The organism is uncultured Eubacterium sp. (genome assembly GCF_934295145.1).
Classification (GTDB): Bacteria; Bacillota; Clostridia; order Lachnospirales; family Lachnospiraceae; genus Eubacterium_I.
On the sequence record NZ_CAKRAS010000021.1, the window covers coordinates 1 to 46,934 of the forward strand.

At 43.5% G+C, this 46,934-nt stretch carries 38 protein-coding genes; 29 read left to right on the forward strand and 9 right to left on the reverse strand.

Annotated elements, in window-relative coordinates:
• Positions 1 to 74 precede the first annotated feature (74 nt).
• The 4 genes from Q0I54_RS05770 to Q0I54_RS05785 form a co-directional block, all read right to left on the reverse strand.
• Entirely contained in the window at positions 75 to 422 is a 348-nt protein-coding gene (locus Q0I54_RS05770) for a hypothetical protein (RefSeq protein ID WP_296117202.1), read from the reverse strand.
• Between the two features lie 203 nt (positions 423 to 625).
• Entirely contained in the window at positions 626 to 2,020 is a 1,395-nt protein-coding gene (locus Q0I54_RS05775; RefSeq protein WP_296117203.1) for a GntP family permease, read from the reverse strand.
• Positions 2,021 to 2,306: 286 nt separating this feature from the next.
• Positions 2,307 to 4,436: an LTA synthase family protein gene (locus Q0I54_RS05780; RefSeq protein ID WP_296117204.1), complete on the reverse strand. Its 2,130-nt coding sequence runs from the start codon at positions 4,434 to 4,436 to the stop codon at positions 2,307 to 2,309.
• Between the two features lie 334 nt (positions 4,437 to 4,770).
• Complete coding sequence (locus Q0I54_RS05785) at positions 4,771 to 5,061, reverse strand: hypothetical protein (protein WP_294784461.1); 291 nt, start codon at positions 5,059 to 5,061, stop codon at positions 4,771 to 4,773.
• Positions 5,062 to 5,173: 112 nt separating this feature from the next.
• On the opposite strand from Q0I54_RS05785, the gene Q0I54_RS05790 reads away from it, so the two are divergent.
• The 12 genes from Q0I54_RS05790 (at position 5,174) to Q0I54_RS05845 (ending at position 16,121) form a co-directional block, all read left to right on the forward strand.
• Positions 5,174 to 5,890 (forward strand): NAD-dependent protein deacylase, encoded by a 717-nt coding sequence (locus Q0I54_RS05790; protein ID WP_296117206.1) that lies wholly within the window; start codon positions 5,174 to 5,176, stop codon positions 5,888 to 5,890.
• Between the two features lie 79 nt (positions 5,891 to 5,969).
• Complete coding sequence (locus tag Q0I54_RS05795; RefSeq protein WP_294784463.1) at positions 5,970 to 6,164, forward strand: DUF951 domain-containing protein; 195 nt, start codon at positions 5,970 to 5,972, stop codon at positions 6,162 to 6,164.
• A gap of 94 nt (positions 6,165 to 6,258) precedes the next feature.
• Positions 6,259 to 6,549 (forward strand): 30S ribosomal protein S6, encoded by a 291-nt coding sequence (gene rpsF, locus Q0I54_RS05800; RefSeq protein WP_021738499.1) that lies wholly within the window; start codon positions 6,259 to 6,261, stop codon positions 6,547 to 6,549.
• A 27-nt stretch (positions 6,550 to 6,576) separates the two neighbouring features.
• Positions 6,577 to 7,020 (forward strand): single-stranded DNA-binding protein, encoded by a 444-nt coding sequence (locus Q0I54_RS05805; protein ID WP_021738500.1) that lies wholly within the window; start codon positions 6,577 to 6,579, stop codon positions 7,018 to 7,020.
• Positions 7,021 to 7,037: 17 nt separating this feature from the next.
• Positions 7,038 to 7,298, forward strand: a complete 261-nt coding sequence (gene rpsR / locus Q0I54_RS05810) for a 30S ribosomal protein S18 (protein ID WP_021738501.1) — start codon at positions 7,038 to 7,040, stop codon at positions 7,296 to 7,298.
• A 204-nt stretch (positions 7,299 to 7,502) separates the two neighbouring features.
• Positions 7,503 to 9,365: a glycerophosphodiester phosphodiesterase gene (locus Q0I54_RS05815; protein WP_296117208.1), complete on the forward strand. Its 1,863-nt coding sequence runs from the start codon at positions 7,503 to 7,505 to the stop codon at positions 9,363 to 9,365.
• Positions 9,366 to 9,640: 275 nt separating this feature from the next.
• The gene (locus Q0I54_RS05820) at positions 9,641 to 11,686 is read left to right on the forward strand and encodes a DHH family phosphoesterase (protein ID WP_296117209.1); all 2,046 of its coding nucleotides are present in this window, start codon (positions 9,641 to 9,643) and stop codon (positions 11,684 to 11,686) included.
• Entirely contained in the window at positions 11,686 to 12,132 is a 447-nt protein-coding gene (gene rplI / locus Q0I54_RS05825) for a 50S ribosomal protein L9 (RefSeq protein WP_296117211.1), read from the forward strand. The genes Q0I54_RS05820 and rplI overlap by 1 nt, the downstream gene beginning before the upstream one ends.
• A 104-nt stretch (positions 12,133 to 12,236) precedes the next feature.
• Entirely contained in the window at positions 12,237 to 13,565 is a 1,329-nt protein-coding gene (gene dnaB / locus Q0I54_RS05830; protein ID WP_294784505.1) for a replicative DNA helicase, read from the forward strand.
• 24 nt (positions 13,566 to 13,589) lie between these two features.
• The gene (locus Q0I54_RS05835) at positions 13,590 to 13,967 is read left to right on the forward strand and encodes a metal-dependent transcriptional regulator (RefSeq protein ID WP_296117214.1); all 378 of its coding nucleotides are present in this window, start codon (positions 13,590 to 13,592) and stop codon (positions 13,965 to 13,967) included.
• 329 nt (positions 13,968 to 14,296) lie between these two features.
• Positions 14,297 to 15,631, forward strand: coding sequence for an NADP-specific glutamate dehydrogenase (gdhA, locus tag Q0I54_RS05840; protein ID WP_296117216.1), 1,335 nt, complete (start codon positions 14,297 to 14,299; stop codon positions 15,629 to 15,631).
• Positions 15,632 to 15,866: 235 nt separating this feature from the next.
• A complete protein-coding gene (locus Q0I54_RS05845) occupies positions 15,867 to 16,121 on the forward strand; it encodes an HPr family phosphocarrier protein (protein ID WP_296117219.1) in 255 nt (84 codons plus the stop codon).
• Positions 16,122 to 16,245: 124 nt separating this feature from the next.
• On the opposite strand, the gene Q0I54_RS05850 is transcribed toward Q0I54_RS05845, so the two are convergent.
• From Q0I54_RS05850 to murC, 4 genes are all read right to left on the reverse strand, one after another.
• Complete coding sequence (locus tag Q0I54_RS05850; protein ID WP_296117220.1) at positions 16,246 to 17,436, reverse strand: ribose-phosphate pyrophosphokinase; 1,191 nt, start codon at positions 17,434 to 17,436, stop codon at positions 16,246 to 16,248.
• A gap of 129 nt (positions 17,437 to 17,565) precedes the next feature.
• Positions 17,566 to 18,552, reverse strand: coding sequence for an ATP-binding protein (locus Q0I54_RS05855; protein WP_296117222.1), 987 nt, complete (start codon positions 18,550 to 18,552; stop codon positions 17,566 to 17,568).
• A gap of 13 nt (positions 18,553 to 18,565) precedes the next feature.
• Positions 18,566 to 19,759 carry a DnaD domain protein gene (locus Q0I54_RS05860; RefSeq protein WP_296117224.1) on the reverse strand — a complete coding sequence of 398 codons (1,194 nt, stop codon included), beginning with the start codon at positions 19,757 to 19,759 and terminating at the stop codon, positions 18,566 to 18,568.
• Positions 19,760 to 19,956: 197 nt separating this feature from the next.
• Positions 19,957 to 21,339 carry a UDP-N-acetylmuramate--L-alanine ligase gene (murC, locus tag Q0I54_RS05865; protein ID WP_296117226.1) on the reverse strand — a complete coding sequence of 461 codons (1,383 nt, stop codon included), beginning with the start codon at positions 21,337 to 21,339 and terminating at the stop codon, positions 19,957 to 19,959.
• 352 nt (positions 21,340 to 21,691) lie between these two features.
• On the opposite strand from murC, the gene Q0I54_RS05870 reads away from it, so the two are divergent.
• The 9 genes from Q0I54_RS05870 to metK all read left to right on the forward strand — a co-directional run bounded on the left by Q0I54_RS05870 (position 21,692) and on the right by metK (position 33,701).
• On the forward strand, positions 21,692 to 22,963 hold the full coding sequence (locus Q0I54_RS05870) for a glucose-1-phosphate adenylyltransferase (protein ID WP_296117228.1): 1,272 nt from the start codon (positions 21,692 to 21,694) through the stop codon (positions 22,961 to 22,963).
• Positions 22,963 to 24,081, forward strand: a complete 1,119-nt coding sequence (gene glgD / locus Q0I54_RS05875; RefSeq protein WP_296117229.1) for a glucose-1-phosphate adenylyltransferase subunit GlgD — start codon at positions 22,963 to 22,965, stop codon at positions 24,079 to 24,081. The genes Q0I54_RS05870 and glgD overlap by 1 nt, the downstream gene beginning before the upstream one ends.
• A gap of 103 nt (positions 24,082 to 24,184) precedes the next feature.
• Positions 24,185 to 24,448 (forward strand): septation regulator SpoVG, encoded by a 264-nt coding sequence (gene spoVG / locus Q0I54_RS05880; protein WP_294784492.1) that lies wholly within the window; start codon positions 24,185 to 24,187, stop codon positions 24,446 to 24,448.
• 126 nt (positions 24,449 to 24,574) lie between these two features.
• Entirely contained in the window at positions 24,575 to 25,147 is a 573-nt protein-coding gene (gene pth, locus Q0I54_RS05885; protein ID WP_296117233.1) for an aminoacyl-tRNA hydrolase, read from the forward strand.
• Between the two features lie 4 nt (positions 25,148 to 25,151).
• Positions 25,152 to 28,688 carry a transcription-repair coupling factor gene (gene mfd, locus Q0I54_RS05890; protein WP_296117235.1) on the forward strand — a complete coding sequence of 1,179 codons (3,537 nt, stop codon included), beginning with the start codon at positions 25,152 to 25,154 and terminating at the stop codon, positions 28,686 to 28,688.
• Positions 28,689 to 28,872: 184 nt separating this feature from the next.
• Positions 28,873 to 29,943, forward strand: a complete 1,071-nt coding sequence (locus Q0I54_RS05895; RefSeq protein WP_296117236.1) for a peptidyl-prolyl cis-trans isomerase — start codon at positions 28,873 to 28,875, stop codon at positions 29,941 to 29,943.
• A gap of 120 nt (positions 29,944 to 30,063) precedes the next feature.
• Complete coding sequence (locus Q0I54_RS05900) at positions 30,064 to 30,597, forward strand: shikimate kinase (RefSeq protein ID WP_296117238.1); 534 nt, start codon at positions 30,064 to 30,066, stop codon at positions 30,595 to 30,597.
• Positions 30,598 to 30,909: 312 nt separating this feature from the next.
• The gene (locus Q0I54_RS05905) at positions 30,910 to 32,199 is read left to right on the forward strand and encodes a UDP-N-acetylglucosamine 1-carboxyvinyltransferase (RefSeq protein ID WP_296117240.1); all 1,290 of its coding nucleotides are present in this window, start codon (positions 30,910 to 30,912) and stop codon (positions 32,197 to 32,199) included.
• 320 nt (positions 32,200 to 32,519) lie between these two features.
• Positions 32,520 to 33,701 carry a methionine adenosyltransferase gene (metK, locus tag Q0I54_RS05910; RefSeq protein WP_022036716.1) on the forward strand — a complete coding sequence of 394 codons (1,182 nt, stop codon included), beginning with the start codon at positions 32,520 to 32,522 and terminating at the stop codon, positions 33,699 to 33,701.
• A 67-nt stretch (positions 33,702 to 33,768) separates the two neighbouring features.
• On the opposite strand, the gene Q0I54_RS05915 is transcribed toward metK, so the two are convergent.
• Positions 33,769 to 34,635, reverse strand: coding sequence for an AraC family transcriptional regulator (locus Q0I54_RS05915; protein WP_296117242.1), 867 nt, complete (start codon positions 34,633 to 34,635; stop codon positions 33,769 to 33,771).
• A gap of 194 nt (positions 34,636 to 34,829) precedes the next feature.
• Here Q0I54_RS05915 and Q0I54_RS05920 point away from each other — a divergent pair, with 194 nt between their 5' ends.
• The 8 genes from Q0I54_RS05920 to malQ all read left to right on the forward strand — a co-directional run bounded on the left by Q0I54_RS05920 (position 34,830) and on the right by malQ (position 46,795).
• Positions 34,830 to 37,088: a glycogen/starch/alpha-glucan phosphorylase gene (locus Q0I54_RS05920; protein WP_296117244.1), complete on the forward strand. Its 2,259-nt coding sequence runs from the start codon at positions 34,830 to 34,832 to the stop codon at positions 37,086 to 37,088.
• A 3-nt stretch (positions 37,089 to 37,091) separates the two neighbouring features.
• Entirely contained in the window at positions 37,092 to 38,624 is a 1,533-nt protein-coding gene (locus tag Q0I54_RS05925; protein WP_296117246.1) for a response regulator, read from the forward strand.
• Positions 38,596 to 40,290 carry a sensor histidine kinase gene (locus Q0I54_RS05930; RefSeq protein WP_296117247.1) on the forward strand — a complete coding sequence of 565 codons (1,695 nt, stop codon included), beginning with the start codon at positions 38,596 to 38,598 and terminating at the stop codon, positions 40,288 to 40,290. The genes Q0I54_RS05925 and Q0I54_RS05930 overlap by 29 nt, the downstream gene beginning before the upstream one ends.
• A complete protein-coding gene (locus tag Q0I54_RS05935) occupies positions 40,280 to 41,923 on the forward strand; it encodes a sugar ABC transporter substrate-binding protein (RefSeq protein ID WP_296117249.1) in 1,644 nt (547 codons plus the stop codon). The genes Q0I54_RS05930 and Q0I54_RS05935 overlap by 11 nt, the downstream gene beginning before the upstream one ends.
• Before the next feature lie 83 nt (positions 41,924 to 42,006).
• Positions 42,007 to 43,374, forward strand: a complete 1,368-nt coding sequence (locus Q0I54_RS05940) for an ABC transporter substrate-binding protein (RefSeq protein WP_296117250.1) — start codon at positions 42,007 to 42,009, stop codon at positions 43,372 to 43,374.
• Between the two features lie 98 nt (positions 43,375 to 43,472).
• The gene (locus Q0I54_RS05945) at positions 43,473 to 44,315 is read left to right on the forward strand and encodes a carbohydrate ABC transporter permease (RefSeq protein WP_109215100.1); all 843 of its coding nucleotides are present in this window, start codon (positions 43,473 to 43,475) and stop codon (positions 44,313 to 44,315) included.
• Positions 44,316 to 44,401: 86 nt separating this feature from the next.
• On the forward strand, positions 44,402 to 45,193 hold the full coding sequence (locus Q0I54_RS05950) for a carbohydrate ABC transporter permease (RefSeq protein ID WP_353963210.1): 792 nt from the start codon (positions 44,402 to 44,404) through the stop codon (positions 45,191 to 45,193).
• Between the two features lie 123 nt (positions 45,194 to 45,316).
• Positions 45,317 to 46,795: a 4-alpha-glucanotransferase gene (malQ, locus tag Q0I54_RS05955; RefSeq protein WP_296117253.1), complete on the forward strand. Its 1,479-nt coding sequence runs from the start codon at positions 45,317 to 45,319 to the stop codon at positions 46,793 to 46,795.
• The last annotated feature ends 139 nt before the right edge of the window (positions 46,796 to 46,934 follow it).

The window sequence follows — 46,934 nt, forward strand, 5'->3', positions numbered from 1 at the left end:
AGTGGTCACAGAAAATTTTTCAGGTTCTTGTTGGAGTTCGTTTCTGCTTGTTCCAAATTACCCTAAACAAGAATTTATTTTCGGCGCCGCAAAAACATCCAAATCGCAATAACAACCACAATAATGATCAGGAAAATATCCCAGAACTTCTGTGTCAGATTCAGGTGAAGTGCCTCAATCATACCGATAAAGATAACGAAAGCACCAAGAATCAGCTGCAACATGGAACGCTGTACCAGACCGACTTCGTTGGAACTGCGGGATTGCAGTAATCCAAAGATACCGTATACGAGGCAGATAGCACCCAGAACCGGCAGTACATACATGGTGTCAATGGAATCGGTAAAAATAATGGCAAGGATAATCACCACTCCGATCAGTGTGACATAAGTGCTCCAGTTAAATGGTTTCTTTTTTTTCATAAGTATAAACCTTTCTATTACTAAAATTACAAAGTGAACAGATAACATAATAGCATATTTTATCTGGATAGTGTAGCAGATTGCAAATATCTGCCCAGTACAAAAATGCTGGAATGAAAAACGCTGCTCCGATGTGAAGCAGCGTTTTTTGTATGGCTTAACTTTTTTCGATACTAAGATAATTGTCGAAAATAATTTTTTACTTATGCAAGTCCCGGTGCAACAGTAAGGATGATTGCACAGAGAATTGTTCCAACTAATGTCATGATAACTGTCTGTAAGAACATCGGTAAGTAAGCATCTTTGATCTTAACCTGAGCAAGTCCGGTTGTGATCAGGATCAGTCCGTTAACCGGCAGTGTCTCGAATGTGGAAACTGCGATAGCTGCACAACGAGCAAGTGCGTTCGGGTTCAGAACCGGGTTAGCTGTCCAGATATAAGCGGCAGCAACCATTGGAAGTGCGATACTTAAAGCTGCTGGCGGTGAAGATGTAAATGCTACTACGATGATAGCAAGTACAATACCGATTACTAACGGAGAAGCTTTCATGCCAAAGAGGATTCCAACGAAACCGTTGAAAGCTTGTGTGTGCTGTACAACGGCTGCGAAACCAGCTGCAGCTGTCAGAGTCATGATTGCGCTTGCACCATTTGCGGCACCAATGTTTAAGGAATTGAGAACGTTGCCTGCCCATGCCGGGAAGCCTTTTTTCTCATTGTCTTTGAAGTGCGGAGCCATCAGGATGATTACTGCTGCGATACCGGATACCAGAGCTAAGGAAGCAATCTGTACGATAGCGAAAAGCAGGAATACAACTACTAACGGAATCATAGCGAGTGCGAAATGCGGAAGTTTTTTTGCATTGTCATCCGGAATCGGCTCACAGTTACCATAATCAAATGTCTCGCCTTTTCTCATCTCTTTGACGATGAAGGTAGAGCAGATGAAGTATACACCAACTTCGATTACGATGAAGGAAATAAATCCAGGGATTGGAGCAGCACCCGCGCTTGTCTTCAGGATGCTCATACAAATGATGTTATTGATACTTAATACGAATGGGGCAGAGTTAGCACCACAGCTTAAAGCCAGCATTGCCGGAACCATACGTCTCGGAATACCGATACGGCTTGCCATGTACATACAGATTGGGAATGTAGCGAAGATAGCTACGAAACCGTCTACACCACCATATGTAAGGATACACTCGATAAGTAACATAATTAAAACGGCACGTTTTGCCTGTTTTTCTTTATTGTTTACCGGCATAACGAATTTATTTACTAATGTGGAAGCGATAGACTGAGCAGCACCGCTGTCAGCTAATACTTTACCAAATAAACCGCCTAAGAATACAGTCGGGAAAATTGCTGTGATCATTCCGCAGACACCGCCGATTTCCCATACGCCGGTTGCTGCATTTTCTTCAACGGCACCTACATACAGAGAAGTAAATGCATCGTTTGCGTTCAATCCGTTTGTTACTGCTACGATAACGCCGCAGAGCGGAGCCAGGTAGAGTACGGATACGTTCTTGTAGGCGCCATACAGGAAAATAGCAAGAGCGACTACAATACCAATAATACCTAAAGCCATAAATCAAACCCTCCTAAATTTTAAAAAAGTTAAGCAAGTGTGAAATTTATAAACAAAATATAAACTTCATGAGCTTATTATAACCATATGGTAAGACCATGTCAATAAAAAATACGCAAAATGCACAATAAAAAACGAGAAAAATGTAATGAATTAGACAAAATGCTTCTAAATGTTGCAAAAGTCCTGAATATACATGGTGACTTTTTGGGACAGAAAAAAAGAAATGCAACGAAAACAGATGAAGTGTTGCATTTCTTTAAATATTACATGTGTCTAATAATACTTACCGATTCATAAAAAATACAGAGGAATCCCGGTTGTTCCGATCGATCAGTGAATTGTATACAAGGCAGTGATACTGATAAAGCAGATCATCGTACTTGCTGCTGTCGTTATGTGAATAATAATTATTGTCAGAATCCACATATCCGACAGTATTGATGATCGGAAGTTTCTGATACAGTGCAGCCAGATATTTGTTGTACTGTGTCATCGGCAGGCCGGCGGTCTGCAGCACCAGTGTGGACAGATAGTTTGCACTGATGTGGTTTAAGGTCGCTTCCGGAATGTCATAATTTGCCCAGATGACAAACGGTGTTGTGTAGCGGAGCTGCTGCTGTTCCGTGGAGAGATTATCCAAGCTTGTACCGAACAGTTCCTCATAAAATTCATCTTCGATGGATGGCAGATGATCACCAAACATACAGATAATGGTCGGTTCTGATACGTTGCTGAAGTAGTTTACCAGTTCCTGGAATGCTTCATCAGAGCGTTTTACCAGAGACAGATAACGGTTTGCCTTTGGATAAATGCCGTTCATGTTTGTGACGTACACTTCCTGTGCAAAGTTTGTATAGGACATTGCGTATCCGCCGTGGTTCTGCATGGTGACGTTAAAGAGGAAAAATGGTTTGGAAGTATCCCGGTTTTCGTACATGTTTTCCACCATGGAGTAATCGTAGCTGTCGCTGACGAAACGACGCAGTAGCATGTGACGGTCAGGATAACGCTGGTTTAACAGAGACTCATACTCAGTGACATCGTTATTCTGTTTGTAAGTGTCGAGAATGTCCTGATCCACAAAATCTTCAATGCTGATGTAGTTTTCAAATCCAAGCAACGGATATACGTTACGACGGTTCCAGCCTTCTCCGTAATACGGATGAAAAGCAGTTTCGGAGTAACCGAGAGAACCTAACGTTGACACCAGGGATGGAACGGTATCCTTCACGTAGGACTGATATACGTTGCAGCCTGTCGGTAAAAAGGAGATAGAATCTCCGGATAAAAATTCAAATTCACTGTTACTTGTTCCTGCACCGAATACCGGCATGGACAAATAACCTTTGATCGTATTTTCTGTCAGGCTGTGGATAAACGGCATGTAATCCTCGTTTGTCTCCAGATTGCCAAGGGCACCCAGGTCAGCCAGGGATTCATTCATAATACAGATGATATTTGGTTTCGTGCCATCTGCGTTGGCTATGTAATCATTTTTACCGGTCAAAAGGTTCGTGCTTGTATCGCTGTCCGGGTCAACATCGGCATCTTTTAATGTCTTGGCCACATAATCACTGACATTATTCGGATCATAGTCAGAAGGTTTCCGGATAATGAGATATTTTGTGTTGAGGCAGAAGTTAAAGAAAGAACCGGTGCGGTGATAACCTCTGGCCTGATCCCAGAAATCCGGTTTGTAACCAAGGTTTGCTGCGTGATCAGTGAAAAATAAGGAAATCACAACGACTGCGATATAAGCTGCCGGGGCAAGTTTTGCAAAAAGTTTGAATTTCAATTTTTTCGGCTTGATGTTGACACTTTTTTTGTTTACCAGGTAGATTAGGAAAAACATAATGGAGCCAAGGATCAGCTTCCAACTGAGCTCATAGGTGTAACCGTCGGAAACACTTAAGCCTGTTTTAAAAGTGAGAATATCCAGCGGAACAAAAGGAGAACCGCGGAACAGCTCGATAAAGTAGTTCAGCAGGGACCATACATATAAGGATATGTTTACAATCAGTCCCACCATATGATAACGTCCGGTGATCAGGTAGAAAAACAGATAGAACACCAGATAGATCATATAGTTGGCAAGGAACGTTGGCACGGAAAACCACCATATATAGTTTTCGTTAAATACTTCTACCATCTGAATGGTAAGGATTGGCATAATAAAAAAAAGTGCCGTGTTTGCAAATGCCTTGTATTTCTCATCGACGGATGGCTTAGCGACGATCAGAAATCCCGCTACGGGTCCGGCGATGAGAGACAACACAAAAAGAACGGTGCCGTATGTCAGATTCAGGTCCGGATCCAGATAAAGCCGCCAGTTGGCGGACACAAATAGAATCATAAAAATACAGACCGCCAGTCCAAGCAGGCGGATCTTTTTTTCTGCGAATGAAATATGCATGTTTTTATCTTCCCGTTTCTATATAATAATGTATCTGTTTAAAAATAAGTATGATATATCTGCTTATTTTAAACTGTTATTTATGGAATCATTCAGAGTGCTTCCCACTGAGAATCATTACATAAAACCTGTTAATGGTCACTAAGATATATTAAATATCACGGAAGAAAATATGTCAACTAGTAAAACTGTGAAGAAAGAGTGAAGATATTTTTAAAACTATTTTTTTAGAGAGTGTATATGAAAAGGCATTTTTAGAAAAACCCCCGATAAGCACCGGGGGAAATGTATCTTATTTTGATTTAGATGCCGGTTGTCTGATACAAATGTCAGATTATGACGGAAACTCGATCTCAAGTTCATCAATGGCTACGCGGATCTCATCATCATTTAATTCCTGCATGTCCGGAATATGGATGGTGCCGCCGATATTTGCTGTTTCCAGAATTTTATCATATAATTTTAAGGACAGTTCGTGCGGAAGCTGTATGCCGACATTTACATGCTCGCCATTTGCGGTAACGATGACAACCTGATCCATTTTTTTCGGAAGCAGGATGCATCCGGTGCAGTTTGCGTAGAACTGAATTGGTTTGTTACAGTCTCTGAGTGAAAATGTTTTCATGAAATCAATACCTCCCTGATCATGTAAAATAGAGTTGCTATTTTCTGTCTATCAGTATAGTATAAAAACATGAATTTGCATAGTGTTTCATCAGAAAAAAGGAGCGAAACAGATGAAAAAAGCAGAAATTTTAAAAGAATGGATCGATGGGTCAGATAATATTGTGTTTTTTGGCGGAGCCGGCGTCTCTACAGAGAGCGGCATCCCGGATTTCCGAAGTGTGGACGGACTGTATCATCAGAAATATGAATATCCGCCGGAGACAATTTTAAGTCATACGTTTTATATGGAAAAGACAGAGGAATTTTACCGGTTTTACCGTGACAAAATGCTGGCACTGGATGCAAAACCGAATGCCGCACACTTGAAACTGGCAGAACTGGAAGAAAAGGGCAAACTGAAGGCGGTTGTCACGCAGAATATTGACGGGCTGCATCAGGCGGCCGGCAGTAAAAATGTATTGGAACTTCACGGAAGCGTACACCGCAATTATTGCAGAAAATGCGGAAAGCTATATGATGCGCAGTATATTAAGAACTCAACGGGAGTTCCGAAGTGTGACTGTGGCGGACAGATTAAGCCGGATGTTGTATTATATGAGGAAGGTCTGGATTCTGCTACCATGCAGGCGGCCATTCGTTTTATCAGTCAGGCTGAGGTGCTGATCATCGGTGGAACAAGCCTTGCTGTGTATCCGGCAGCCGGACTGATCGATTATTATCGGGGAAATAAACTTGTGCTGATCAACAAATCTGCAACACCGCTGGATAATCGTGCGGATCTGGTGATCCAGGCACCGATTGGAGAAGTATTTCAGCAGGTTTGCTAAAAAATTCTAAAAAGTGGTTCAGGATGATTGCATAAGCATGTAAAAATAGAAGTGGAAAATGAATGATTGAGGTGAATGAATGGCATATCGATATGAAGTGGGAGATATCGTAAAGTTAAAAAAGAAACATCCCTGTGGTAGTTTTGAGTGGGAAATCCTCCGCGTGGGAGCAGATTTTCGGTTAAAATGCCAGGGCTGCGGGCATCAGATCATGGTTGCACGAAAGATTGTGGAAAAAAACACAAAAGATTTAAAAAAACACTTGCCTGATTGATGAAAATATGGTAACATAGGCAATCGTGATATACAATATCCTTGCTCTCTACGGATGAGCAGAGGGCCAAAAGACCACAAGGAGGTAAGAAAGCATGAACAAGTATGAATTAGCATTAATTGTTAGTGCCAAGATCGAAGATGACGCCAGAGCAGCAGTTGTTGAGAAAGCAAAAGAGTACATTACTCGTTTTGGCGGTACAGTAACAGAAGTTGAGGATTGGGGTAAGAAAAAATTAGCTTACGATATCCAGAAAATGAGCGAAGGCTTCTATTACTTCATTCAGTTCGACGCTGCAGCAGAAGTACCTGCTGAGTTAGAGCAGAGTGTTCGTATCATGGACAACGTGCTGAGATTTTTATGCGTTAGAAAAGACGAGGCATAATTTCACAGTAGAGAAGGAGTTATCCTTATGAATAAAGTAATTTTAATGGGACGTTTGACCCGTGATCCTGAGGTTCGTTATTCTCAGGGTGAACAGGCAACCGCAATCGCAAGATATACAGTTGCAGTAGATCGTAGATTCCGTCGTGACGGCGACAGCCAGACAGCAGATTTCATCGGCTGTGTGGCATTCGGACGTCAGGCAGAGTTCGCAGAGAAATATCTGCGCAAAGGAACAAAAATTGCTCTTACAGGCCGTATCCAGACCGGAAGTTATACAAACCGCGACGGACAGAAGGTTTACACAACAGATGTTGTGGTAGAGGAGCAGGAGTTTGCGGAGAGCAAAGCAGCAAGCGCTGAGCATGCAGCAAATTTTGCACCGGCAGACAGACCATCACCGAGCAATGCAGTGAGCGATGGTTTTATGAATATTCCGGACGGAATTGATGAAGAATTACCATTTAACTAAACAGGAGGTAAACTATCATGGCTTATAATAAAGATGGAAAAAGCGATTCTCCGATGAAGAGAAGAGGCGGCCGCAGAAGAAAAAAAGTTTGTGTATTCTGTGGAAAAGACAATGTAATCGATTACAAGGATACAAATAAATTAAAAAGATACATCTCTGAGAGAGGAAAAATCCTTCCGAGAAGAATCACAGGAAACTGTGCAAAACATCAGAGAGCTATCACTGTAGCAATCAAGAGAGCACGTCACGTTGCTTTAATGCCATACGTACAGGATTAATTTTGACAACAGACTCCCCGGAAAGAATTTCCGGGGAGCTTTTTGCATATTTCAGAGCCAGGAAAAATTTTAGGAAAAAGTGCGAATCATGCTTACATGAATGAACATTTTTTCCTGAAATTTTATTTGGCGAGAAGCCACATCGAGAGGAAGCGTAGCGGACTCGAGATGACTGGGGCTGAAATATACAAAAAAAGGAATCATATGAAAAAAATAAAGACAGTTTTTAAGTATTTACGATATGCATTTGGTTTACTAAAATTGAATTTTGGTACACTTTTAGTGTTTGAACTTTTATATAAATTCGCCTCCATGGCTGTGTTCAAACCGCTGCTCAGCGGTCTGATGAAGCTGGCTCTGAAGGCACAGGGGTTGAGTTTTTTGTCAGATGAGACCATGGGGACTTTCCTGAAAGCACCATTAACCTGGGTGTTTCTGATACTGATCGTTCTGGGAATGGCATTTTTTACACTGTTTGATATCTGCTGTATCATTTGCTGTATCCATGCGTCGTTCCGCAAACAGGAAATGCCGCTGCTGGCATTGATCCGTCAGGGATTTAAGACATCCCTGCGGGTTATTTATCAGCGAAACATTATTATGATGCTCTATCTGCTGATCATCATACCGATGACACATGCGGTGGTTATTTCTGGTTATATAACGAAATTTACAGTGCCGCAGTTTATTTTGGACTACATTATGTCTCATACATGGCTGGCCATTTTGTATGTTGGTTTCTGGATCTTTATGGGATTGAAATCGTTCCACTGGATCTATAGTCTGCATTATTTTTGCCTGGAAAAATGCAGTTTTAAGCGGGCAAGAATGCAAAGCAGAAAGCTGCAGGGAAGACATTACTGGCTTGATATGGCGGTGATTGTGGGCTGGAACCTGGCCTGCATTGGTATTTATTATGGAATTATCCTGTTTGGTTCCTGGCTGGTGTCCAGAGTGAATCAGGCTCTGCCGACGCAGGATCTGTTCAGCAGTTTGACCCTTTCCGGTATTTCACTGTTGATGGATGTGTGCGGCGCATTGTTTTTCTGTTTTGATCTTCCACTGTTTTTTCTCTGCGTCAGCCTGCTTTATTATTATTACAAGGCAACATCCGGGGAAAAAATCCCGGGACAGTTTCGGAATCTTGACAATGCCTACCGCCTCACAAAAACCGGGTGGGCGAAGAAACTGTATCTGTACCGTAAGCGGATCATAGCCATCAGTATTGTGGTGGTGATCGGAATTAATTTTGCATATAATTTTGCAGATAAGCGCGGTGTACTGCACATGGGACTGGGTAATCCGGTGGAAGTGACGGCCCACAGAGGATATTCTTCCGTGTATCCGGAAAACACGATCCCGGCGTTTAAGGGAGCCATTGAAGTTGGCGCAGACTGGGTGGAACTGGATGTACAGCAAACTTCGGATGGAGAAGTGGTCGTTATGCACGATTCCAGCCTGAAACGGACAACAGGACTGGATAAAGAAGTATGGCAGGTGACCTGGGATGAGATCAAAAATCTGGACAACGGAAGCTGGTTTGATAAAAAATATCAGACAGTGCGAATCCCGACACTGGAGGAAGTGCTGAAGGTGTGCAGGGGCAAGATCCGCCTGAATATCGAGATCAAGCCAAGCGGGCATGATAAAAATCTGGAGGAGAGTGTTGCAAAACTTCTGAAAGAATATCATATGCGGGATTCCTGTGTGGTTTCTTCCCTGAAATATGAATCCCTTCAGAAAGTAAAGGAAGCGGACAGCTCCATAGAGACAGTTTACATTACTTCCGTATCCTATGGCAATTTTACGAATCTTGAGTATGCGGACGGCTACAGTGTGGAGTCAACACTGCTGAGCCAGAATTTTGTCAGCCAGGCGCAGAAAGCTGGGAAGCAGGTCTATGTGTGGACGGTAAATTCAGAGGATCAGCTGGAAAAAGTGGTTAGTATGGGGATTGACAACGTGATTACAGATGATCCGGTTATGGCAAAGGAACTGATCTATAAGCAGGAACACAGTACATTCTGGGATCGTTACGTAAAACAGCTGCTCTCTGTTGGGAACTAAAATATTAGTGGAATAAACTCAAGTTAGTATTGTAAAACAAAATACTTTCTTATTGCGTGGAAATGTGATATACTTAATAGACAGTATGGTCATCTCAGCTGGAGCTGAGATAAACGCTCCGCGAGGGGCGCACATTGTCTGGGAGACAATGGTTTTGCGCCGACCGAAACGAAGTGTAGAACGCAGTGATTCTGTGAAGAATGTGTCAGCTTACGCTGACCAGAATCACGCGCCAAGTCTCACATGCGTTCGACTTGAATACAAAAGGAGTTATCATGCAACAGGATATAAAGTTGAAGGGGAAGTTAAAGGGTTATACACGGACACCATTGCTGCTTACAGTATTGTTTGCGGCCATGGATGTGTGGATGTATGTATTAAATGTAAGGGCAGGAATTCTTGGAACTGTCTTTGTGGGGGTTTATTTCTTTGTCATGTTGTTTGTGTACTGGCGGAATAAACCGATCTTTATGAATGAGCTGATTGATTTCGCAACGCAGTACGGTACCGTGCAGAAGCGGCTTCTGAATGAGTTCGAAGTTCCGTACGCGGTTATGGATGCGAATGGGAAAATGCTCTGGATGAACCAGCGGTTTGAAGTTCTGTCACAGAAGGACAAGGGGTATCATAAATCGATCACCACTATTTTCCCACAGATTACCAGAGAACTGATGGACAAGGAAGAGGAACTGGAAATTATCGTAGAACGGGAAGATCAGGTTTACCGCGCTTCCGTGCACAAGATTCATTTTACGGATATTCTGCATGAAAGCAGCAGTATTGAACTGACAGAGAAAGAGCAGTATCTGCAGGTCATTTATCTGTTTGATGAAACCCAGCTGACGAAGTACCGTATTGAAAACCAGGAAATGCAGATGGTACCTGCGCTGGTCTATATTGATAATTACGACGAAGTTCTGGATACGGTGGAGGAGGTCAAGAAATCTCTGCTCATCGCGCTGGTAGACCGTAAAGTTAATAAGTTCTTTGCGTCCATTGACGGTCTTGTAAAAAAGACCGAAAATGATAAATATTTTGTGATTTTTCAGCACAAGTATCTTCAGAAAATGGAGGAAGAAAAGTTCAGCCTTCTGGAAGATGTCAAAAGCATTAAAGTCGGAAATGAGATGTCAGTCACTCTGAGTATGGGTATCGGTTATGTGGGCAATGATTATACCAAAAATTATGAGTATTCCCGTATGGCCATTGACCTGGCTCTGGGCCGTGGCGGCGATCAGGTTGTGATCAAGACCCGTGACAAGATTTCCTATTTTGGTGGAAATAACCGACAGGTGGACAAGACCACCCGTGTTAAAGCCCGCGTGAAAGCGTTAGCGCTGCGCGAGATCATGATCAGCCGTGATAAGTTTTTTGTTATGGGACATAAGATCGCGGATATCGATTCCTTTGGTGCGGCCATCGGTATTTACTGTGCAGCCCGCCAGCTTGGCAAAAAAGTGCAGATCGTGATTGATGAGGTCAATACGACACTGCGTCCATTAAAAGAATGTTTTACACCAGACAATGGCTACCCGGAGGATATGTTTATCCCGAGTCAACTGGCTATCGATGAGCTGGATTCCCACACGGCCCTGATCGTTGTGGATACAAACCGTCCGAGCTATACCGAGTGCCCGACCCTGTTGAACCGGGCAAAAACTATTGTCGTATTTGATCATCATCGTCAGTGTGAGGAGACAATCAAAAATACAGTGCTTTCCTATACCGAGCCGTATGCATCTTCTACCTGTGAGATGATTGCAGAAGTATTACAATATTTTGATGAAGATATCAAACTTTCCACACAGGAGGCAGATGCCATCTATGCGGGAATTTTGATCGATACGAATAACTTTGTGTCCAAGACAGGTGTCCGTACCTTTGAAGCAGCGGCTTATTTGCGCCGGTGCGGTGCTGAGGTTACCAGAGTGCGTAAGATGCTCAGAAATGATATGGATGCGTATAAGGCCCGTGCGGAAGCAGTACGGCGTGCGGAAGTTTACCGCAATATGTTTGTCATCAGTGTGTGCCCGGCGGACAATATCGAGAGTCCGACCGTTGCCTGCGCGCAAGCGGCAAACGAGCTGCTGAATATCATCGGTATCAAGGCTTCTTTTGTGCTGACAGAGTATCATGACCGGATCTATGTAAGTGCACGCTCCATTGATGAGATCAACGTGCAGCTGGTTATGGAACGTCTCGGCGGCGGAGGTCATATGAATTCTGCGGGAGCGCAGCTGACCGACTGTACGCTGGAGGGAGCAAAGCGGACGATAGAAAATACACTTGATGAGATGATCAGGGAAGGAGATATCAAATAATGAAAGTTATATTATTAGAGGACGTAAAATCTCTCGGTAAAAAAGGAGAGGTCGTAAACGTAAGCGATGCATATGCAAGAAACGTTATTTTTGCGAAAAAACTTGGTCTGGAAGCAACCGGAAAAAATCTGAATGATCTGAAACTTCAGAACAAACATGCAGAGAAGGTTGCAGAGGAGCAGTTAGAGGCTGCACAGCAGCTTGCAAAAGATCTGGAAGATAAAGTAGTAGTGGTAAAAATGAAAGCCGGTGAAGGCGGACGTACTTTCGGTTCCGTATCCACAAAGGAGATTTCCGCGGCAGTCAAAGAACAGCTTGGCCTGGAGATTGACAAAAAGAAAATGTTACTGAATATCCCGATCAAATCTTTTGGTACCTTTGATGTGGCGATCAAACTTCACGCAAAAGTAACCGGATCCCTGCGGGTAAAAGTTACAGAGGCATAAGATAGTTTCTAACAATTATTGAAATGCAGAACGATGCAAGGTTATATGCACGAGCTGAATAAAAAGAGTATATGTCACTCAGTCAGAAAGGAGCGGCAGAATATATGGAAGAGGCGCTGGTAAAACGGATCATGCCTCACAGCCTTGAGGCAGAGCAATCGGTCATCGGATCCATGATCATGGACAGAGACGCGATCCTTACAGCCTCAGAACAGCTTGTGAAGGATGATTTTTATCATCAGCAATATGGAATTTTGTTTGAGACGATCGTGGAATTGTTCAACAGCGGAGCACCGGTAGATCTGATCACCCTGCAGAATCGTTTACGGGAGAAAAACGTGCCGCCAGAGATCAGCAGCCTGGAATATGTCGGCGATCTGGTAACAGCGGTTCCAACGTCTGCAAACGTCAAATATTACGCGGAGATCGTAAAAGAAAAAGCGGTGCTCCGTAAACTGATCAAGATTAATGAACAGATCGCAGATACCTGCTATCTGGGAAATGAAAGCCTGGAAGTTATTCTGGAAGATACAGAAAAAAGTATATTTAACCTGCTTCAGAGCAGGAGCAACAGCGATTATGTACCGATCAAGCAGGTTGTTTTGAATGCGCTGGACAAGATCGAACTTGCCTCCAAGACCCAGGGCAATGTCACCGGTATTCCGACGGGGTTTGTAGATCTGGATTATAAATTATCCGGTTTGCAGCCTTCTGATATGATTTTGGTGGCCGCACGACCATCTATGGGTAAAACAGCTTTTGTCCTGAATATCGCGCAGTATGTGGCTTTCCACGAGGATATGGCTACGGCGATCTTCAGTCTGGAGATGTCGAAGGAACAGCTGGTAAACCGTCTGTTTTCGCTGGAATCCAGAGTAGATGCACAGCTGCTCCGCTCCGGTAATTTATCGGATGCGGACTGGGAGAAACTGATCGAGGGAGCGGGAACCATTGGTAAATCCCACCTGATCATTGACGATACCCCGGGTATCTCCATCTCGGAGCTGCGCAGCAAATGTCGAAAGTACAAGCTGGAGCATGATTTAAAGCTGGTAATCATCGATTACCTGCAGCTGATGTCCGGATCCGGAAGAAGTGATTCGAGACAGCAGGAAATTTCGGATATTTCACGATCCTTAAAACAGTTAGCCAGAGAGTTGAATGTGCCGGTGATCGCACTGTCACAGCTGAGCCGTCAGGTTGAGCAGCGACCGGATCACAGACCGATGCTTTCCGACTTGCGAGAGTCTGGAGCCATCGAGCAGGATGCCGACGTGGTTATGTTTATCTATCGTGATGATTATTATAATAAAGATTCAGAAAATAAAGGAATTGCGGAGATTATCATTGCGAAACAGCGTAACGGTCCGATCGGAACCGTAAATCTGGTATGGTTACCGCAGTATACAAAATTTGCAAACATGGAAAAGTAATGAAGTGATAAGGAGGTACAGGGGATGCAAATTCATCAGTCAGCAGAAGATTATCTGGAGTGTATTTTAAAATTGAGCAAACAGCGCCCGGTGGTTCGTTCCATCGACATTGCTAATGATATGAATTACTCCAAACCAAGTATCAGTGTAGCAATGAAAAATCTGCGCTTAAACGGCTACATTAATGTGGACGAGAGCGGATTCATCACATTGACCGACAGCGGTATGGAGATCGCGTCAAACATTTATGACCGTCATCTCATCTTGAGAAAATGGCTGGAGTTCTTAGGAATTTCACCGGAAACAGCTGAACAGGATGCATGCAAGATCGAGCATACACTGAGCAAAGAGACTTATGCAGCACTGCGCAAACACATTATCGCTGAAATGGGCGAGGAATAAGAGTTACGTCAGAATATACCGAATCAGGCGTAATCTAAAATGAAGGAAGAACTTCGGGTTTATGCACATATGTCATGAGCCCGGAGTTTTTTTATACACCATTATATGTGCAGTTTCCTGTAAAAACAGGAAAAATGAGACATGGTATTTTGTGCTGAGGTACAAAAGCATTGTGCGGAGTGACGGAAATGGTTTCAAATTATGCAAAAAACATGTAAAATCACCTTTAAATGTGAAAAATATGACAAATTTAAAAAAAAATATTGCATAATCCTTCCTAAGATAATAAAATGATGATGTTGAGATTATAAAAAAAAAGGAGATACGAGATGAGCTACGTAGACGAAGTACTCGAGAGAGTAAAAACAAAAAATGCTGCTGAACCGGAATTCCTTCAGGCAGTAGAAGAAGTAATGGAATCCATCAGACCAGTTGTAGAAGCAAATGAAGAGCTTTACAGAAAAGAGGCAATCTTAGAGCGTATCACAGAGCCAGACAGACAGTTCAAGTTCCGTGTAGCATGGGTTGACGACAATGGTCAGGCACAGGTAAACACAGGATACCGTGTACAGTTTAACAACGCAATTGGACCGTACAAAGGTGGTCTGCGTCTGCATCCATCTGTATATCTTGGAATTATTAAATTCCTTGGTTTCGAACAGGTATTCAAAAACTCCTTAACAGGTCTTCCAATCGGAGGCGGAAAAGGTGGATCTGATTTCGATCCTAAAGGCAAATCTGATCGTGAGGTTATGGAATTCTGCCAGAGCTTTATGACAGAACTTTACAAATACATCGGTGCTGATGTCGATGTACCGGCTGGTGATATCGGAACAGGTGCAAGAGAGATTGGTTATCTGTATGGTCAGTACAAGAGAATTACAAGACTGTATGAAGGTGTTCTGACAGGTAAAGGACTTACTTATGGTGGATCTTTAGCTCGTACAGAAGCTACAGGCTACGGTCTGTTATACATGACAGAAGAACTTCTGAAATCCCATGGACAGGATATGGCAGGTAAAACTTGCGTTGTATCCGGTGCTGGTAACGTTGCTATCTATGCAATCCAGAAAGCACATCAGTTAGGCGCTAAATGCGTGACATGCTCTGATTCAACAGGCTGGATCTATGATCCGGAAGGAATCGATGTTGACTTACTGAAAGAGGTAAAAGAAGTAAAACGTGCACGTCTGACAGAGTACGCAGCAGCCAGACCAAGCGCTGAGTATCATGAGGGACGCGGCGTATGGAGCGTAAAATGCGATGTTGCTCTTCCGTGTGCTACACAGAACGAGCTGCTTATCGATGATGCAAAAGCATTAGTTGCTAACGGCTGTATCGCAGTTTGCGAGGGTGCTAACATGCCTACAACTCTGGATGCTACACAGTATCTGCAGCAGAACGGTGTATACTTTGTTCCTGGTAAAGCTGCAAACGCAGGTGGTGTTGCTACATCCGCACTTGAGATGTCCCAGAACAGTGAACGCTTAAGCTGGACATTTGAAGAAGTAGATGCAAAGCTGAACCAGATCATGGTTAACATTTATCACAATATCGACGATGCTGCAAAACGTTACGGCAAAGAGGGCGACTATGTTGCAGGTGCTAACATTGCAGGCTTTGAGAAAGTTGTAGATGCTATGCTTGCACAGGGTGTTTGCTAGTCATTAAAACATGCGAAATAATAAAATTGGCATAAATTTTGCTCAATAAAAATAAGGAGACTGTGGAACAGAACGACTGTTCCGCAGTCCTTTTTTTGCGCGAAAAAACAACCAAGAAATAATAAAAAATGCATGACATTTCGGTAAAAGTAACGGTTTTTGAAAAGATGCTTGTCAAAAGAAGAAATAGGGTCTAAACTACAATAGTGTATTAGACGGAGGTTAGGAAAAGCGTATGAGTAAGAAAGAAATTGTTATTGCAGACGTCGTAAATAAATACGATAATCCAATTGCAGAGCTGGTACAGGTAGCCTGCCAGTTTTCAAGTTCATTGTATTTAGTACGGGGAAATCATCGTATTAATGCAAAAAGTATTATGGGGATTATGGCATTTAACCCGCATAATGGAGTAGAGGTTGAAATTCAGGCAGAAGGTGCGGATGAGACAGAGGCACTGAGCGCTATGGAGAAATTTTTGCTCTGTATGTAACTAATAATCAAGCAACAGGTAACTTTAAGGTATAATGATTTAATTAAAAAGAAGCATCGGAAATCCGATGCTTCTTTTTTGCTAAAGATTTGGGTGTTTTGACACCCAAATCGTGATTACAAGATTACTCCTCATCTTCAGGAATCTCACCTTTGTATTTTGCAACCAGTGTCTGGATTCTCTGATACGGATCAAGCAGATCACTGATGGATGCATCGTGATTTAAAGTATCAATGATGTATGCAATATATTTGCTCATGTCACAGCTGATATAGTAATCTCTGCTTAAGAGCTCAGGTGTCTGATATGCAAGGTTAGTTGTAACCACTTTGTAGATCAGTCCTTCTTCAACAGCTTTGTCGAATTTCTCGAGACCGTTTGTGAACAGTCCGAAGGTAGCGATTACGAAGATTCTGCCGGCATTACGTTTCTTTAATTCACGGGCAACATCGATCATACTTCCGCCGGAAGAGATCATATCATCAACAACCCATACATCTTTGCCATCCAGAGAAGAACCAAGGAACTCGTGAGCAACGATTGGGTTTGTACCGTCTACAATGTGACTGTAATCACGACGTTTGTAGAACATACCCATGTCTACACCAAGTACGCTAGCAAGGAATACGGCACGGCTGGTGGCTCCCTCATCCGGGCTAATGATCATCAGATGGTCATTGTCAATCTGTAAGTCATCTACTTCATTCAGGATACCTTTTACGAACTGGTAAGCCGGCTGAACGGTATCAAATCCGTGAAGCGGAATAGCATTCTGTACACGCGGATCATGTGCATCGAAGGTGATGATGTTATCAACACCCATGTTGATCAGCTCCTGAAGAGCCAGTGCACAGTCCATGGATTCTCTTGCAGTACGTCTGTGTTGACGGCTTTCATACAGGAATGGCATGATAACAGTGATTCTTCTCGCTTTACCATTTGCAGCTGCGATCATACGTTTCAGATCCTGATAGTGATCATCCGGTGACATATGGTTCTCATGTCCGCAGAGTTTGTATGTCAGGGAATAATTTGTTACATCTGTCATGATGTAAAGATCATATCCACGTACGGATTCATGAATAATACCTTTTGCCTCACCACTGCCGAAACGTGGGCAGGAAGCATCAAGAAGATAGGAATCACGCAGATATCCTTTGAAAGCAATGTCATTCTCATGTTCATGCTCGCGGACACATCTCCATTTTACAAGGTATTTGTCTACTTTTTCTCCGATCTCGCTGATGCTCTCGAGTGGAATGATTCCGAGAGTTCCAGCTGGGATTGTTTCTAAGTTTCTCTGGTCGTTATGCATTAGAAAAGTTCCTCCATCAAATCTTTTCGTTTGTTTATAAATACGAAGGCATTATAGCACTTAATCCCCACCTGTGACAAGGGATTTCTGCCGAGTATATGGAATTAAACAGTTTAAATGTGAAAAAACTTATTTTTCAGCAAGTTTTTTGCAGATACGGATGTCTTTGCCAAATAAATGCAAAATGGTGAAGCTGTTAGAAATCCGGGAGAAAATTCGTTCCGAATAGATCGTCGCGATATCAAACAGCTGCAGGTTTGTGGAGATCAGCGTAGATTTCTCTTTGCGGATCCGCTCGTTAAGGCAGACAAAAAACTGGGAAGTTGTGAAATGGTTCGTCAGTTCTGTGCCGAGGTCATCGATGATCAGCAGGTCGCAGTCAAAAATATTGCGGTAGCTCTCCGCAGCCTGTGGATCTTTGGCAAAGGTTTTCTGCGCCAGAAGGTCAAACAGGTGGTGCGCGGAAAAATAAATCACAGAATGTCCGGTGTCCAGCAGTTCTTTGGCTACACAGTTAGACAGAAACGTCTTTCCCACGCCGGTGTCACCGAATAGAAGCAGGTTTTCAAAACTGCTGTCGAAAGTGTCCGCAAACCGGCGGCACTGCAACAGCGCGTTCTGCGCAGCTTCATAGGAAGAGAGCCGTGTATTGTCATCGTAAATATCGTTATCGTAGTAATCCAGGGAAAAGGAAGAAAAGTTTTCCTGTTCCAGAATACCTTTCAGATTGGACTGGGTGTATACCAGATCGATGGCTGCCTGCTTCAGACAGTGGCAGCGTTCATGACCGATGTATCCGGTGTCCTGACAGTCTGGGCAGGTATATGGCGGCTGAAAATAGTCTGCCGGGTATCCGTGAGCCTGTAAAAGCTGTTGCTTCTGCAGGGAAAGAGCCTGGATCTGCTCATGCAGGTCTTCCAGCGCGGATGCATCGCCGTCCAGCAGCTGTCGGGCGCGTTTGACACTTAAGGATGCAATGTCGGCATCCAGTTTCGCGATTTCCGGGATCACCGTGGCAATTTCTTCCCGGCGCGTGTCGATCAGTCGCTGGCGTTCTAACTGCCGGTCCTGATAGCCACGCATGATCTGATCATATTGTGTATTGGTAAGTGGCATAATATCCTCCTGCTTACGTTTGTGGGTTCGAGGTTGGTGTCTGCTGCAGCGATTTTTTCAGAAGCTGCTGCTGCAGATCGTTGTAGTTATTTTCACGCTGTTTGAAGTTTGTGAACTGGCTCTGGGAAGCAGAAGGTGGATTTGGCCGTTCCGAACGGCCTTTCTGATTCTGCTGATAAGCCTCGTCTGCCTTGCGCACATCCTCCATCGTATGTACACCGTTCAGATGCCATTTCTCCAGAATGGAATTGGCATATCCGAAGCTTGCTTCGTGAATGGCGCGGATGGTGCGGTTGCAGGCTTCCTCGATCAGTTCTGTGGAAAATCCTTTCTGCAGGCTCCACTCTTTCAAAAAAACGGTCTCGGAAGGCACCAGATTTCGCCCGCGGATGCCGAAGGCTTTCATGACGGCGTGATACAGGGCACTGTCCTGGCTCAGCGCTTCTTTGGCTTCCGGAATTGTGCGGATCTTGCGCGCGGCAAAATCTTCCGCGATTTTCTGCATATAATGCAGACTGGTGTGTCCCTTTGAGACACTGTCCTCAATCAGATATTCAATGAGTTCTGTGGAAAGCTGCAATTCGTCATACCAGTAAAAAATCATGTTCAGATCCGTCTGGTTCAGCGTTCGTCCAAGGTATTTTTCTGTAATAAAGATCAGTTCCCGAACACCCTGACGTTTGCTGAATTCCATCATGTCGTTGATGGAATACTGCACCTGTTTTTTCGGACTGGCGGAACGGATAAACTGATCTGTGACACTGGATGTTTTTGGATCGTTTTCCACCGAGCCCCGATTGGAAGCCGGTATTGGGGAAACTGCTTCGGAATTACAGGATCTGTTTTGGGGAACATTGCTGTTGCTTTCAGTCTGCGCCTCCGGCCTGACATTTCCCGGAGAAGGGAGATAGGAATCTGAGAGCAGATGGATCCCTGCCAGATTCTGGCTTTCGTCAAAATCCAGACGGAACAGCCGCAGCTTTTCCCAGTATTTTAAGGCACGCAAAATATCTCTCTCGGTGCAGTCGAAATGGTCGGCCAGCCGGGAGAGGGAAAAATCAGAATGTGTCTGATTCATGCAGCGGAGCAGGTAAAGATAGATCTTGACGTACTCGCCGTTTGCCTGTGTCATGTATTGGTCAATAAAAATATTCGGCACGAAAGTAGCGGATGCCGATGCGTCATTGTATAACGTGATTTTTGCCATAATTGCACTCTCTCTTTCGCCTTGAAGTATATCATATTGCCTCAGAAAAGAGAAGAAAAAGATATCCACATCACAGTATTCCGGAGAGATGCTGCAATGTGGATAACATAACATTTTACTTCAATATTAGCTGAGAAAAAATGTTGGCGTACACTGTTTGGAACTGTTACATGTACTGTACTTGAAACAGTACGTTTTTAGCGTTTTCCAAGAAGATGTTCGCCTACCTGATAAATATCACCGGCGCCCATGGTTATCAACAGATCGTTGTCGACACATGTTTCCAGCAGGTAATTCTCGATGGCATCAAAGGACGGGAAGAAGTAACTCTCCGTACCTTTTTTGCGGATATCGTCTGCCAGATCTTCCATATGAATGCCAAGGGTGTCTGTTTCACGGGCTGCGTACACATCTGCCAGTACAACAACGTCTGCCAGGGAAAGTGCATCGGAAAACTGATTCCAGAAAGCTTTTGTACGTGTATAAGTATGCGGCTGGAAAATGCAGATGATCCGGTCATGCGGATAATTGCGGGCAGCAGTTAACGTTGCCGCAATCTCTGTCGGATGATGAGCGTAATCATCAATGATGGTGATGCCGCCGAGTTTTCCTTTGTATTCGAATCGTCTGGCTGTTCCACCAAATGCCTGTAATCCACGGATGATGGTGTCGTTGTCAAAGCCTGCCTCTGTGGCAAAAGCGATGGCTGCAAGTGCGTTTGCAATGTTATGTTTGCCCGGAACGTTTAAGGAAACATGTCCGGCTGCCTGCCCGTGTACGTTATAGGTAAAGGATGCGCATGCCGCTTCATTATAAGAAATATCGGCTGCAGTGTAATCTGCGTTCTCTGTCAGACCGAAAGTAACGACACGTTCCTTTAAATCTGCAATAATTTCTTCCGGATGATCAATCGCTGCGTTCAGGATCAGCACGCCGTCAGCAGCTGTATTCTGAGCAAATTTGTGGAATGAATTCCGGATATCATGAATGTCCTTGAAAAAGTCCAGATGATCTTCCTCGATATTCAGGATGATGCTGTATTTTGGATGGAAGTTCAGGAAACTGTTTGTATATTCACAGGCTTCTGTCAGAAATACATCCGATCCTCCGACACGGATATTTCCACCGATGGCATCAAGCATGCCGCCTACGGAGATGGTCGGATCACTCTCAGCTGCCAGAAGGATGTGTGAGATCATGGATGTCGTTGTTGTCTTTCCGTGGGTTCCGCTGACTGCAATGGATTTTGCATAGTTGTCCATGAGCTGTCCGAGAAATTCTGCACGGGTCAGCATCGGGATGCCTGCGTCGTGGGCTGCTTTCCACTCGGCGTTGTCCGGATGGATCGCTGCGGTATAGACCACAAGCTCAATGCCCGGCTGGATATTGGCTGCGCGCTGACCGATATAGACAGTTGCACCGTTTTTCTCCAGCTGCTCGGTCAGTGCAGATGCCTTGTTGTCAGAACCGGATACGGTAAATCCTTCCTTTAATAAAATCTCGGCCAGACCACTCATGCTGATGCCGCCGATGCCTATAAAATGAATGTGAATTGGTTTTTTAAAGTTAATTTTGTACATAATCATCTACCACCTGTATATTTGAATCATTTTTCTTCCTTATTACTTAGCACATTATACCTCATTGAGGAAAACTTGGCAATGTCACGGCGGGGAAAAAAGTTGTGGTTTCAGAGGAATCAGGCTTAAAGCTTTACATACATTTGACATAAATGCGAATGGTATGGGAGAAATGCGTTGGTCAGACCAAACGTTGTGTAAAATGTCGAAAAAACACTATAATTTTTGGGAAAATTGTGAAATATAATGCACACAGTCAAAAAAATATGTTATAATTTTGCTATCAAATTTAATTTATAGATAACGGTTTGATTCAAAAATATTTCGCCGTTATCGACAAGAGGTGATTTACATGATTCGAAAGGAAATGATTGCAATGCTTCTGGCCGGCGGGCAGGGAAGCCGACTCGGCGTATTGACTGCAAATGTTGCAAAACCGGCTGTTGCATTCGGAGGCAAATATCGTATTATCGATTTTCCGCTCAGTAACTGTATTAATTCCGGAATCGATACTGTAGGTGTTCTGACACAGTATCAGCCACTGCGGCTGAATACGCATATCGGTATTGGTATTCCGTGGGATCTGGATCGTAATAACGGTGGTGTTACGATTCTTCAGCCGTATGAGAAGAGCGGTGGAAGTGAATGGTATTCCGGTACGGCGAATGCGATTTACCAGAATATGAAGTACATAGACAGTTATGATCCGGAATATGTCCTGATCCTGTCCGGTGACCACATTTACAAGATGGATTATGAAGTGATGCTTGATTTCCATAAGCAGAATCACGCAGATGTTACCATCGCAGTTATGCCGGTTCCGATGGAAGAGGCAAGTCGTTTCGGTATCGTCGTAGCAGATGAAGAGAACAGAATCCGTGAATTCCAGGAGAAACCGGCAGAGCCGAAGAGCAACCTTGCATCCATGGGTATCTATATTTTCAGCTGGAAAGCATTAAAAGAAGCCCTGATCGCCAATAAGGATGTGGAGAACTGCGATTTCGGAATGCATGTGATTCCGTATTGCTTCGACAAAGGTGAGCGTATTTTTGCCTACGAGTACAACGGATACTGGAAAGATGTAGGAACCTTAGGCTCTTACTGGGAAGCAAATATGGAGCTGATCGACCTGATCCCGGAATTTAACCTGTATGAGGAATACTGGAAGATCTATACAAAGAGTGATGTGCTCGCTCCGCAGTATATTGCGGCAGACGCAAAAGTGGACAAGAGTATCATCGGTGAAGGTACCGAGGTTTACGGTGAAGTGCACGGATGTGTCATTGGTGCGAATGTAACTATCGGAAAAGGCAGCGTTGTCCGTGATTCCATTATTATGGAAGGTGTAACCATTGGGGAAAATGCTGTGATCGATAAAGCAATCATTGCAGAGGACTGTGTGGTTGGTGACGGTGCCGTACTTGGTTTCGGCGAAGAGAAACCAAACAAGTTGAAAGAGAGCGTTTATGCGTTTGGTCTGGTAACCATCGGAGAAAAATCCGTAATTCCGCCAAATGTACAGATTGGTAAAAATACAGCAATTGCTGGTGTGACAACACCGGAAGATTATCCGGATGGCGTCCTTGACAGCGGGGAATATATTGTTAAGGCAGGTGGCAAATAATGAAAGCAATAGGTATTATTTTAGCAGGTGGTAATAATTACAGAATGAGAGAGCTTTCCGATAAGCGGGCCATTGCAGCTATGCCGATTGGTGGCGGATACCGTGCGATCGACTTTGCGCTGAGCAACATGAGCAATTCACACATCCAGCGTGTGGCAGTACTGACACAGTACAATTCCCGCTCCTTAAATGAGCATCTGAACTCCTCAAAATGGTGGAATTTCGGAAGAAAACAGGGTGGACTTTATATTTTTACACCGACGATCACATCCGATAACGGCAACTGGTATCGCGGAACCGCAGATGCCCTGGCGCAGAATATCGACTTCCTGAAACGAAGTCATGAGCCGTATGTCATTGTTGCCGGCGGAGATTGTGTATACAAACTGGATTATAATAAGGTGCTGGATTACCACATTCAGAAAAAAGCAGACATTACCATTGTATGCAAGGATGTTCTTGCGACAGAGGATGTCAGCCGTTTCGGTGTGGTACAGATGAATGAAGAGTCCAGAATCGTTGATTTTGAAGAAAAACCGATGGTGGCACAGTCTCACACGATTTCTACCGGTATTTATGTACTGCGCAGAAGACAACTCATCGAGATGCTGGAGAAGAGCATGGAGGAGCACCGGTTTGACTTTGTAACCGATATTCTGATCCGTTATAAAAATGTCAAACAGATTTACGGATACAAACTGGACAGCTACTGGAGCAATATCGCCAGTGTAGAGTCTTATTATCAGACAAATATGGATTTTCTGAAACCGGATGTCCGAAATTATTTCTTTCACCAGGAACCATATGTATATTCCAAGGTGGATGACCTTGCTCCGGCCAAATACAACGTGGGAGCAGAAGTCCGCAACAGTCTGATCGCGAGTGGATGTATTATAAACGGAACAGTGGAAAATTCTGTACTGTTCAAACAGGTATTTGTAGGAAAGAACTGCGTAATCAAAAATTCAATTATTTTGAATGATGTTTACATCGGTGATAATACGCATATTGAAAATTGTATCGTGGAGAGCCGTGATACGATTTGTGCAAATACATACTTATGCGGCGAAGATGAGATAAAAATTGTGCGAGGACACAATGAGCGTTACATTATGTAGTACGCCATAGATAGCAGAACGGAAAGGACCGACATTGATGTGACAGCTTAGCATACGAACCGACCTGCTGTGAAGAAAGTAAGAAACACAGGGGAAAAAAAGTATGAATATTACAGATGTGAGAATTCGAAAAATTGACAAAGAAGGAAAAATGAAGGCTGTCGTATCTATTACGATTGATAATGAATTTGCCGTGCATGACATCAAGATCATTGAAGGAGAGAAGGGCGAATTCATTGCGATGCCAAGCCGGAAGAACGCGGAAGGGGAGTACAGAGATGTAGCGCACCCGATCAATTCTGAAACGAGAACACAGATTCAGGAACTGATCATGCAAAAATATCGTGAAGAAATTGCAGAAGCATAAATAATTGTGGTATACTATCCACAACTGCACAAAAAAAGGAGAATCCTGCATTGCAGGAGGCTCCTTTTTTAATCAGAGAAAATTTTGATTTCCTCTGATTAAAAAAGAAGTAGGAGGAATTGGAAGATGTTTTTGATAGCCGGACTTGGAAATCCGACCGCAAAATATGCGAAAACCCGCCATAACGCAGGGTTTGATGTTATTGATGCGATCGCTGATAAATATGGAATTGACATGAATCTGAAAAAAGGAAACGCATTCTGTGGAATGGGATATATCGAGGGACAGAAAGTTATGCTGGCAAAGCCGCAGACGTTTATGAATCTGAGCGGTGACAGTGTCAGTGAGCTGGTGAATTTTTATAAACTGGATCCGACGCGGGAACTGATCGTTGTGTTTGATGATATCAGTCTGGCGCCGGGCAACCTGCGCATCCGCAAGAAGGGCAGCGCAGGCGGACATAATGGTATCAAGGATATCATTGCAAAAACCGGAACGGATCAGTTTGAACGGGTCAAAGTCGGCGTGGGCGAAAAGCCGGCGGGCTGGGATCTGGCGGATCATGTGCTCGGCAGATTTTCACCGGAAGACCGGGAAAAATTTGAGGACGCCGTAAAAGATGCGGTGGACGCCGTGAGCCTGATGATTCAGGACAGAACCGATGAGGCGATGAACCGGTATAATCGTAAAAAGGAGTAATGACATGGATGCTTTTGTATGCCCGTTACATGAACTGAACAGCTTTGAAGAACTGGAGCACTATGCAAAGAAAAGCGGAACCGTGGTCTCTGCCACCGGCTGCACGGATGCCCAGAAACCGCATATGATGTACAGCATCAACAATGGAAAAGGACTTCGTGTTATTGTTACTTTTAATGAACAGAAAGCAAGGGAATTGCTGGACGCGTATCGTTATTTTGACCGGAAAGCCGTATATTTTCCGGCAAAGGATATTCTGTTTTATCAGTCGGATATCCGCGGAAATGCCCTGACTCAGGAGCGCATCCGCGCCTATCGGACGCTGGTGGAAGAGGAAGATGCGGCAATCATCACAACCTTTGATGCGCTGATGGACCGTCTGGTCCGTCCGGAAGTATTCCGGGGGTTTTTATTGAAACTGAAAAGTGAGGATACGATAGATCTGGAAAAACTGCGTCAGCATCTGGTTGGAATGGGCTACGAGAGCGTGTATCAGGTGGATGCGCCGGGACAGTTTGCGGTGCGCGGCGGCATTGTAGATATCTTCGCACTGACGGAGGAATTACCTTACCGTATTGAGTTGTGGGGGGACGAGATTGACTCGATCCGGACCTTTGATCCCGACAGTCAGCGGTCGATGGATGCGCTGGATGAAGTCATAATTTATCCGGCTGCGGAGTTGATTTTGACCAAAAATCAGCAGGAAGTCGGCATGAAACGGATTCAGGAAGAGGGAGCGCGGATTGCAGAGCAATACCGCAGGGACATGCGAACGGAGGAAGCCCATCGGCTCGAAGAGGCGGTAGAACTTGTACGGGAGCAGGTGGAAGAGCTTGGCAGCGTCCGTGCGGCAGAAAGCTATCTGACGTATTTTTATGAGGATACGGTGAGCTTTCTGGAGTTTGCGGATCGCTGCGCAGATCAGAAAGAGCAGAAACTGCTGATCTTTGTGGATGAACCGGCCCGCTGTCTGGAAAAAGCAGGGGCGGTGGAAAAGGAATTCTCCGACAGCATGCAGCAGCGACTGGAAAAAGGATATATCCTGCCGGGCCAGGCGGATATCCTGTATCCGCACGAAGCAGTGACTGCCGGGATGCAGCGGATGGGATGTGTCCTGATCTCTGCCATGGAATTGCGGTCAGAGGGACTGGCACCGGCCCAGAGTTTTTTTATGCAGGTGCATTCTGTAAATGCATACAACAGCAGTTTTGAACTTTTGTCCAAAGACCTTCATAATTATAAAAAGCGCCAGTACCGGGTGATCCTGCTTTGCAGTTCCCGTACCCGTGCGGAACGTATGGCAGATGATCTGCGCCAGGAAGAACTGAACGCATTTTTTTCAGAAGATACGGATCGACAGGTGCAGCCGGGGGAGGTTCTTGTGCTGTACGGCAAGCTGAAACGAGGGTTTGAATATCCGGACATTAAGTTTGTCGTGCTGACGGAAACGGATATTTTTGGTGCGGAGAAGAAAAAACGCAAAAAAAAGAAACTGTACGAGGGCGAGCGGATCCAGAGTTTTTCTGAGCTGAAACCGGGAGATTATGTGGTACATGAGAACCATGGACTGGGTATTTTCCGTGGCATCGAGAAAATCGAAGTCGACAAGACAATGCGTGATTACATGAAGATCGAGTATGACAAGGGTGGCAATCTGTACGTGCTTGCAACTCAGCTGGATCTGATCCAGAAATATGCCGGTTCCGATGCAAAAAAGCCGAAACTGAACCGTCTTGGAGGTCAGGAGTGGACGAAAACCCGTCACCGGGTACAGAAAGCGGTGCGGGAAGTAGCCCAGGAACTGGTGGAACTGTATGCGGTGCGCCAGAGCAAAGAAGGTTTTGAGTACGGACCGGATACTGTATGGCAGCGGGAATTTGAAGAAATGTTTCCATATGATGAGACGGACGATCAGCGCATGGCCATTGAAGCCACCAAGGCAGATATGCAGAGCAAGAAAATCATGGATCGCCTGATCTGTGGGGATGTCGGATTCGGAAAAACGGAAGTGGCCATCCGCGCAGCGTTCAAAGCCGTACAGGAGGGAAAACAGGTGATCTATCTGGTTCCGACAACAATCCTGGCGCAGCAGCATTACAATACCTTTGCGCAGCGGATGAAAGAATTTCCGGTAAATGTGGAACTACTTTGCCGGTTCCGTACACCGAAGCAGCAGAAGCAGACGATCGAAGGATTGAAAAAAGGTCTGGTGGATATTGTTGTCGGTACACACCGGGTGCTTTCCAAGGATGTGGAATGCAAAGATCTGGGACTTCTGATCATTGATGAGGAACAGCGTTTTGGCGTAACTCATAAGGAAAAGATCAAGCAGATGAAAAAAGATGTGGACGTGCTGACCCTGACGGCGACACCAATTCCGCGAACCCTGCATATGAGCCTGATCGGAATCCGTGACATGAGCGTGCTGGAGGAACCACCGCACGACCGTATGCCGATCCAGACTTATGTCATGGAATATGATGAAGAGATGATCCGTGAAGCCATCGAGCGTGAGATGGCAAGGGACGGTCAGGTTTATTATGTATACAATCGGGTCAACCAGATTGCGGAGGTTGCTGCAAAAATTTCGGAGCTTGTGCCGGATGCAGAGGTTGCCTATGCCCATGGACAAATGAGCGAACGTGAACTGGAGCGTGTCATGTACGGATTTATCAATGGGGATGTGGATGTGCTTGTTTCCACGACTATCATTGAGACTGGTCTGGACATCGGAAATGTCAATACAATGATCATTCACGATGCGGACAATCTGGGGCTTTCCCAGCTGTATCAGCTGCGTGGACGTATTGGCCGTTCCAACCGGACAGCGTATGCATTTTTGATGTACCGCAGAAACAAAATGTTAAAGGAAGTGGCAGAGAAACGTTTGTCTGCGATCCGGGAGTTTTCAGATCTGGGAAGTGGTTTCAAGATTGCAATGAAAGACCTGGAGATCCGTGGCGCCGGAAACCTGTTAGGAGAGCAGCAGCACGGACATATGGAAGCCGTTGGTTATGATCTGTACTGTAAAATGCTGAACGAAGCAGTAAAAAGTGCGAAAGGTGAAGTGGTGGAGGAATCCTTCGAGACATCCATTGACATCGAACTGGATGCCTACATTCCAAACAGTTACATTGCCAACGAATACCAGAAGTTGGATATTTATAAACGGATTGCTGCCATCGAAAATGAGGAAGAAAAAGACGAGATGCTGGATGAACTGATCGACCGTTTCGGTGAGCCATCCCGTCCGGTGCAGAACCTCCTGACGGTGGCACAGATCAAGGCGGATGCGCATTGTGTTTATCTGGTGGAGATCAAAGAAGATACGGCGGGCATTACGTTCCGTATGTTTGAACGGGCGAAACTGAACGTGGCAAATCTTCCGTTATTGTTGGATAAAAATAAACCACTCCTGTCGTTTATCCCGGACAAAAAAGAACCTTGTCTGTATTATCGGAAGCAGAAAAACAGTCCGGATACACTGACTGTGATCCGAACCATACTGGATGATTGCCGGGAGATGCTGTTGGAAACCTGAGAAATAAGCGAAAATCATGCATTTCCGGTGTAAAACAGGCTTGCAGTGCCTGTAAAACTACGGTATACTCAAGTGTAAGATTGCTTTCGGCTCCAAAGGCGGTGAGCAACAAATTTGTATAAGAAAGTTACAGTCCGCGTATGTTACTTTTTGTATACACGGATGAGGATAGATGGAGGCAACCATGAAATTTAAAAAATTTGCAGCAATTATTTTAATGAGTGCGATGATCGGTTCCATGACACTGGGCGGATGTGGAATCAAAAAAAGTGCAAATGTGATCACCATGGAAAGTGATTCCGCAGATCCAATCGAGGTAAGCATGGGATACGCAAACTTTGCAGCGCGCATTCAGCAGGCAAATTATGACAATATTTTTGTTGCATATTATGGCGAGGACTACTGGACCAACGATTCCTATGCGCAGGATGGTAAAAATATGCAGGAGTCTGTGAAGGACAGTGTGCTGGAAGAAATCGAGACACAGTGTCTGTTAGAGCAGCATATGTCAGATTACGGTGTGGAAATCACAGACGATGACAAAGCAGCCATCAAGGCAGCAGCAGAGCAGTTTATGTCTGACAACTCCAAGGCAGCCATCAAAGAAGTTGGCGCTACCGAGGAATACGTAGAGCGTTATCTGTATCTGCAGACCGTAGAAAACAGAATGCGTAAAGCAATCCGTGCAACTGCGGATACGAATGTATCTGATGAAGAAGCAGCACAGAAAACTTTTAGTTATGTAAAAATCAGTCTGACAACCTATACAGATGACAGTGGAAATGAGCAAACTTACACTGCAGATCAGGTAACGGTTGTAAAGAAAGATGCAACCGATGCGGCAGACAAAGCAAAGACAGATTTTGACGGTACTGCAGAAGAATATGGCTATACCGTTCAGACTTATTCTTACGGCAGCGATGAAAAGAGCGAGTCCGACGGCGGTTTCTGCGATGCAGTTATCTCCGCAGCAAATGAGATGAAAGCCGGCGATATATCCGGACTGATCGAAGGCACAGACTGCTACTACATCATCCGTCTGGACAGTGAGTATGATGAAGATGCTACAGCAAAGAAGAAAGAAAGTATTATCAGTGACCGTCAGGATGAGGTTTACAAGACTGTGACAGCTGGTTACAAAGATGCAGTTACCATCAACGTGGATGACAAAGAGTGGGCAAAAGTAAAATTTGATAATTTATTTACCGCACCGTCCACCACAGACAATAGTGACAGCAGTGCAGCGGCAGAATAAAAAGATCAGATGAGAGATGACTTCCATCTGATATTGAATGAGAAAAAGGGAAAAGCGGACGATGAAGTCCGCTTTGTTTCCCGTTAAATACAGCACATGGGTTATAGGGTTAGTTGAGAAATGAAAAAAGAGAACGTAGTGTTGATAGGAATGCCGGGTGTTGGAAAAAGTACCGTTGGCGTAGTTTTGGCAAAAGTATTAGGTTATGAATTTGTAGACGCAGACCTTCTGATCCAGAAAGCAGAGGGAAAATTACTGCATGAAATTATTTCAGAGAAAGGCGTAGACGGTTTTATCGAAGTGGAAAACCGTGTAAACAGCCAGATCGATACCCACCGCAGTGTCATTGCCACTGGTGGAAGCGTTGTATATGGAAAAGAAGCAATGGAGCATCTGCGTTCCATTGGAACTGTTGTATATCTGAAACAGAATCTCAGACCGCTGGAGCGCCGTCTGCGCAACCTGAAAGGACGGGGCGTTGTGCTGAAACCGGGACAGACGCTTGCAGACCTGTACAAAGAGCGCGTGGTTCTGTATGAAAAATATGCAGATGTGACCGTTGATCAGTATAAACTGAATGTGGATCAGACTTTGAAGGCAGTACTGCAGGCATTAGAAGCGTTTGATGGAACCGAAAAGGCAAAATCTGAATAATATAAAGCAAAGTTTCTTTTCTATAAGATGTATGTATGTTATAATAAAAGGAACTTTAAGAGAAAACTTTGTTACAGTTCACACGCGCCATTCGCAAAACGCCCTTTGGGCTTCTCCGTAGCTACGCTACTGTTTTTGCTCATAAAAAGGCGCTCCCTTCATCACTATATATCCAGGTAATTCCTCATGCAAGCATGATCATCACCTGAATATTTGTGATGAGTGAACTGTTAAGTTGAAAAATATTCTTGACAAATTTTTTGAGATATAGTTATAATAGCGTGTTTAAATATAGGAACATAGAGGTGCAAGATGGATCAATATGTAATAAAAGGTGGGAGTCCGTTAGTTGGTGAAGTGGAAATCGGCGGCGCAAAAAATGCAGCGCTGGCAATTCTTGCTGCGGCAGTTATGACGGATGAGACCGTTACAATAGATAATTTACCAAATGTCCGTGATATCAATGTTATGCTTCAGGCAATTGAGAACATTGGTGCTACAGTTGAACGTTTAGATGTTCACACGGTCAAAATTAATGGATCAACCATTCACGAAACAAGCGTGGATAATGAGTATATCAGAAAAATACGTGCATCCTACTATCTGTTAGGTGCATTACTTGGAAAGTATAAAGATGCAGAGGTTGCATTACCAGGTGGCTGTGATATAGGAAGCAGACCGATTGACCTGCATCTGAAAGGTTTCCGTGCCATGGGTGCAGAAATCAATATTCACCACGGTCTCGTAGCTGCAAAGGCAGAGTGTCTTTGTGGTACACATATTTATATGGATAAGGTTTCCGTAGGTGCCACCATCAATATCATGATGGCAGCAGCCATGGCAGAGGGTAAGACGATCATCGAGAATGCAGCAAAAGAGCCGCATGTCGTTGACGTGGCAAACTTCTTAAACCGTATGGGAGCAAATATCCGTGGCGCCGGAACGGACGTGATCCGTATTACCGGTGTGGAAAAACTGCACAAGACGGAGTATTCTATTATTCCGGATCAGATCGAGGCAGGTACATTTATGTTTGCAGCAGCAGCGACACACGGTGACGTTACTGTAAAGAACGTTATTCCGAAGCATCTGGAAGCTACCAGTGCAAAGCTCATAGAGGTTGGATGCGAGATCCAGGAGTTTGACGACGCAGTTCGTGTCATTGCGAACAAACCATTACGCCATACACAGGTGACCACATTACCGTATCCGGGATTCCCGACAGATATGCAGCCGCAGATGGGCGTTGTCCTTGCACTTGCAGAGGGAACAAGTACCATTACAGAGAGTATTTTTGAGAATCGTTTCAAATATGTAGATGAGTTGGAGAAGATGGGCGCAAACATTAAAGTTGAGGGTAATATCGCCATCATTAATGGTGTGGACCGTTACACCGGCGCGAGAGTCAGCGCACCGGATCTTCGTGCAGGTGCAGCACTGGTTATCGCCGGACTGGCAGCAGATGGTATTACTATCGTGGATGATATCTACTACATCGAGCGTGGATACGAAGCTTTTGATGAAAAATTCAGAGGTATCGGTGGAATGATGCAGAAGGTAAGTTCTGAGAAAGAGATTCAGCAGTTCAGATTGAAACTCTAGGATGCAGAACATAGTGATTCTGAGAAGCATGTGTCAACTTGTACAGACTGGAATCACGTATTTGATCTTATCTATATTCGACTTGAATGAAGTTCAGAACAGCTATCGATAAAATTTTAACAGGAAGCGGGCAGGAATGAAAAACTGCCCGCATTTTTTGCCTTTTTTGTTATTTGTTCAACATTTTCGGGGAAATTTGTTGGTTGACTTTTCCTATCTCGGAATGTATGATACATAAAGTATGACTGCAATAACGTGAACAATGGGAGTTCACATGTTTCAATTTAGATTAGAATGAGAGAAAAGAACGGAGGATAATTATGGAAAAATTATTATTTACTTCTGAGTCAGTTACAGAGGGACATCCGGATAAAGTCTGCGATGCTGTATCTGATGCAATTCTGGATGCCTGCATGGCACAGGATCCGATGAGTCGTGTTGCCTGCGAGACAGCTGCTTGTACAGGTTTTGTATTAGTAACAGGTGAGATTACTACAAAAGCACAGCTTGATATCCCGTCTATCGTTCGTCAGACTGTAAACGAGATCGGTTACAATGATGCAAAGACAGGTTTCGATGGAAATACATGTGCAGTTATGGTTGCTCTGGATCAGCAGTCCGCTGATATCGCTATGGGTGTTGATAAAGCACTTGAGGCAAAAGAGGGCGCTCTGACAGATGATCTTGATACAGGTGCCGGTGATCAGGGTATGATGTTCGGTTACGCTACAAACGAGACACCGGAATTAATGCCGTACCCAATCTCCCTTGCACACAAAATGGCTCTTCAGCTTACAAAAGTTCGTAAAGATGGTACATTAAGCTACTTAAGACCAGACGGAAAAACTCAGGTTTCCGTAGAGTATGATGAGAACGGCGCTCCTAAGAGATTAGAGGCTGTAGTTCTTTCTACACAGCATGATGATGATGTTACTCAGGAGCAGATCCATGAGGATATCAAAAAATATGTATTTGATCCGATCCTTCCGGCAGAGCTGATCGATGATGAGACAAAATTCTTCATCAACCCGACAGGACGTTTCGTAATCGGTGGACCTCACGGTGATGCAGGTCTGACAGGACGTAAGATCATCGTTGATACTTACGGTGGAATGGCTCGTCACGGTGGTGGAGCTTTCTCCGGAAAAGACTGCACAAAAGTAGACCGTTCTGCAGCTTATGCAGCACGTTACGTTGCAAAGAACATCGTTGCAGCAGGTCTGGCTGACAAATGCGAGATCCAGCTTTCTTATGCGATCGGTGTAGCACAGCCGACTTCTATCATGGTAGATACATTCGGAACAGGAAAACTTTCTGATGAGAAACTGGTTGAGATCGTTCGTGAGAATTTCGATCTTCGTCCGGCTGGAATCATCAAAATGCTTGACTTAAGAAGACCGATCTACAAAGCAACAGCTGCTTACGGACATTTCGGACGTACAGATGTAGATCTTCCTTGGGAAGCAACTGATAAAGTTGACGTATTAAAAAAATATCTGTAATATTAAAAACAGTTACATAAAACGCGTGAAAAACGTCGGATATTTGATAAAAATATCCGGCGTTTTTTTATCTTGCCTGGCGTGGAGTAATGCCATATTTGTCTTTGAACTTCCGATTGAAATAAGAAGCATTTTCAAAACCGGATTTCTGTGCAATCTCCAGGATAGACAGATTTGTTGAAACCAGCAGATTTCTGGCATGTGCCAGCCGGACATCATTCAGATAATGGATATAGCTGATGCCCATATGTGTCTTAAAAAATTTCATGAAGTGTGATTCACTGAAATAACAGGCAGAGGCAATCTGGCAAATGGAAATAGATTCTTCCAAGTGTTCATTTGTGAAAGTGATGATAAATTTCAACTTGTCCAGTGACCGTTGCTGTATGTTGGATAGTTCTTTTTTATCGTCCAGGGACAGAAGCTGGAACATGAACAGAAACAGAGAGCCTTTGAGTGCAAGTTGATATCCGGCAGGTTTTTTGCTGCATAACTGATCCATTGTCCGGATCAGATCATGAATTTTCGGATAGTAGGACAGACGTGGGTGAATGTGGACGACTGTCTGAATTTGCCCTGAGAACAATGGATACAGAAATTTTTCAAAACAGACCTCGTGGTTATCGGAAGAAAGTAATTCCGGGCGAAAAATGATATTTTCATATTCCATTTTCTGACCAGAAATTTCCCTGATGGCATGCAGGTGTTCCGGAAGAACAATAATGATATCTCCGGCTGTGACGTGATAGTGTGTCAGGTCTACAAGAACGGTGCCAGATCCCTTCTGAATGACGATAAGTTCTGCTTCTTCATGCCAGTGAACAGGTACTTCCGTAAAATCATCCGGTATCGTGCACAGATAAGTGTTATAAGGAAACTGATCTTCCGTATGACGTTTTTTTTCGTGGTATTGTTCTGGTTTTGGCTGTTTCATGCTGGACTCCTTTCTGTTTTTGATAGAATTGTACTATAAAAGGATATTATGCTGCAAGAAAAAAATAACGATGCCGTATAAAATATAAGCAGAAACACACGAACAGGAAAAAGTATGATACAATGAATCAAACGGTTCCTGCGTATCAGATTCTTTTGAGAGCACAGACTTTGAGGTCGGGAAGGAATTTTATTATGAAGCTGGAAATGTTAGTATCGAAAAAATTAGGAAAAGCAATTTCAGAAAGCAGTAATCAGGAGATTTACCAGGCACTGATGGCTGTTGTGCAGGATATGGCAGAGCAGAAGGAATCTAATGCAGGGAAAAAGAAAGTATATTATGTATCTGCAGAGTTTTTGATCGGAAAACTTTTGTCTAATAATATGATCAATCTCGGAATATATGAGGATGTCCGCAAAATGCTTGCTGCAAATGGAAAAGATATCTGTGAAATTGAGGAAATCGAGGCAGAGCCATCTCTTGGAAACGGAGGGCTTGGCCGACTGGCAGCCTGTTTTTTGGATTCGATTGCAACACTTGGTTACAATGGAGCCGGTATTGGACTGAATTATCATCTTGGATTATTTCAGCAGAAATTTGCGGATCATATGCAGAAAGAAACAAAAAATCCCTGGATGGATCGAAGTGGCTGGTTAAAACGTACGGATGTCAGCTTCCCGGTGTCTTTTGGAAATATGACATTACAGTCTGTCATGTACGAAATTCTGGTCACCGGATATGGTAACCGTACCAATAAATTACAACTTTTTGATATAGATACTGTGGATGAGAGCATGGTACAGGATGGGATTTCTTTTGATAAAAAAGAAATTGCCAAAAATCTGACCTTATTCCTTTATCCGGATGACAGTGATGAAGACGGTCGCAAGCTTCGTATTTATCAGCAGTATTTCATGGTAAGTAATGGCGCACAGCTGATTTTAAAAGAGTGTGAAGCACGGGGATGTAACCTCTATGATTTGCCGGATTATGCAGTCATCCAGATCAATGATACACATCCGACGATGATCATCCCGGAGCTGATCCGTTTATTAATCGCCCGGGGACTTTCTGTGGATGATGCAATTGATGTGGTAAGCCGCACCTGTGCATATACCAATCATACCATTTTGGCGGAAGCATTGGAAAAGTGGCCACTGCATTATCTGCAGGAAATCGTACCACAGCTGGTGCCAATTATTGAAATTTTAGATGATAAAGTACGGCGGAAATATGCGGATGAAAGTGTGGCTGTCATTGACCGTAACGACGTGGTTCATATGGCACACATCGATATTCATTACGGATTCAGCGTAAATGGCGTTGCAGCTTTACATACAGAAATCCTGAAAGAGACAGAACTTCATAATTTTTATCAGCTTTATCCGGAAAAATTTAACAACAAGACAAACGGAATTACGTTTCGCCGCTGGCTGCTTCATTGTAATCCATTGCTTGTAGATCAGATCACGGAGTGGATTGGTGATGGATACAAAAAAGATGCAGCAGAGTTAAAGAAGTTGGAGAAATTTGTGGAGGATGAAGAGTCACTGCAGAATCTTCTGCAGATAAAAAAAGAAAATAAACATCAACTGGCAGAGTATCTGAAACGGACACAGGGCATAGAACTGAATGAAGATTCTGTGTTTGACATTCAGATTAAACGGCTTCATGAGTATAAACGACAGCAGATGAACGCATTGTATGTGATTTATAAATATCTGGAAATAAAAAGCGGAAAATTACCAAAGACTCCGATCACGGTGATTTTTGGCGCAAAAGCGGCACCGGCTTATGTGATCGCCAAAGATATCATTCATCTGATCCTCTGCCTGCAGGAACTGATCAATCAGGATCCGGAAGTAAGTCCGTATCTGAATGTGGTCATGGTAGAAAATTATAACGTTACATTAGCAGAAAAACTAATCCCGGCATGTGATATTTCGGAACAGATTTCACTTGCATCCAAAGAGGCAAGCGGAACCGGAAATATGAAATTTATGTTGAACGGAGCAGTGACACTTGGAACAGAAGATGGTGCAAATGTGGAAATCCATCAGTTTGTCGGAGATGACAATATCTATATCTTTGGTGCAAAGAGTGATGAAGTAATTGCACATTATGAAAAAAGTGATTACAGACCATCCGATTATTATACAAAAAATCCGTTGATCCAAAAGGCTGTGGAATTTATCACTGGTCCACAGATGATGGAGATTGGAAAGAAAGAAAATTTGGAGCGTTTAAGCAGTGAACTGAAAAATAAAGACTGGTTTATGACATTCCTGGATCTGGAAGATTATATCCGAACAAAAGAACGGGCACTGGAAGATTATACAGACCGCAAAACATGGGCAAAGAAAATGCTGGTGAATATCAGTAATGCAGGGTTCTTTTCTTCTGACCGTACCATCCGGGAATATAATCAGGATATATGGAAATTGGGGGAGTAATGTATGCTGACAATTCTGGTAGTAGATGATGAAAAACTGGAGCGAAAGGGAATTCGTTTTCTGCTGAACCGGCGCAGTGAAGAGATGGAGATTTTGGAGGCCGCCAATGGAAAGGCGGCCTGCGAAATTTTGCAGCGTCGGACAGTGGATATTATGCTGACTGATATAAAAATGCCATTTATGGATGGTATTGAGCTGGTTTCTGTGGCTCACAAATTACAGCCGGATCTGGAAATGGTAATTTTTTCCGGATATGGTGAGTTTGAATATGCGAAAAAGGCAATGGCTTCCGGCGTTTCAAACTATGTGCTCAAGCCGGTGGATCCTGCCGAGTTCGAAAACACGCTGAATCATCTGGTAGAGAAAATTACTGAGCGGAGAAATGAAGCACAGCGCAGTCAGTGGAATCAGGATTCTCTGGAAAATTATTTTCTTTTCAGATACCTTTGTCAGGGAAATGACGATCTGTTAAATAAAATCAGTGGAAAGATCAATATTGACCGTTGGAATCAGATCAGAGGTTTGTTTTTAATTGAGAGTGAAGACAACTTTTTTGAAGAATCAGAAGAAGTTTTTATTCAAAAACTGACAGAATATAGCAAGCAGAAATTATCTTTTTTAAATCTGGCACAGAATCAGGAACTCTGTGTCCTTTTTGGCGTATGTGAGCAGAAAGTTTTTGCAACAGATTTAGCGGAATGGATGAATCACGCGTTTGGGAATCGTTTTTATGTGGCAGTCGGTCAGCCGGTTACGGATCGAAGGGAACTGCCGGATCGTTTTCAGATGCTTGAAAGTCTGATAGAAAATAAATTTTATCAGAAGGAAACAAGAGTATTTATGCCGGATCATGTATCAGAAGATACCGGGAGTGAGCAGTTCCTGGATGAAACGATTAACCGGATGATCGAAAATATCCGAATGGATGATATGACTCATCTGTGGGAACATTTTCGTATTTTGAAAAATGGTATGGGAGAGCTGAGCAGCTATTCGCAGATTTATACGAGATTTTTGTTTTCCAATCTGGTAAAAGAATTTTTTACGCATCAGCATCAGGACAGAAAAAAACTGGAAACAGCGGTTCAGAAGGTATACGAAATGCAGTCTGTGCAGGATGTGATAAATCTTGTGGAAACACTCATCCAGAATATGGAAGAACGTCTGGCAGCCAACAATGATGGTGCCAGAAATGAAGTTGCACAGGCAAAAAGTTATATTTATGAACATTACAGTGAGGATATCAGTGTGGAAAAATTATCCGAACTGGTGTATTTGTCACCGGGATATTTCAGTTATATATTTAAGAAAGAAACCGGGGATACGGTGAGTCGTTTTATTCGGAATTACCGGATGGAGCAGGCAAAAAAACTGCTTTCCGATACCTCTATGAAGATTGTGCAGATATGTAAAGAAACTGGTTTTTCAAATGTATCTTATTTTTGTAAAAATTTCCGTGAGTATTGTGGATGTAGTCCAGAACAGTATCGAAAGGGTGGAATGACAGATGCGCAGACTGAAACAGTTCTTTCATAAACTATCCATTCGAAAAAAGATGCTGACAATCCTGTGTCTTGTCGGCATGGTTCCGGTTTTTGTATTGGGCATTTCACTTGGATTCAATTCCTATCGCACAGTGCTCAAGTACAGGGAAAAAGATATGACGAATACATTGCAGCAGGCCTGTGGGATTGTAGATTATCAGATGTATACCTGCCAGCAGATGATGAATTATTTCGTATACAACCAGGATGTCATCAATTTTCTGGAGTGTGATCCGACAAAGAAGACACAGCGTTATGAACTCTATCAGGAAGTATCAAATACCATCGGTGCGTTGAAGTATCAGAATCTGATCATGGAATCTGTTACCATCTATTCCGAGGGCATTCAGCAGTCTTTCGGAAATGAAACGCATCCGCTGGAGGATCTGTATGAAGAGTCCTGGTATCGAGATGAAATCAGGGATAAGGAATGGGTATTTGATGAAAGTACATTAGACCTGATTTCAATATACAAAATTCCAAGTTATTCCGGAATTGAAAGTTATGTGGCAGTACGCACGGATATTCCGACATTATTTGAATCGTTAAACCAGCTTGCAGTGGATCAGTATGGTGTTCATGTGCAGACGCAGAACGATGAAATATGGAATTTTTCCGGGAAAAAATGTACAGATAAAAATGGAATATATGTAAGTTTTACAGAGAATAAAAAGGATTATTTATGGGTACAGCAGGATCTGAATCAGATGGATGCGACAGTTACTTATTTTCAAAAGAAATCCAACTTAAGTCCATTTTCCGGAAGAGCGTTTCTTATGATCGCTGTGCAGGTAGGAGCCTGTCTGGTCTGCATTATTCTGCTGGGAAGAAGATTTGCAAAATATTTATCCAGACCATTAGAAGAACTGACAGAAGAAATCCAGTCTATGGATGAAACAAACATTCAGGCAACACTTCACAGCAACCGTGAGGACGAGGTAGGAATCCTGATCAACAGTTATAACCATATGATGCAGCGGATCCAGGAACTGATCTGGGAAAACTATGAAACGCAGATTGCCCGGAAAGAATTTGAAATGAAAGCACTGCAGGCTCAGATCAATCCGCATTTTTTGTATAATTCCCTGTCGATGATCAACTGGAAGGCAATTGAGGCCGGAGAAGAGGAAATCAGTCAGGTGACGCTTGCGCTTTCTGCATTTTACCGGACAACTTTAAATAAAGGAAGAACATGGATCAGCCTGCGGCTGGCACTTCAGAACATTCAGGCTTATGTACAGCTGCAACTCTGGATGCATGATAATGATTTTAAAGTGCATTATGATGTAGATGAAAAATTGCTGGATTATGAACTTCCGTCACTTATTTTCCAGCCATTTGTAGAAAATGCGTTAGAGCATGGCCTTGATATTAAGGAGGATCCGGATCATCAGATCTGGTTCCGTATCTGGGAGGAGACAGGTTCCGGGGTGATTTATGTCAGCATCCGTGACAATGGCGTTGGGATGGATGCAGATACGCTTGCACATGTTCTGGAATATCATGCTTTGGGATATGGTGTCAAAAACGTAAACGACAGAATGAAACTGAGCTTCGGGGAAGCTTATAGCATTCAGATCAAAAGCGAACTTGGAAAAGGTACTGAGGTGTTATTGCATTTTCCAAAGGTACAGAAGGGAGAGGACAATGAGTCATAGCAAAAGAAGAGCACAGGCTATTGTTATCGGAATGATGTGTGTACTTCTCGGTGTGGCATCATTTGAAATTAACCGTGATGTGGCAAAACAGAAAGCGGAGGAAAAGGTAGCCAGATCCTGGGAGAAAGCGGAGAAATCACCACTGATACCCTATCCGGAGACAGTGACCTATACACTGGCTAAAATGACTGCTTCCGGTAATTCCGGTATGCCGGATGGCGATACTTATGAGGACAATGCTTATACACGATATTTGAAAAAAACACTTAATGTACAAAATGAAGACGTCATGGAAGTATCAGGGGATGAAAATTATTATCTGTATATCCAGCGGATGATTGCTGAAAATACTCTGCCGGATGTGATGCTGGTATCTGGTCCGGAGGACGTAGAAAAACTGGCAGAGTATGGCATGATTGAAGATTTATCAGATGCTTATCAGGAGGCAACTTCCAGTATGATCAAATCCATGTACAGCAGTTATGGAAAAGAATTACTGGAATCTGTGACCATTGATGGAAAATTGATGGCACTTCCTTCCACGCAGGTTTATTATGGATGCAACCTCTTCTGGGTGAGGGAAGACTGGAGAAAAGCGCTTGGACTTCCGGAACCTTCGACGCTTGCTGATGTGGAGCAGATTATACAGGCATTTCGGGAAAATGATCCGGGAGGACATGGAAATATCGGATTGCCATGTATGGCAACACTGTATGGGGACGGTTCTTCGAATTTTTCTGTGGATCCTGTTTTTTCCGTATTTCATGCCTATCCGGGAATATGGCTGCAGGATAGTGATGACGGTTATGTCTATGGATCATTAACGGAAGAGACACGGCAGGCACTGGAATATCTTCATGGATGGTATGAAAATGGTATTCTGGATCAGGATTATATGATGCGGACAACGGGAGAAATCGGAGAACTGATACGTGATAACCGCTGTGGAGCCTTTTTTGGCTGGTGGTGGGCACCGAATAATCCGCTGATAGAAGCGGTGGAGGCAAATCCGGAGGCAGAGTGGAAACCATATGTGATCACGGATGAGCATGGTGAAGTTCATTCTTACATATATGGAAAAACATCTCCCTGTATTGTGGTGCGAAAAGGATATGAGCATCCGGAGATCGTCATGAAGATTATGACCGCACTTTTTGACAATGCGCGATACCGTCACGATGGAAGTGAAGAAATTGATCTGTACCAGAAACGCGGGGTGGACACCACGGCACGTCCTCTTGTGGCAAACTGTGATTTCAGCAATGCTGTGTTTACAACGACAGATCATATCTGGCTGGCCTTGCATTATCCGCGTCAGACAGATTCTATGAATTCCCTGGAATCCGCTTATTATGACAGCTGTCGCAGATTCCTTGATGGAGACAGGGATCCTGTTTACTGGGCTGCTTATGCCTCACGAATCCAGGCAGTACGGCTGATTGAAGATGCAGATGTGTCTTATGTCAATAAAGACTATGTACCGTATTCGCATCGGGAGTTACCACAGGATATGACAGATATGGAGACACTGGCTTTTATGAAGATTATTACAGGAGAAGAACCAGTATCTTATTTTGATATTTTTACAGAATCGTGGAAAAAGAACATGATTCTTGAAAATCTTTTGTATTAAAAAGGACTCTCTTTCTATAAAATTATAAGTATCAAAGAGGTACGCACTTGATACGATAATGAAAAGGAAAGAGGGTATTTTTTATGAAAATGAAAAAATTTTTGGCAGTGTGTCTGTCCGCATTGACAGTAACCGGAATGTTAGCAGGCTGTGGTGGAGCGAAAGGCGGAGATACTTCTTCCGCAGGAGCTGAGAAAGCAGGAAGCAGTGCAGAAGGTTCTGTATATTACCTGAATTTCAAACCGGAGATTGCAGATCAGTGGGAAGAAATTGCAGCAAAATATACTGAGGAGACAGGTGTTCCGGTAAAAGTAAAGACAGCAGCATCTAATCAGTATGAGCAGACACTGAAATCAGAGATGGCTAAAAGTGATGCACCTACCTTATTCCAGATTAACGGACCGGTTGGATATCAGTCCTGGAAAGAGTATTGTGCAGATCTGAAAGATACTGATTTTTACAATATGCTGGTAGATAAAGACCTTGCAATCACAGAAGGAGATGGCGTATACGGCATTCCGTTTGCAGAAGAAGGATACGGCATCATCTATAATAAAGAAATCATGGATAAGTATTTTGCACTTCCGGGCGCAAAAGCAACATCCATGGATGACATCAAAAACTTTGATACATTAAAGGCAGTTGTAGAAGATATGACAGCGCACAAAGATGATCTTGGTATTGATGGTGTATTTGCTTCCACATCCTTTGCACCAGGTGAAGACTGGAGATGGCAGACACATCTGATGAATCTTCCGATTTACTATGAGTACAAAGATGCAGATGTAAAAGATGAGGATGAAATTACTTTCAAATATAATGAGAACTTTAAAAACATTTTCGATCTGTATCTGAACAACTCAACGGTTGAGCCTACAATGGTTGGTTCCAAGACAGTAGATGATTCTATGTCAGAGTTTGCATTAGGAAAAGCAGCTATGGTTCAGAACGGTAACTGGGCATGGTCTCAGATCAGCAAAGTAAGTGGTAACGTAGTAAAAGAAGAAAACGTGAAATTTATGCCGATCTATACAGGTGTAGAAGGCGAAGAGACACAGGGACTGTGCATCGGTACAGAAAACTACATGTGTGTAAACAGCAATGCATCTGAGGCAGATCAGAAAGCATCTCTGGATTTCCTGAAATGGGTGTTCAGTTCTGATGAAGGAAAAGAGATGGTAACAAATGATCTTCAGTTTATTACACCGTTCAGCACATTTGGCGATGATGAGATTTCTTCTGACCCGTTAGCACAGGAAGTAGTAAGATACATGAAGGATGATTCCCTTACAACTGTACCGTGGAACTTTACAACATTCCCAAGCCAGACATTCAAAGATGATTATGGCGCATCTCTTCTTGAGTATGCAAATGGCAATAAAGAATGGGATGCTGTAGTATCAGATACAGTAGATGAGTGGGCATCTGAGAAAGAAGCAACAGCTGAGTAGTGTAGTACATAGAATTCTCAAAGGGCAGGAGGCGGTCATCGGTCGCCTCCTCTTCTGCTTTAGGAAGAAAAACATTGTATCCGTAGGGAGGGAGATTTATGCAAAAGACATATAAAAAATATTTTGCTCTTTTTGTATTACCTACATTGATTGCATTTACCCTGTTTTTTATCATTCCATTTATTATGGGAATCGTGCTTTCGTTCTGTAAATTTACGACAGTTACAAATGCACACTGGGTTGGAATTGCAAACTATGTAAAGGCATTTTCAAACAAAGATTTTATTAATGCATTGTTATTTACCGTGAAATTTACGGTTGTGTCTGTAATTACAATTAATGTAATTTCTTTTGCCCTGGCATATGGACTGACACGGGGATTAAAAGGAACCAATATTTTTCGAACCATTTTCTTTATGCCAAACCTTATCGGAGGAATTGTACTTGGCTATATCTGGCAATTGCTGATCAACGGCGTGCTGGCACATTTTAATGTAACAATCACAGCAGACCCGAAATATGGTTTCTGGGGCATGGTCATTCTGACAAACTGGCAGTTGATCGGATATATGATGATCATTTACATTGCCGGTATTCAAAATATACCGACAGAATTGATTGAGGCAGCTGAAATTGATGGTGCCAATAAATTCCAGACATTGTACAAGATTATTATTCCGATGACAATGCCATCTGTTACCATCTGTCTGTTCCTGACACTTACGAACTGCTTCAAACTGTTCGATCAGAACCTGGCATTAACAGCAGGCGGACCGGCAAAGAAAACCGCAATGCTGGCATACGATATTTATACGACATTCTACAACAGGAACGGCTGGGAAGGTGTCGGTCAGGCAAAAGCGGTTATTTTCTTTATTATCGTAGCAGCAATCTCACTGACACAGTTATACTTCACAAGACGTAAGGAGGTTGAGAACTAATGCTGAAAAAGAGAAAACAAAACAAAAATGAGATCATTGAAAATCCGGCAGTATCAAAAGGTACCGGTATTGTGATCACGATTGTGATGACACTTTTAGCTGTGGCTTTCCTGTTCCCGATTTTCCTTGTATTGATGAATTCTTTTAAAAACAAACTTTATATCAGTGATGCACCGTTCGCATTGCCAAATTCGGATACTTTTTCCGGAATGTACAATTATGTGAACGGTATTCAGAAAACAGGACTGCTGGTAGCAGCCGGAAGATCTGCTTTTATTACTATCTGCTCTGTAATCGTAATCGTGCTTTTGACTTCTATGGCTGCATGGTGGATTACAAGAGTTACATGCAAATTATCCACAGTATTGTATTATCTGTTTGTATTTGCAATGATCGTTCCATTCCAGATGGTTATGTTTACACTGTCTAAAGTGACAGATTTTCTTCACCTTGGCAATATGTTTGGTATCATACCGGTTTACCTGGGATTTGGTGCCGGGTTGTCGCTGTTTATGTTCTGTGGATTTATCAAGGCGATTCCGATTTCTCTGGAAGAAGCTGCAATGATCGATGGCTGTACACCGGTTCAGACTTATTTTAAAGTAATAGTCCCGATGCTCCGCCCAACCATGATCACAGTTGCAATCTTAAATGCGATGTGGATCTGGAACGACTACCTGCTTCCGACGCTGGTACTTGACAGTGAAAAGCCAACCATTCCAATGGCAGTTCAGTATCTGCGCGGTGGCTATGGTTCCATTGATATGGGCGCAATGATGGCAATGCTTGTACTTGCAATTTTACCGATCATTGTATTTTATCTGACCTGTCAGAAATATATTATCAAAGGCGTAGCTGCAGGAGCAGTCAAAGGTTAACAAACGCTCAAAAGTCCTTTTTGTTACAGCAGTGCAGCAAAAAGGGCTTTTTATTTGACAGGAAATTACTCGAATTTCCTAATATTGAAAAGAATAAATGTGTAGAACGCGAGGATATAAACTATGAGAACAAGTGGAATTCTGATGCCGGTATTTTCTCTTCCATCCGAATATGGAATAGGATGCTTTTCAAAAGAGGCTTATCAATTTGTAGATTTTTTAAAAGAGTCAGGCCAAAAAAACTGGCAGGTACTGCCTCTTGGACAGACAAGCTATGGGGATTCCCCGTATCAGTCTTTTTCATCTTTTGCCGGAAATCCGTATTTTATCGATCTGGAGCAGCTTGTGGAGCAACAGCTTTTGACGAAAGAGGAGTGTGACAGTTTGGATTTCGGGAAGAATCCGGAATCCATTGATTATGCAAAGCTTTATCAGAACCGATATAAAATTTTGCGCATGGCGTGCAATCGTTTTCTGAAGCAACCGTCAGATGATTTTTGGACTTTTTGTCAGGAAAATGACTGGTGGCTTGGAAATTATGCATTGTTCATGGTAATAAAAAATATGCATAAAGGAGCAAGCTGGCTGCAATGGGAAGAAAAATATAAGAGACGGGATTTTGCAGCTCTGGATCAGGTATGGCATGGGCAGCATGATGAAATACAGTTTTACCAGTTTCAGCAGTATCTGTTTTTCTGCCAATGGAAAAAACTGCATGCGTATGCGGCGCAGGCGGGCATTCAGATTATTGGGGACATTCCGATTTATGTGGCACTGGACAGTGCAGATGCCTGGGCAGAACCGCAGCTGTTTCAATTTGATGAGGAACTGAAGCCTGCCGCTGTGGCGGGATGCCCGCCGGACGCATTTTCCGCGACCGGACAGTTATGGGGCAATCCGCTGTATCGCTGGGAGTATCACCGCCAGACCGGTTATGCGTGGTGGATTCGGAGAATCGCACAGTGTCTGAAATTATATGACTGTGTCCGCATTGATCACTTTCGCGGATTTGATGAATATTACAGTATTCCGGCAGGGGATGAGACGGCAGAACACGGACACTGGGAGCCGGGGCCGGGCATGAGTCTGATGCAGGTTTTAAAAGATGCGCTGGGCGATGTAAATGTAATTGCAGAAGATCTGGGATTTTTAACTGATAGTGTACGTCAGTTGTTGCATGACTCGGGTTTCCCGGGAATGAAAGTGATCCAGTTTGCTTTTGACTCCAGGGAAGAGAGTGATTATCTCCCACATAATTATGAGAAAAACTGTGTAGTGTATACAGGAACACATGATAATGATACCCTCTGCGGCTGGTATAAAGTTTTAGATCCGGATGATCTGAAATTATCGCAGAAATATATGAACAATGCAAATACACCAAAGACACAAATTCATTGGGATTTTATCCGTCTGGCACTGGCGAGTGTGGCAGACTTGTGCATTATCCCATTGCAGGATTACCTTGGACTTGGAAGTGAGACAAGGATCAATACACCATCTACGCTTGGAAATAACTGGCGTTGGAGAATGAAATCCGGATGCCTGACAAAAGATCTTGCAGAGCAGATCAAAGAGATGACAAAATTATATGGACGATAAGAAACTGCCCTTCGGGGCAGTTTTTTATTTGATAGGAAATTACGATGAATTTCCTATCAAACAAAAGCACTTCGTGCAAACGATGCGCACTCGCACGAGAAGAAATTATTGCTTCGCAAGCGTGCTCGGCGCGGGCAAG

Bases quoted from the DNA above. Each gene is read 5' to 3' on its own strand.
- Q0I54_RS05770 (WP_296117202.1), bottom strand. From the start codon at position 422: ATGAAAAAAAAGAAACCATTTAACTGGAGCACTTATGTCACACTGATC.
- Q0I54_RS05775 (WP_296117203.1), bottom strand. From the start codon at position 2,020: ATGGCTTTAGGTATTATTGGTATTGTAGTCGCTCTTGCTATTTTCCTG.
- Q0I54_RS05780 (WP_296117204.1), bottom strand. From the start codon at position 4,436: ATGCATATTTCATTCGCAGAAAAAAAGATCCGCCTGCTTGGACTGGCG.
- Q0I54_RS05785 (WP_294784461.1), bottom strand. From the start codon at position 5,061: ATGAAAACATTTTCACTCAGAGACTGTAACAAACCAATTCAGTTCTAC.
- Q0I54_RS05790 (WP_296117206.1), top strand. From the start codon at position 5,174: ATGAAAAAAGCAGAAATTTTAAAAGAATGGATCGATGGGTCAGATAAT.
- Q0I54_RS05795 (WP_294784463.1), top strand. From the start codon at position 5,970: ATGGCATATCGATATGAAGTGGGAGATATCGTAAAGTTAAAAAAGAAA.
- rpsF (WP_021738499.1), top strand. From the start codon at position 6,259: ATGAACAAGTATGAATTAGCATTAATTGTTAGTGCCAAGATCGAAGAT.
- Q0I54_RS05805 (WP_021738500.1), top strand. From the start codon at position 6,577: ATGAATAAAGTAATTTTAATGGGACGTTTGACCCGTGATCCTGAGGTT.
- rpsR (WP_021738501.1), top strand. From the start codon at position 7,038: ATGGCTTATAATAAAGATGGAAAAAGCGATTCTCCGATGAAGAGAAGA.
- Q0I54_RS05815 (WP_296117208.1), top strand. From the start codon at position 7,503: ATGAAAAAAATAAAGACAGTTTTTAAGTATTTACGATATGCATTTGGT.
- Q0I54_RS05820 (WP_296117209.1), top strand. From the start codon at position 9,641: ATGCAACAGGATATAAAGTTGAAGGGGAAGTTAAAGGGTTATACACGG.
- rplI (WP_296117211.1), top strand. From the start codon at position 11,686: ATGAAAGTTATATTATTAGAGGACGTAAAATCTCTCGGTAAAAAAGGA.
- dnaB (WP_294784505.1), top strand. From the start codon at position 12,237: ATGGAAGAGGCGCTGGTAAAACGGATCATGCCTCACAGCCTTGAGGCA.
- Q0I54_RS05835 (WP_296117214.1), top strand. From the start codon at position 13,590: ATGCAAATTCATCAGTCAGCAGAAGATTATCTGGAGTGTATTTTAAAA.
- gdhA (WP_296117216.1), top strand. From the start codon at position 14,297: ATGAGCTACGTAGACGAAGTACTCGAGAGAGTAAAAACAAAAAATGCT.
- Q0I54_RS05845 (WP_296117219.1), top strand. From the start codon at position 15,867: ATGAGTAAGAAAGAAATTGTTATTGCAGACGTCGTAAATAAATACGAT.
- Q0I54_RS05850 (WP_296117220.1), bottom strand. From the start codon at position 17,436: ATGCATAACGACCAGAGAAACTTAGAAACAATCCCAGCTGGAACTCTC.
- Q0I54_RS05855 (WP_296117222.1), bottom strand. From the start codon at position 18,552: ATGCCACTTACCAATACACAATATGATCAGATCATGCGTGGCTATCAG.
- Q0I54_RS05860 (WP_296117224.1), bottom strand. From the start codon at position 19,759: ATGGCAAAAATCACGTTATACAATGACGCATCGGCATCCGCTACTTTC.
- murC (WP_296117226.1), bottom strand. From the start codon at position 21,339: ATGTACAAAATTAACTTTAAAAAACCAATTCACATTCATTTTATAGGC.
- Q0I54_RS05870 (WP_296117228.1), top strand. From the start codon at position 21,692: ATGATTCGAAAGGAAATGATTGCAATGCTTCTGGCCGGCGGGCAGGGA.
- glgD (WP_296117229.1), top strand. From the start codon at position 22,963: ATGAAAGCAATAGGTATTATTTTAGCAGGTGGTAATAATTACAGAATG.
- spoVG (WP_294784492.1), top strand. From the start codon at position 24,185: ATGAATATTACAGATGTGAGAATTCGAAAAATTGACAAAGAAGGAAAA.
- pth (WP_296117233.1), top strand. From the start codon at position 24,575: ATGTTTTTGATAGCCGGACTTGGAAATCCGACCGCAAAATATGCGAAA.
- mfd (WP_296117235.1), top strand. From the start codon at position 25,152: ATGGATGCTTTTGTATGCCCGTTACATGAACTGAACAGCTTTGAAGAA.
- Q0I54_RS05895 (WP_296117236.1), top strand. From the start codon at position 28,873: ATGAAATTTAAAAAATTTGCAGCAATTATTTTAATGAGTGCGATGATC.
- Q0I54_RS05900 (WP_296117238.1), top strand. From the start codon at position 30,064: ATGAAAAAAGAGAACGTAGTGTTGATAGGAATGCCGGGTGTTGGAAAA.
- Q0I54_RS05905 (WP_296117240.1), top strand. From the start codon at position 30,910: ATGGATCAATATGTAATAAAAGGTGGGAGTCCGTTAGTTGGTGAAGTG.
- metK (WP_022036716.1), top strand. From the start codon at position 32,520: ATGGAAAAATTATTATTTACTTCTGAGTCAGTTACAGAGGGACATCCG.
- Q0I54_RS05915 (WP_296117242.1), bottom strand. From the start codon at position 34,635: ATGAAACAGCCAAAACCAGAACAATACCACGAAAAAAAACGTCATACG.
- Q0I54_RS05920 (WP_296117244.1), top strand. From the start codon at position 34,830: ATGAAGCTGGAAATGTTAGTATCGAAAAAATTAGGAAAAGCAATTTCA.
- Q0I54_RS05925 (WP_296117246.1), top strand. From the start codon at position 37,092: ATGCTGACAATTCTGGTAGTAGATGATGAAAAACTGGAGCGAAAGGGA.
- Q0I54_RS05930 (WP_296117247.1), top strand. From the start codon at position 38,596: ATGCGCAGACTGAAACAGTTCTTTCATAAACTATCCATTCGAAAAAAG.
- Q0I54_RS05935 (WP_296117249.1), top strand. From the start codon at position 40,280: ATGAGTCATAGCAAAAGAAGAGCACAGGCTATTGTTATCGGAATGATG.
- Q0I54_RS05940 (WP_296117250.1), top strand. From the start codon at position 42,007: ATGAAAATGAAAAAATTTTTGGCAGTGTGTCTGTCCGCATTGACAGTA.
- Q0I54_RS05945 (WP_109215100.1), top strand. From the start codon at position 43,473: ATGCAAAAGACATATAAAAAATATTTTGCTCTTTTTGTATTACCTACA.
- Q0I54_RS05950 (WP_353963210.1), top strand. From the start codon at position 44,402: ATGACACTTTTAGCTGTGGCTTTCCTGTTCCCGATTTTCCTTGTATTG.
- malQ (WP_296117253.1), top strand. From the start codon at position 45,317: ATGAGAACAAGTGGAATTCTGATGCCGGTATTTTCTCTTCCATCCGAA.